This window comes from Streptomyces sp. NPDC047117, assembly GCF_040643545.1.
GTDB lineage: Bacteria > Actinomycetota > Actinomycetes > Streptomycetales > Streptomycetaceae > Streptomyces.
In genome coordinates, this window is sequence record NZ_JBEYUN010000012.1 from 115,343 (window position 1) to 173,013 (window position 57,671).

42 protein-coding genes (2 of these 42 running past the window's edge) are annotated in these 57,671 nt (G+C 71.2%); 28 read left to right on the forward strand and 14 right to left on the reverse strand.

Going from position 1 to position 57,671, the window contains the following annotated elements; translation table 11 throughout:
* Both ABZ840_RS23435 and ABZ840_RS23440 read left to right on the forward strand, forming a co-directional pair.
* A protein-coding gene (locus ABZ840_RS23435; protein WP_361562052.1) for an amino acid adenylation domain-containing protein crosses the window boundary here: on the forward strand, positions 1 to 4,305 show its 3' portion. 2,358 nt of this gene lie to the left of the window's left edge; the window shows 4,305 of its 6,663 coding nt (coding positions 2,359–6,663); the start codon falls outside the window, past its left edge; the stop codon is at positions 4,303 to 4,305.
* Between the two features lie 58 nt (positions 4,306 to 4,363).
* Entirely contained in the window at positions 4,364 to 4,795 is a 432-nt protein-coding gene (locus tag ABZ840_RS23440) for an ester cyclase (protein ID WP_361562053.1), read from the forward strand.
* A 71-nt stretch (positions 4,796 to 4,866) separates the two neighbouring features.
* Here ABZ840_RS23440 and ABZ840_RS23445 read toward each other — a convergent pair whose 3' ends face one another.
* A complete protein-coding gene (locus tag ABZ840_RS23445) occupies positions 4,867 to 6,429 on the reverse strand; it encodes an MFS transporter (RefSeq protein WP_361562054.1) in 1,563 nt (520 codons plus the stop codon).
* A gap of 257 nt (positions 6,430 to 6,686) precedes the next feature.
* On the opposite strand from ABZ840_RS23445, the gene ABZ840_RS23450 reads away from it, so the two are divergent.
* The 6 genes from ABZ840_RS23450 to pabB are packed head-to-tail and all read left to right on the forward strand — an operon-like array spanning position 6,687 to position 18,637.
* Positions 6,687 to 12,188, forward strand: coding sequence for an amino acid adenylation domain-containing protein (locus tag ABZ840_RS23450; RefSeq protein WP_361562055.1), 5,502 nt, complete (start codon positions 6,687 to 6,689; stop codon positions 12,186 to 12,188).
* A 52-nt stretch (positions 12,189 to 12,240) separates the two neighbouring features.
* On the forward strand, positions 12,241 to 13,395 hold the full coding sequence (locus ABZ840_RS23455) for a Gfo/Idh/MocA family oxidoreductase (RefSeq protein WP_361562056.1): 1,155 nt from the start codon (positions 12,241 to 12,243) through the stop codon (positions 13,393 to 13,395).
* Entirely contained in the window at positions 13,388 to 14,197 is an 810-nt protein-coding gene (locus ABZ840_RS23460; protein ID WP_361562057.1) for an alpha/beta fold hydrolase, read from the forward strand. Before ABZ840_RS23455 ends, ABZ840_RS23460 begins: the two co-directional genes overlap by 8 nt.
* Positions 14,194 to 15,282: a methyltransferase domain-containing protein gene (locus tag ABZ840_RS23465; protein ID WP_361562058.1), complete on the forward strand. Its 1,089-nt coding sequence runs from the start codon at positions 14,194 to 14,196 to the stop codon at positions 15,280 to 15,282. The genes ABZ840_RS23460 and ABZ840_RS23465 overlap by 4 nt, the downstream gene beginning before the upstream one ends.
* A gap of 6 nt (positions 15,283 to 15,288) precedes the next feature.
* The gene (locus ABZ840_RS23470) at positions 15,289 to 16,467 is read left to right on the forward strand and encodes a 3-deoxy-7-phosphoheptulonate synthase (protein ID WP_361562059.1); all 1,179 of its coding nucleotides are present in this window, start codon (positions 15,289 to 15,291) and stop codon (positions 16,465 to 16,467) included.
* Positions 16,468 to 16,507: 40 nt separating this feature from the next.
* Positions 16,508 to 18,637: an aminodeoxychorismate synthase component I gene (pabB, locus tag ABZ840_RS23475; RefSeq protein ID WP_361562060.1), complete on the forward strand. Its 2,130-nt coding sequence runs from the start codon at positions 16,508 to 16,510 to the stop codon at positions 18,635 to 18,637.
* A 56-nt stretch (positions 18,638 to 18,693) separates the two neighbouring features.
* Here the strand turns inward: pabB and ABZ840_RS23480 are convergent, their stop codons facing one another.
* From ABZ840_RS23480 to ABZ840_RS23490, 3 genes are all read right to left on the reverse strand, one after another.
* Positions 18,694 to 19,308: a TetR/AcrR family transcriptional regulator C-terminal domain-containing protein gene (locus tag ABZ840_RS23480; RefSeq protein WP_361562061.1), complete on the reverse strand. Its 615-nt coding sequence runs from the start codon at positions 19,306 to 19,308 to the stop codon at positions 18,694 to 18,696.
* A 99-nt stretch (positions 19,309 to 19,407) separates the two neighbouring features.
* Positions 19,408 to 20,880 carry an AMP-binding protein gene (locus tag ABZ840_RS23485; protein ID WP_361562062.1) on the reverse strand — a complete coding sequence of 491 codons (1,473 nt, stop codon included), beginning with the start codon at positions 20,878 to 20,880 and terminating at the stop codon, positions 19,408 to 19,410.
* A 36-nt stretch (positions 20,881 to 20,916) separates the two neighbouring features.
* On the reverse strand, positions 20,917 to 21,621 hold the full coding sequence (locus ABZ840_RS23490) for a methyltransferase domain-containing protein (RefSeq protein WP_361562063.1): 705 nt from the start codon (positions 21,619 to 21,621) through the stop codon (positions 20,917 to 20,919).
* A 171-nt stretch (positions 21,622 to 21,792) separates the two neighbouring features.
* Between ABZ840_RS23490 and ABZ840_RS23495 the strand changes: the two genes are divergently transcribed.
* Genes ABZ840_RS23495 through ABZ840_RS23505 form a run of 3 tightly spaced genes read left to right on the forward strand, consistent with a single transcriptional unit; the run spans position 21,793 to position 25,404 of the window.
* Positions 21,793 to 22,437 carry a hypothetical protein gene (locus ABZ840_RS23495; protein ID WP_361562064.1) on the forward strand — a complete coding sequence of 215 codons (645 nt, stop codon included), beginning with the start codon at positions 21,793 to 21,795 and terminating at the stop codon, positions 22,435 to 22,437.
* Positions 22,438 to 22,483: 46 nt separating this feature from the next.
* Positions 22,484 to 24,163: an AMP-binding protein gene (locus tag ABZ840_RS23500; RefSeq protein ID WP_361562065.1), complete on the forward strand. Its 1,680-nt coding sequence runs from the start codon at positions 22,484 to 22,486 to the stop codon at positions 24,161 to 24,163.
* On the forward strand, positions 24,160 to 25,404 hold the full coding sequence (locus tag ABZ840_RS23505) for an FAD-dependent monooxygenase (protein WP_361562066.1): 1,245 nt from the start codon (positions 24,160 to 24,162) through the stop codon (positions 25,402 to 25,404). Before ABZ840_RS23500 ends, ABZ840_RS23505 begins: the two co-directional genes overlap by 4 nt.
* 34 nt (positions 25,405 to 25,438) lie before the next feature.
* On the opposite strand, the gene ABZ840_RS23510 is transcribed toward ABZ840_RS23505, so the two are convergent.
* The 4 genes from ABZ840_RS23510 to ABZ840_RS23525 all read right to left on the reverse strand — a co-directional run bounded on the left by ABZ840_RS23510 (position 25,439) and on the right by ABZ840_RS23525 (position 32,291).
* Positions 25,439 to 26,218: an aminotransferase class IV gene (locus ABZ840_RS23510; RefSeq protein ID WP_361562067.1), complete on the reverse strand. Its 780-nt coding sequence runs from the start codon at positions 26,216 to 26,218 to the stop codon at positions 25,439 to 25,441.
* A gap of 199 nt (positions 26,219 to 26,417) precedes the next feature.
* Complete coding sequence (locus ABZ840_RS23515) at positions 26,418 to 27,800, reverse strand: L-serine ammonia-lyase (RefSeq protein ID WP_361562068.1); 1,383 nt, start codon at positions 27,798 to 27,800, stop codon at positions 26,418 to 26,420.
* A gap of 165 nt (positions 27,801 to 27,965) precedes the next feature.
* Entirely contained in the window at positions 27,966 to 30,653 is a 2,688-nt protein-coding gene (locus ABZ840_RS23520) for a SpoIIE family protein phosphatase (RefSeq protein WP_361562069.1), read from the reverse strand.
* 231 nt (positions 30,654 to 30,884) lie between these two features.
* Positions 30,885 to 32,291, reverse strand: a complete 1,407-nt coding sequence (locus tag ABZ840_RS23525) for an MFS transporter (protein ID WP_361562070.1) — start codon at positions 32,289 to 32,291, stop codon at positions 30,885 to 30,887.
* 433 nt (positions 32,292 to 32,724) lie between these two features.
* Between ABZ840_RS23525 and ABZ840_RS23530 the strand changes: the two genes are divergently transcribed.
* The 7 genes from ABZ840_RS23530 to ABZ840_RS23560 all read left to right on the forward strand — a co-directional run bounded on the left by ABZ840_RS23530 (position 32,725) and on the right by ABZ840_RS23560 (position 42,049).
* Complete coding sequence (locus tag ABZ840_RS23530) at positions 32,725 to 33,087, forward strand: bifunctional 3-phenylpropionate/cinnamic acid dioxygenase ferredoxin subunit (RefSeq protein WP_361562071.1); 363 nt, start codon at positions 32,725 to 32,727, stop codon at positions 33,085 to 33,087.
* Positions 33,088 to 33,376: 289 nt separating this feature from the next.
* Positions 33,377 to 36,274: an asparagine synthase (glutamine-hydrolyzing) gene (gene asnB / locus ABZ840_RS23535; protein WP_361562072.1), complete on the forward strand. Its 2,898-nt coding sequence runs from the start codon at positions 33,377 to 33,379 to the stop codon at positions 36,272 to 36,274.
* Positions 36,253 to 37,716 carry a dihydroorotase family protein gene (locus ABZ840_RS23540; protein WP_361562073.1) on the forward strand — a complete coding sequence of 488 codons (1,464 nt, stop codon included), beginning with the start codon at positions 36,253 to 36,255 and terminating at the stop codon, positions 37,714 to 37,716. The genes asnB and ABZ840_RS23540 overlap by 22 nt, the downstream gene beginning before the upstream one ends.
* Before the next feature lie 152 nt (positions 37,717 to 37,868).
* Entirely contained in the window at positions 37,869 to 37,997 is a 129-nt protein-coding gene (locus ABZ840_RS23545; protein ID WP_361562074.1) for a hypothetical protein, read from the forward strand.
* Positions 37,998 to 38,153: 156 nt separating this feature from the next.
* Positions 38,154 to 39,080, forward strand: a complete 927-nt coding sequence (locus ABZ840_RS23550; RefSeq protein WP_361562075.1) for a LysR family transcriptional regulator — start codon at positions 38,154 to 38,156, stop codon at positions 39,078 to 39,080.
* Positions 39,081 to 39,163: 83 nt separating this feature from the next.
* On the forward strand, positions 39,164 to 40,525 hold the full coding sequence (hisD, locus tag ABZ840_RS23555) for a histidinol dehydrogenase (protein WP_361562076.1): 1,362 nt from the start codon (positions 39,164 to 39,166) through the stop codon (positions 40,523 to 40,525).
* A gap of 66 nt (positions 40,526 to 40,591) precedes the next feature.
* Entirely contained in the window at positions 40,592 to 42,049 is a 1,458-nt protein-coding gene (locus ABZ840_RS23560; RefSeq protein ID WP_361562077.1) for an amino acid permease, read from the forward strand.
* A gap of 20 nt (positions 42,050 to 42,069) precedes the next feature.
* Here ABZ840_RS23560 and ABZ840_RS23565 read toward each other — a convergent pair whose 3' ends face one another.
* On the reverse strand, positions 42,070 to 43,068 hold the full coding sequence (locus ABZ840_RS23565) for a LacI family DNA-binding transcriptional regulator (RefSeq protein ID WP_361562078.1): 999 nt from the start codon (positions 43,066 to 43,068) through the stop codon (positions 42,070 to 42,072).
* A 226-nt stretch (positions 43,069 to 43,294) separates the two neighbouring features.
* Between ABZ840_RS23565 and ABZ840_RS23570 the strand changes: the two genes are divergently transcribed.
* The 6 genes from ABZ840_RS23570 (at position 43,295) to ABZ840_RS23595 (ending at position 49,616) form a co-directional block, all read left to right on the forward strand.
* Positions 43,295 to 44,431: a cupin domain-containing protein gene (locus ABZ840_RS23570; protein ID WP_361562079.1), complete on the forward strand. Its 1,137-nt coding sequence runs from the start codon at positions 43,295 to 43,297 to the stop codon at positions 44,429 to 44,431.
* Complete coding sequence (locus tag ABZ840_RS23575) at positions 44,431 to 45,204, forward strand: alpha/beta hydrolase (RefSeq protein ID WP_361562080.1); 774 nt, start codon at positions 44,431 to 44,433, stop codon at positions 45,202 to 45,204. Before ABZ840_RS23570 ends, ABZ840_RS23575 begins: the two co-directional genes overlap by 1 nt.
* Positions 45,205 to 45,436: 232 nt before the next feature.
* Positions 45,437 to 46,210: an SDR family oxidoreductase gene (locus ABZ840_RS23580; RefSeq protein WP_361562081.1), complete on the forward strand. Its 774-nt coding sequence runs from the start codon at positions 45,437 to 45,439 to the stop codon at positions 46,208 to 46,210.
* The gene (locus ABZ840_RS23585) at positions 46,207 to 47,010 is read left to right on the forward strand and encodes an aldolase/citrate lyase family protein (RefSeq protein WP_361562082.1); all 804 of its coding nucleotides are present in this window, start codon (positions 46,207 to 46,209) and stop codon (positions 47,008 to 47,010) included. The genes ABZ840_RS23580 and ABZ840_RS23585 overlap by 4 nt, the downstream gene beginning before the upstream one ends.
* A 144-nt stretch (positions 47,011 to 47,154) precedes the next feature.
* The gene (locus ABZ840_RS23590; RefSeq protein ID WP_361562083.1) at positions 47,155 to 48,501 is read left to right on the forward strand and encodes an MFS transporter; all 1,347 of its coding nucleotides are present in this window, start codon (positions 47,155 to 47,157) and stop codon (positions 48,499 to 48,501) included.
* A gap of 116 nt (positions 48,502 to 48,617) precedes the next feature.
* A complete protein-coding gene (locus ABZ840_RS23595; protein ID WP_361562084.1) occupies positions 48,618 to 49,616 on the forward strand; it encodes an ester cyclase in 999 nt (332 codons plus the stop codon).
* Positions 49,617 to 49,724: 108 nt separating this feature from the next.
* Here the strand turns inward: ABZ840_RS23595 and ABZ840_RS23600 are convergent, their stop codons facing one another.
* On the reverse strand, positions 49,725 to 50,432 hold the full coding sequence (locus ABZ840_RS23600) for a response regulator transcription factor (protein ID WP_361562085.1): 708 nt from the start codon (positions 50,430 to 50,432) through the stop codon (positions 49,725 to 49,727).
* A gap of 83 nt (positions 50,433 to 50,515) precedes the next feature.
* Between ABZ840_RS23600 and ABZ840_RS23605 the strand changes: the two genes are divergently transcribed.
* Together ABZ840_RS23605 and ABZ840_RS23610 are read left to right on the forward strand one after the other, a co-directional pair.
* Positions 50,516 to 51,052, forward strand: coding sequence for a VOC family protein (locus ABZ840_RS23605; protein WP_361562086.1), 537 nt, complete (start codon positions 50,516 to 50,518; stop codon positions 51,050 to 51,052).
* The gene (locus ABZ840_RS23610) at positions 51,045 to 51,848 is read left to right on the forward strand and encodes a MerR family transcriptional regulator (RefSeq protein WP_361562087.1); all 804 of its coding nucleotides are present in this window, start codon (positions 51,045 to 51,047) and stop codon (positions 51,846 to 51,848) included. The genes ABZ840_RS23605 and ABZ840_RS23610 overlap by 8 nt, the downstream gene beginning before the upstream one ends.
* A gap of 15 nt (positions 51,849 to 51,863) precedes the next feature.
* Here ABZ840_RS23610 and ABZ840_RS23615 read toward each other — a convergent pair whose 3' ends face one another.
* Positions 51,864 to 53,054, reverse strand: a complete 1,191-nt coding sequence (locus ABZ840_RS23615; protein WP_361562088.1) for a histidine kinase — start codon at positions 53,052 to 53,054, stop codon at positions 51,864 to 51,866.
* Positions 53,055 to 53,274: 220 nt separating this feature from the next.
* Between ABZ840_RS23615 and ABZ840_RS23620 the strand changes: the two genes are divergently transcribed.
* Positions 53,275 to 54,024 carry an ABC transporter ATP-binding protein gene (locus ABZ840_RS23620; protein WP_361562089.1) on the forward strand — a complete coding sequence of 250 codons (750 nt, stop codon included), beginning with the start codon at positions 53,275 to 53,277 and terminating at the stop codon, positions 54,022 to 54,024.
* A gap of 66 nt (positions 54,025 to 54,090) precedes the next feature.
* Entirely contained in the window at positions 54,091 to 56,622 is a 2,532-nt protein-coding gene (locus ABZ840_RS23625; protein ID WP_361562090.1) for an FtsX-like permease family protein, read from the forward strand.
* 32 nt (positions 56,623 to 56,654) lie between these two features.
* Here the strand turns inward: ABZ840_RS23625 and ABZ840_RS23630 are convergent, their stop codons facing one another.
* From ABZ840_RS23630 to ABZ840_RS23640, 3 genes are all read right to left on the reverse strand, one after another.
* A complete protein-coding gene (locus ABZ840_RS23630; RefSeq protein ID WP_361562091.1) occupies positions 56,655 to 57,026 on the reverse strand; it encodes a hypothetical protein in 372 nt (123 codons plus the stop codon).
* A 69-nt stretch (positions 57,027 to 57,095) separates the two neighbouring features.
* Positions 57,096 to 57,659 carry a CGNR zinc finger domain-containing protein gene (locus ABZ840_RS23635; RefSeq protein WP_361562092.1) on the reverse strand — a complete coding sequence of 188 codons (564 nt, stop codon included), beginning with the start codon at positions 57,657 to 57,659 and terminating at the stop codon, positions 57,096 to 57,098.
* Positions 57,656 to 57,671, reverse strand: partial view of a hypothetical protein gene (locus ABZ840_RS23640; RefSeq protein ID WP_361562093.1) — the end only. The gene runs 197 nt beyond the window's last position; only the last 16 of its 213 coding nucleotides appear in the window; the start codon falls outside the window, past its right edge — the gene reads right to left on this strand; it ends in the stop codon at positions 57,656 to 57,658. The genes ABZ840_RS23635 and ABZ840_RS23640 overlap by 4 nt, the downstream gene beginning before the upstream one ends.

Genomic DNA, 57,671 nt, shown 5'->3' on the forward strand with positions numbered 1-57,671 from the left:
CTGGACTTCGACCTGTCGGTGTACGACATCTTCGGGTTGCTGTCGGCCGGCGGTTCCCTCGTCCTCGTCTCGGAGGACGAGCGACGCGATGCCCTGAGCTGGGCCGGTCTCGTGCGGCACAAGGGGGTGACGGTGTGGCAGTCCGTACCGGCGCTGCTGGACATGCTCCTCATCGCGGCGGAGGAGAGCGGACAGCGCTTGCCGCTACGTGTCGCCCTGCTCGGCGGCGACTGGGTCACGGTGGACCTCTGGGACCGCTTGCGCACGTGGGCGCCCGACAGTCGGCTCGCCGGCCTCGGAGGCACAACCGAGGCCGCCATCCACTCCACGGTGTGCGAGGTGACCGGCATCCCCGAGCACTGGCGCTCCGTGCCGTACGGGGCGCCGCTCGCCAATGTCACCTGCCGTGTGGTGGATGAGCTGGGGCGGGATTGTCCCGACTGGGTGCCGGGTGAGTTGTGGATCGGTGGTGCGGGGGTCGCGCTGGGGTATTGCGGGGATGCGGAGCGGACGGCGCGGCAGTTCGTGGAGTTCGAGGGGGTGCGGTGGTATCGGACCGGGGATCTGGGTCGGTACTGGCCGGACGGCACGTTGGAGTTTCTGGGGCGGGCGGATCATCAGGTGAAGGTGCGCGGGCACCGGATCGAGCTGGGCGAGGTGGAGACCGCATTCGACCAGCAGCCCGATGTCGCCCGGGCGGTGGTCCTGGTGACCGGCGGCACCTCGCCGCAGCTGGCCGCGGCCGTGCAGCCCGCACGGCGCGCACCGGACCCGGACGAGCTGCGCGACCGGCTCGTCGGGAGCCTCCCCTCGTACATGATCCCGGAGCGGATCCTGATACTCGAACAGCTGCCGCTGAACGCCAACGGGAAGATCGACCGCAGGCGGATATCGGCCCTGCTGGACGCCTCGCGCACCGGCGGCACGCCGGGTGAACCGCCGCGGGCCGGAGCCGAGCAGCAGGTGGCCGAGGTCTGGAAGGAGCTCCTGGGCGTCGACCGGGTCACGCGTGACGACGGCTTCTTTGCCCTGGGCGGTGACAGCCTGCTCGCCACCAGGGCGGCGGGGCGGCTGCGCGCCGCGGGCCTGTCCGGGGTGGAGCTCCGGACGCTGCTCTCCCGTCCGGTGCTCAAGGACTTCGCAGCCTCCCTGAGCACGAACACGGCAGCGGAAGCCCCGGCCGCCACGATCGTCGAGGACCTTGAGGGCCGTTACGAGCCGTTCCCGCTGACCGACGTGCAGCGGGCGTACTGGTTCGGCAGGACGGAGGACTTCGCCCTCGGCGGAGTGGCGTCCCACTGGTACTGGGAGTTCGAGGACGACGACCTCGACGTGCGCCGGCTGGAGAATGCCTGGAACCGTGTGGTGGCACGACACGAGATGCTGCGGGCGGTGTTCGGTGAGGACGGAACACAACGCATCCTGCCCGCCGTCCCCGAGTACCGCATCGACGTCACCGACGTGTCCGCGGGGGAGCGGGAGGCAGCCCTCACGAGGATGCGCGACAGCCTCTCCCACCAAGTGCTCGACTCGACGCGCTGGCCGCTCTTCGACATCCGGGCGGTCCGGGTGGCAGGCGGGCCGACCCGCATCGCGTTCAGCCTCGACCTGCTCGTGCTGGACGCGCTGAGCATCATGATCGTCTTCTCTGAGCTGGGGACCCTCTACCGGGACCCCGGCGCCGAGCCGGCGCCGCTGACCCTGTCGTTCCGGGACTACCTGCTGAACGTCCGGCCGGATGCGGAGCGCCGCGAGGCCGACCGGCTCTACTGGCGTGAGCGCGCCGCCCAGCTGCCGCCCGCGCCCGAGCTTCCGCTGCGCACCGACCCCGAGCAGGTCAAAGCGCCGCGCTTCACACGGCGCGAGGCCGTCGTCCCCGCGGAGCAGTGGGAGAAGATCCGAGGCAAGGCGCGCGCCCACGGCCTGACGCCGGCGGCCCTGTTGGCCACCTGCTACGCCGAGGTGCTGGGCCGGTGGTCCAGCCGGGCGGACGTGACCTTGAACCTCACCCTCTTCGACCGGCAGGAGGCACACCCGGAGATCCGGTCCGTCGTCGGTGACTTCACCTCATTGCTGTTGGCCGGGTACCGGCCGCGACGCGGTGAGTCGCTGCTGGAACGCGCTCGCAGGTTCCAGGACGGCCTGTGGCAGGACCTCGACCACGGTACGGTCTCGGCGATCGAGGTGCTGCGGGACATGGCACGGTCGGACGACCGGGCCACGGGGACGATGCCGGTGGTGTTCACCAGCGCGCTCGGCGTGGGCGCGGAGCTGGCGGCGCCGCCGTTCGCGGAGCAGGTCTGGGGCCTCTCCCAGACGCCGCAGGTGTGGTTGGACTACCAGGTCATGGACTTCGCGGGCGGCATCCGGTTCAACTGGGACGCCGTGGAGGAACTGTTCGCGGAGGGCATGCTGGATGCGATGTTCGACGCCCACCGTGAGCTGGTGCTCTCCCTCGCCGACGCGGACTGGGCCCGGCCGCTGCCGGACGCGCTGCCCGCTGCCCAGCACAGCGTCCGGACGGAGGCCAACGCGACCACGGGCGAGGTGCGGCGGGCGACGCTGCACCAGGCGTTCTTCGCACGCGCCGAGTCCGCTCCCGAGGCACCCGCACTGATCTGCGGTGACGGCACGACCTGGTCCTACGGCCGGCTCGCGGATCGGGCGCTGCGGGTGGCAGGCCACCTGACCGCGTCCGGTGTCCGGCCGGGTGACGCGGTGGCGATCCGCCTGCCGAAGGGCCCCGGCCAGATCGCGGCTGTCCTAGGGGTTCTCGCGGCCGGTGGCGTGTACGTCCCGATCGGAGTCGACCAGCCGGAGCGCCGCGCGGAGCGCATCCTCGCCCGGGCGGACGTCTCCGTCGTGCTCACCGAGGCGTTGCTGGACGAGGCGTTGGGTGCGGAGCCGCTGGCGGAGCCGGTGGGGGTGGACGCGGACGGGTTGGCGTACATCATCTTCACGTCCGGTTCGACCGGGGAGCCGAAGGGGGTGATGGTAAGTCACGCGGCGGCGGTGAACACGCTGGAGGATGTGAACGCGCGGTTCGAGGTGGGTCCGGAGGACCGGGTGCTGGCGGTGTCGGCGCTGGACTTCGACCTGTCGGTGTACGACGTCTTCGGGCTGCTGTCGGCAGGCGGTTCCCTCGTCCTCATCGAGGAGGGCGAACGCAGGGAGGCCCGGCGCTGGGCGGAACTGGTACGACGCCGGGACGTCACGGTCTGGAACACCGTGCCCGCGCTGCTGGACATGCTGCTCGTCGCGGCGGCCGACGGCCCGCCGCTGACCTCCCTGGACGTGGCGCTGGTCTCCGGTGACTGGGTCGGCCTCGACCTGCGCGGCCGGCTCGCGCGGGAGGCTCCCGGCTGCCGCCTCGTTGCGCTGGGTGGGGCCACGGAAGCCGCGGTGTGGTCGAACTTCTTCGTGGTCGGCCAGGTCGACCCCGGCTGGTCCGCCATTCCGTACGGCAGGCCCCTCACCAACCAGCGCTTCCGTGTGGTGGATGAGCTGGGGCGGGATTGTCCTGACTGGGTGCCGGGTGAGTTGTGGATCGGTGGTGCGGGGGTCGCGCTGGGGTATTGCGGTGATGCGGAGCGGACGGCGCGGCAGTTCGTGGAGTTCGAGGGGGTGCGGTGGTATCGGACCGGGGATCTGGGTCGGTACTGGCCGGACGGCACGTTGGAGTTTCTGGGGCGGGCGGATCATCAGGTGAAGGTGCGCGGGCACCGGATCGAGCTGGGCGAGGTGGAGACCGCACTCACCGCTCACCCGGACATCGCCCAGTGCGTGGTCTCGACCGTCGGGGAACCGGCGGTCGGACTCGCCGCGATCGTGGTGCCCGAGCCGGGCCGGCCGGCACCTGCCGGCGGGCCGGCCCCGGACGGATGGCGTGCCTGGCTCGCGGACCGGCTGCCGGGCTACATGGTCCCCGAGCTGCTGGTCGAGGCGGCCGCGCTTCCCCTGACCGCGAACGGCAAGGTCGACCGTGCCGAGGTCGTCCGGCAGCTGCGCGGTGCGCGCCCGCAGGAGCGGACCCTCGAAGCCCCGCGGGGGGAGACGGAGCTGACCCTCGCGGCGGAGTGGCGGGAGCTGCTGGGCGTCGACCGGCTGGGCCGGGACCAGAGCTTCTTCGTCCTCGGCGGGGACAGCCTGCTCGCGACCCGGCTCGTCGAGTCTGTCCGTAAGTCCTTTGGCGTGGTGGTGACGCTGCGCGAGTTCCTCGCGGCACCGACCGTGCGGCAGCTCGCCGAGCTGATCGTGTCCCGACGTCCGTCGGCATCGGAGCCGATGGACGAAGGCAGCATCTGACGGGGCGGGGTAAGGTATGTGTACGCGTACACGAACGTCAGGCTGTGAGGAGACGCGCATGAGTGCGGAGCAGAACAGGTCGCTCTACAAGAAATGGATCGACGAGCTCTGGCACGCCGATCCGGAGAAGATGGACGATCTTGCGGAGCAGCTCGCGGCCCCGGATTTCGTTGCCCACTGGCCGGGCGAGGACGTGTCCGGTCCCGTTCAGCTGGCAGAAATGGTCCGCCGTGGAGTCTCGCTCTTTTCCGAGGTCCGCGTCGACGTCGTCGTCGGTCCGCTCGCGGAAAACGACCTGGTGTCCGGCAGGTGGATTTTCCGGGGAAAGTACAACGGTGAACTTCCTGGCTCGCCGGCCGCCGTGGGAACCGAGGTCTCCTTCGCGGGTATGGATATCTTCCGCTGTCGTGACGGAAAGTTCACCGAGTATTGGGTGAGTTCCGACGGGCTCCAGTTCATGGAGCAGCTGGGATTTACGCCGAAACCCTGACGGTTCGGCGGCACGCAGGAAAGGGGCCCCGGGTTCGCGAACCCGGGGCCCCTCTCGTCATGGCGGGCGAGTCAGTCCTCCTGGGGTGCCGGGGCACCCGCGGAGAGGGTGGCGGGCCCGGTGCGGAGGGTGCCCGCGGCGATCACGGCCGAGCACACCGCGAGTACCACGCTTCCCCAGGCCACTGCGGTCAGCCCATGGGTGAAGGCGTCCTGCAGGGCGCGGAACGGGACGCCGGGCACGGTCTCCAGGCGACCCGCCGAGACGGCGTGAATGATTCCTTCGGCGCGCTCGGTACCGACGTGTGCCGCCGACAGCGGCCCCTCCAGGGCGCTACGGACCTGCGTGGCCAGCACGGTTCCGAGCGCCGCGACGCCCACCACGATGCCCAGCGGACGCACGCTGTTGGCGAGGCCGCTGGCCAGCCCGGCACGCTCGACGGGGACCGCGCCGAGGGCCGCCGCCATGACGGGGGCCTGGACGACCCCGCCCCCCGCGCCCAGGACCACCAGGGCAGGTGCGAGGAGCAGCCAGCTGCTGTCCGTTTCCAGCATGGTCAGGGGGAGCAGGCCGACGGCCGTGACCGCGCTGCCGATCGCCGTCACGGTCGCCGTACCGAACTTCTTCAGCAGCTTGGCCCCCATGGGGGCCGTCACCATGAACGGCAGGATGATGGGCAGTAGGGCGGACCCCGCCTGCAATGCGGAGTAGCCGCGCACCTGCTGGAACCAGATGGCCAGGAACATCATGAGACCGAAGAACGACGCCACGATGGTGAAGAGCGTGAGCAGCGCGCCGCTGTAGGCGGGGGCGCGCAGGAGGCTCAGGTCGAGCAGGGGATGGCGACCGCGCCGCTCGGCCACGACGAACAGTACGAGCAGAAGGATGCCGGCGACGAGGCAGCCGAGGGTCGTCGTGCCGGCCCAGCCGTGGTCCGGTGCCGCGATCACCGCGTACGTCACCGCGATCAGACCGGCGGCGGAAAGGAGCAGGCCCGCGGGGTCCAGCGGCCGGTCGGCGGACCGGTGGCCGTCGGGCAGGCCGCGGGAGCCGGCCACGACCGCCAGGCACAGCGGCAGGTTGATCAGGAAGGCCCAGCGCCAGCCGGCCGAGTCGACGAGCACTCCGCCCAGGAGCGGGCCGACGACGAACGACAAGGACGCCACGGTGGTGTAGAGGCCCAGCGCGCGGGCCCGGGCCTGGCCGGGAAAGCCGGCCGTCAGCTGGGCCAGCCCCGCGGAGGTCAGGACGGCCGCGGAGATTCCCTGCGCGGCACGCGCAACGATCAGCACCTCCGGCCCCTGCGAAACGGCGATCACGGTGGAGGTCAGGGCGAAGGCGAGTACGCCGAGGACGAACATCCTGCGGTGCCCCCAGCGGTCGGCCAGCACGCCGGCGGTCAGCAGGAAGGCCCCGTACAGCAGGCTGTAGGCATCCACGACCCACTGGAGTCCGGCCAGGGAGATCGTCAGGTCGGTCCCGATGTGCGGCAGCGCCACATTGACGATGGTGGTGTCGATTCCGGAGATTCCCGCTGCGGCCGCGACGACGATCAGCAGCCGTTTTTGAGCCTGTGTCCAGCGTTCTGGTTGCGCTGCCGCCTCGCGATGGTCAGTCGTCGGGCTTTCCGTCATCAGCGCGTTCCTCGTCTCCTCGAAGCGGATCATGTATACGCGTAATCAAACCAGGTGCCGCTCTACCACGGAAGAGGGTTGTGGCTGAAGTTGACCGGGTGTTAGCTTCTAGCCCGTCCGGATTGATCAGTAGGTGGCGTACGACGTTTCTGCTGCGCGCCGCGCCTTTGACCAGGCGCATGACCGGTGTCCGCAGTTGGTTGTCGACGGGGGAGCGCGTTCTTTGCGTGCCGGCCCCTCTTTCAGGAGGACTTCGGATGAATGCTGCTGAACTGCTCATCGCTGAACTCGAACGACGGGGCATTCAGCTTTGGGAAGAGGACGGCGGACTGCATTACCGGTCGCCGGCCGGAGCCCTGACCCAAGAGCTGCGCAAGGAGCTCCGGCGTCGCAAACCCGAGGTCCTGGAACGGCTGCGCCGGGCCGCCGACGGGTGGACGGCCGAGCCGGATCCGGAGAGCCGTCACGATCCCTTCCCCCTCACGGACATGCAGTCCGCGTACCTGCTCGGCCGCCGGGACGTCTTCGCCTACGGCGGCGTTTCCTGCCACGGCTACGGCGAGCTGGAGTTCGACGTGCTCGACCCGGCACGTCTGGAAGCCGCCTGGCAGAAGATGATCGAACGGCACGACATGCTGCGTGCCACGGTCGCCGACGACGGCACCCAGCAGGTGGCGCCGAGCCGGCCCGCCTATCGCGTCGCCGTCGAGGACCTGGCCTCGGACAGCCCGGAAGAACGCGCTGCCCGGACGGAGGAGATACGGGAGGAAATGGGCCACCGGGTCTACGACAGCACGGTGTGGCCCCTCTTCGACCTCCGTGTGACCCGCGGCCCCGGCAAGGACGTCCTGCACTTCTCCGTCGACTTCCTCATCGCCGACTTCCTCAGCATCCAGCTCCTGCTGGACGAACTCCGTCAGCTGTACGAGTGTCCCGACGCCGAACTGCCGGCTCCGACCATCCAGTTCCGCGACTACCTCCGCGCCGAGCGCGAACTGCGGACAGGTCCTCGCTACGAGGAGGACCGGGCCTACTGGTGGCAGCGGATCGACGAATTGCCGCCCGCCCCCGAGCTCCCGATGGAGCGGGACGCCGGGGCCGAGGGGCGGCCCCACTTCCGCCGGTACGCGTTCGGCCTCACCCCGCCGCAATGGTCCGCACTGCGGGAACGTGCGGGTCGGCACGGCGTCACCGCGTCGACCGCCGTACTCGCCGCGTACACCGAGGTGATCGGCGCGTGGAGCAGACACCCGCGGTTCACCGTGAACCTCACCCTGCTGAACCGCCTGCCCCTGCACCCCGATGTTCCCCGCCTCATCGGCGACTTCACCTCCGTCGACCTCCTTGAGGTCAGCCAGGACCACGGGGTCCCGCTCGCCGAGCGGGCGAGCGCTCTCCAGGGACGGCTCTGGGAGGACCTGGACCACCGACTGTGCTCAGGTGTCGAGGTCATGCGTGAGCTGTCCCGGCGGCGTGGTCAGGAAGCTGCCCTGATGCCCGTCGTCTTCACCAGCGCCATCGGCGTCGGCGGCACCGACGACGGCCTTGGCGAGGAGGCCTGGGGGCAGCTCGGCCACGGCATCAGCCAGACACCGCAAGTGTGGATCGACTGCCAGAACATCGAGCGGCGCGGTGGCCTCGCCACGAACTGGGACGTACGAGAAGGCGTGGTACCGGAGCGCGTCCTGGACGCCATGTTCGACGCCTACCGCACCCTGCTGCTGCGCCTCGCCGAAGGCGACGAAGCGTGGCGCGAACTGGCCCCCGTACCGCTGCCGGCCGACCAGCGTGACCGCCGCCGCGCGGTGAACGACACGGCCGCCCCGCTTCCCGAGGGGCTGCTGCACGAGGAGTTCGTCCGCCAGGCCGGCCTCACCCCCGAACGGCCCGCCGTCATCAGCGCCCGTCGCACCCTGACCTACCGGGAACTGCTGGACCACGCCCGGGCCGTGGCCGAGGAGGTGCGGGACCGCACCGACCCCGGCGAACTCGTCGCCGTGGTGATGGACAAGGGCTGGGAGCAGCCCGCGGCCGTGCTCGGCACCCTCCTCGCCGGTCGCGCGTACCTGCCGGTCGACTCCCTCCAGCCGGAGCTGCGGCGCGACCGGATACTCCAGGACGCGGCCGTCCGCTGCGTCCTCACCCAGTCCTGGCTGGCCGATGCCGCACACGCCACCGGCATCCCCCACATCCCCGTCGACACCCTGGCCCCCGTCACCACGGCCCGCATCCTCGACGAACCGCCGACTGCCCCCGACGACCTCGCATACGTCATTTACACCTCGGGTTCCACAGGGCGGCCCAAGGGGGTGATGATCAGCCACCGCAGTGCCCTCAACACCATCGAGGACATCAACCGGCGGTTCGCCGTCAGCGCCGACGACCGCGTCCTGGGACTCGCCAACCTCGGGTTCGACCTGTCCGTCTACGACCTCTTCGGACCGCTGTCCGTCGGCGGCGCCCTTGTGCTGCCCGGACACGAAGGCCGGTCCGACCCCTCCCACTGGGCTCGCACCGCCGCCGACCACGGCGTGACCCTCTGGAACTCCGTACCGGCCCAGATGCAGATGCTCGCCCACTACCTCAACGCGGAACGCGACCGCATACCCGCCGGGGCGCTCTCTGGACTGAGGCTGGCGCTGCTGTCCGGAGACTGGATACCCGTGACGCTCCCGGGAGAGCTGGCCCGACTGCTCCCCCAGCTGAGGGCCGTGAGCCTCGGCGGAGCGACCGAAGCAGCGATCTGGTCGATCCACCACCCCTTGGACGACATGACGGAGGACCTGCGCAGCATTCCGTACGGTACGCCGCTGGCCAACCAGACGTTCGCAGTCCTCGACCAGGACCTGGGCGACCGCCCCGAACTGGTCGCGGGCGAGCTGTACATCGGCGGCGCGGGCGTGGCCCAGGGGTATCTCGGCGACGACGCGCTCACCGCCGCCAAGTTCATCCGGCACCCCGCCACCGGTGAGCGGCTGTACCGCACCGGTGACCTCGGGCGCTATCTGCCCGACGGCACGATCGAATTCCTCGGCCGCGAGGACGCCCAGGTCAAGATCAGAGGGCACCGGATCGAGCTGGCCGAGGTCGAGGAAGGACTGAGCTCCGCCCCGTCCGTCGGAGCGGCCGCCGCCGTCGTCACCGGAGAGAGCGCTGCCGACCGCAAGCTGTGCGCGTTCGTCACGGGCAAGACACTCGACACAGCCCCCGAGCCCGCCGACGATGTGGTGAGCGACCTGATCGCCGCCGCGGCAGCGGTCCGCGCCGACCTCGAGGGCGACGTCGACGGCGAGGCCATCGGCCGCTTCGTCCGTGAGCTGGAAGCTGCCCTGCTGACCTCCATGGCCCAGACGCTCGGCGAGACCGGGCTGTTCGCGGACGGCGGTGCGGTGACGGCGGCGGACCTCGCCACCGCGCTCGGCGCGCTGCCTGAACACCACTCCCTCGTACGGCGATGGCTCCGCGAACTGGCGGCCGCCGGTATGGTGCGCCGCGACGACGACGGACGCCACTACGGCCTGCAGCCGGCCGACGTCGCGGACCGCACCCGGGCCTGGGAACGCGCCGAGGCGGCTCGAACCGAACGGCTGTGCCCCGCGCCCCTCATGGCGTACTTCCGGGGCAGCGCGGAGAGCCTCCGGGCGCTGCTGCGCGGCGAGGCCAACCCCTCCCGGATGTTCTTCCCCGAAGGGCGCCAGGACGTCGCCGAGGCGACCTACAGCCACAACGTGGCGGCCGAACACAACAACCGTGTCGCGGCACAGGCCCTGCGCTGCATCGCCGAGGCCCGTACGGCCGCCGACGGACCGCTGCGCGTGCTGGAGGTCGGCGGCGGCATCGCCAGCACCACCCGGCATGCCGTGGAGGCCCTGGCCCCCTACGACTTCCACTACACCTTCACCGACGTCTCGCAGTACTTCCTGCAGGGAGCGCGTGCCCGCTTCGCCGACCGCACGGACATGGAGTACCAGCTCTACGACCTCAACGCGGACTACCGGCCCCAGGGCCTCGCCGCGAACTCCTACGACGTGGTGCTGTGCGGCGGCGTGCTGAACAACGCCCGGCACACCGAACGCACGCTGCGCCAACTCAAGGAACTCCTCGTACCGGGCGGCTGGCTGGTTCTCATCGAGGCGACCCGCGAGCACCTGGAGATCAGCGTTTCGCAGGCGTTCATGATGGAGGAGTTCGAGGACTTCCGTGCGGAGCATGACACCACGTTCGTCACCCGGCGGCAGTGGCTGGACCTGACAGCCGCACTGGGCGCCGACTCGGTCGTCTGCCTGCCGGAGGAGGACGACGCGCTCTCCGGGATGGGACAGCACGTCTTCGCGGTACGGCTGCGTCCCGAGCAGGCTCGCGTCCACGGCCCGGCGCTGACCGAGCACCTCCGGCGACGCCTGCCCGAGCACATGATCCCCGCGGAGATCGAGGTCCTCGACGCGCTGCCGCTCACCGACAACGGAAAGGTCGACCGCAAGGCGCTCCGGGAGCGGCTGCGGAGCACCACACGGCCCGAGGACACCGTCGTGCAGGAGGAAGTCACCGACGCCCTCGAAGAGACACTGGCGGCCCTCGCCGCCGACGTCCTCGGTGTCCCGTCCGTGGGCCGGCGGCAAAACTTCTTCGACCTCGGCGGTGACTCGCTGCTGGTCGCCCAGTTCGTCGGCCGCATCCGGGAACAGGTTCACGAATGCGCCGAGCTCTACTTCGACGGCCTGCTGCGGCGGCTGCTCAACCAGCCCACCGTCGCCGAACTCGCCGACTACATCCGTCAGTACCGGCCCGCCGAACAGGCCGCCGGCAGCGCTCCCGCGCTCTCTCCCGTCGTCCCGCTCAACGACGCGTCCGAGGGAGCCTTGCGGGTGCTGGTGCACGAAGGCATTGGGACGATGGCGCCGTACCGGAAGCTGGCCAGGGAACTGGCCGAGCACGGCCCGCTCGCCGGTCTCGCCGTCAACGACATGCGCGGCTACCTTGCTCTGGACGCCGAGCAGCTCATCTCACGGCTCGCCGGTGACTATGCCGAAGAGCTGCTCGCCCAAGGCCACCGGCGGTTCCACGTCGTCGGATACTGCCTCGGCGGCCTGCTGGCCACCGAGATGGCCGGCCGGCTCACCGAAGCGGGCGCGGACGTCGCCTCCCTCACTGTGGTGAGCAGCTACCGCGTCCCGTACCGGATAGAGGACGAGCTGCTCTACGAGTACGCCTTCGGCCGCGTTCTCTCGGCCGACCTGGGAGCGATGGGCTACCACAAGGACGAGGAGCTGATGGGCCGGGCACTGCGCACCGTGCTCGCCGCGACGCCCGGCACGGTCGGCGAAGGGGCCTTCGACGCCCTCGACGGTGATCCGGGTCTGGCCGAGGTCGCAGAGTGCTTCAAGGCGTTGCGCGCACGCGACCCCCAGGAACGGCTGGACACCCTGAGCGCACACCTCCTCGACCAGGGCTCTCCCGTCGGTTCGGCCCAGCAGGTGACTGAGCTCTACGGCGTTTTCCGGCAGAGCTTCGCGGCCGCGACCTCGCACCGGCCCGACCTGTACGCCGGCGACATGACGTTCCTGAACCCGCGGGGCACGCTCCAGTTCCTGCCCGGGCTGCAGTCGGACATGACCGCCTACTGGCGCGACACGTGCCTCGGCGACCTGACGGTGACGGAGGTGCCCGGCGACCACTTCAGCTGCCTGGAAGCCCCGCACGTCGGAACCACGGCGAAGGAGATCCTCGCCGCCGCACAGCGCGGCGGAGCGGCCGGGTGACCGCGTACGTACCGCTGACAGCTGTGGACAGAGAACGGGGAAGGGATTTTTCATGGTGAGGCCGTTGGACACCGGACGCCGGCCGAAGGTCGTGGTGTGCGGTACACGGTGGGGACGGGTCTACCTCCAGGCTTTCCTGGAGCCGGACTTCCCCTTCGAGCTCGTCGGCATCGTGGGACAGGGCAGCGACCGCAGCAAGGCATGCGCGCAGTACTACGACGTACCGCTGTACACCGATGTGCAGCAGGTCCCCGACGACGTGGACATCGCCTGCGTGGTCATCAGCGCGGGAGTGCAGGGGGGCAGGGGAGCCGAGATCGCCCAGGCGTTCATGGACCGTGGCATGCACGTGCTCCAGGAACACGCGCTCCACCACGACGAGCTCGCCGCCTGCCTGCGGGCCGCCCGCAGGAACGGCGTGCAGTACCGGCTGAACACGCATTACCCGCACATCGAGCCGGTGCGCAGGTTCATCGCAGCGGCCCGTGAGCTGTTCTCCCAACAGCGCCCCCAGTTCATCGATGCCACCTGCGCCATTCAGGTCGCCTACACCCTCTTCGACGTCCTCGGCCGAGCCCTGGGTGCGGCACGCCCGTGGGGATTCGCCGACATCCCGGCGATCCCGGACGAGCTGCGCTCGCTCACGGAGCTGGAATTCCCCTACCGCTCCGCGAACGGCGTCTTCGCCGGTGTGCCGATGACACTGCGCATGCAGAACCAGATGAAGTCGAGCGATCCGGACAACTACACCCACCTTTTCCACCGCATCACGGTGGGTACCGACGGGGGCCACCTCACACTCGTCAACACCCAGGGCCCCGTGCTCTGGAGCCCCCGGCCGCACGGGCCGGAAGAGGCCTGGCACACCGTCCGCCTCTTCGACACGGACGCCGTGCACCTCACCTACCCCAGTGCTTCGGTGCTCGGCCCGGTCACCGGCCCCGACTACCGGGAGATCGTCGGCTCGGTCTGGCCAGGGGGCGTACGCACCGCCCTGGGGGCCCTGCGCCGGGCGGCGGTGGCCGGGGACGACCCGCTCAAGGAAGGGCAGTACTACCTCACGCTCTGTCGGCTGTGGCAGGACCTCACGACCCGGCTCGGGTACCCGACGCAGCTCACGCGGTCGGACGCCCCCGACGTACTCCCGGCGGACGACCTGGAGAAGGCCGCTCTCGCCGTGGGGCCGAAGGACGGTTGGCGTGACTGACACGGTGAACCGCACCCCCGGTGCCGACTGGCTCCGGTGTTTCCGGCCCGCTCCGGGCAGCAAGGCCAGACTCGTGTGTTTCCCCCATGCGGGCGGCGCGGCCAGCGCATTCCGCACCTGGCCCCGCCGGCTGGGCGACGGCATCGAGCTGTATGCGGTCCAGTACCCGGGGCGGCAGGACCGCTCGGGAGAACCGCACATCGACGACATGGAGGTCATGGCGGATGCCGTGGCGGCTGCGCTGCGTCCCCTTCTGGACCGGCCGCTGGCCCTGCTCGGGCACAGCATGGGTGCGGCCATCGCGTACGAGGTGGCACAGCGGCTGGCCGGCGAGCCGTTCGCCACGTGCGCCCACCTGTTCGTCTCCGGCCATCCCGCACCGGACATGCAGCGTCCCGGCACTCTGCACGAGAGCAGCGACACCGGCCTCATCGAGGACGTACGCCGCCTCGGCGGCATTGCACCCGAGGCCCTGGACAACCCCACACTGCGCGAACTGTTCCTGCCCACACTGCGCGCCGACTACCGCCTGATCGAACGGTACGCACCGACACTTGGTACGCCGCTGCGTATCCCGGTCACCGCCCTGTGCGGTGCGGACGACCCGGAGATGACCCACGCCGAAGCGCTCGCCTGGTCCAGTACCACCACGGGCGCATTCGCCGTACGGACCTTTCCCGGCGGTCATTTCTACCTCGCCGACCAAGAGGCGCGGGTGGTGGACGCGGTGACCGGGGGGCTCGACGACGTGACCGGCCGGGGCCCTGCTCCACTGCACGGGGGAAGGGGGCTCGCACGATGAACCCGGAACAGGAACGGGAGAACGCGGCACGGGGGTTCGCCATCCGCCTCTTCACCTCGGCGGTCGCCGCCCAGGAGCTGTTCACCTGCTACCTCGGCCTGAAGCTCGGTCTGTACGACGCCCTGACGGACGCGCCCGCGACCTCGGCGGATCTCGCCGAACGCGCCGACACCGACGAGCGTTACACCCGTGAGTGGCTGGAGCAGCAGACGGCCGCCGGAATCCTCACCGTCGACGACGCCGGCCGCCCCGCGGCGGAGCGCCTCTACTCCCTCCCGCCCGGCCACGCCGAGGTGCTGCTCGCGCCGGACAGCCCCTACATGGTGGCGCCCATCGCGGTCCTCCCGATGGGGGCCACCGGCCCGGTCCTGCCCGACCTGCTCACCGCCTTCCGTACCGGAGCCGGCATCCCCTACACCACGTACGGCGAGGATTCCCGGGACGGGCACGCGGGCTCCAACCGCGCGCTGTTCACCCGAAACCTGGCCGACTGGGTCCGCACCGCGCTGCCGGACGTGCACAACCGCCTGCTGGTCGGCGGCCGGGTGGCGGACGTCGGCTGCGGTGCGGGCTGGTCGAGCATCGCTCTGGCCACCGCATACCCCGACATCCAGGTCGACGGTTACGACCTGGACGAGCAGTCGGTGGCCGACGCCCGTCGCCATGCCAAGGAACACGGTGTGGCGGACCGGGTGGACTTCCAGGTACGCGATTGCGCGGACTCCCCGCGGCCCGGCCGTTACCAACTGGTCTGCATCTTCGACGCACTGCACGACATGGCCCGGCCGGTCGACGTCCTGCGTTCCTGCCGTTCCCTGCTCGCTCCGGGCGCGCCACTGCTCGTCATGGACGCGAAGGTCGCCGAGCACTTCACCGCTCCTGCCGGTGAGGTGGAACGCTTCCTGTACGCCGCCAGTGTGCTGCACTGTCTGCCGGTGGGCCGGTCCCAAGAGCCGTCGGCAGCCACCGGAACGGCCATGCGCCCCGCGACGGTGACCGCCTATGCGAGGGAAGCAGGCTTCTCCGGCACTCAGGTGCTGCCCGTGGAGGACATGTACCACCGCTTCTACCGACTGGCCGGTTGAGCAGCCATGCCGACGATTCCGACAGCGTCCGGGGTGCGGCGCGCACCGCAGCAGCCCAATTGGCCGTTGCCCGAGGCGGTGGCCGTCATCCGGAGTGTTCTCGCCACCAGAGCCGGGCTGGTCACTGAGGAGGAATGCCAGGACCTGGCGGCCTCGCTCGGACAGGCCGGCAGGGGAGAGGCGGTGATCCTCCAGGGAGGCGACTGCGCGGAACGGTTCGCCGACGCCGCTCCGTCCGTCGTATCCGCCAAGACGGACCAACTGCTGGATCTGGCGGCAACCATCCGGGACACCAGCGGCCTGCCCACCCACCCCGTCGGGCGCCTGGCGGGCCAGTACGCCAAACCGCGCTCCAGCGAACGGGAGCGTCTCGCCGACGGCCGCAGCATTCCCGTCTACCGGGGCGACGCGGTCAACTCCGCGGCGTACCGCGAAGCCGCCCGCACGGCAGATCCGGCACGACTGCTGCTGGCTCATGACGCCGCCGCAGCGGTGCTCGAAACCGTCAGGCGCTCCTGGACCGACGACCCGTCACAGCCTCGTGTGCGGTGCTCGCACGAGGCCCTGCTGCTCGATTACGAGGAACCGCTGATCAGGGCGGGGCGACGAGGACTGTACGGGGCGAGCGGCCACTTCCTGTGGATCGGGGACCGTACCCGCTCGCCGTACGGTGCTCACGTCCGCCTCGCCGCCACTCTGACGAACCCCATCGGCGTGAAGCTCGGTCCGGGCGTTGCGCCGTCGGAGGCTGCGGACCTGTCCCGGCGCTTGAACCCTCATGGGGTGGCGGGCCGGCTGACGTTCATTGTGCGGCTCGGTGCAGCCTACGTGGATGACCTGCTTCCGGGGCTGATCGCCGAGGTCACCCGCCGGGGCGCCCCCGTGCTGTGGCTGTGCGACCCCATGCACGGTAATACCGTGCCCGGACCCGGTGGCCGCAAGACGCGGCTCATCCGCGACGTCGCTCACGAGGTCATTGCATTCGTCCGCATCCTGCGGCAATCGGGGCAGCTCCCCGGAGGCCTGCATCTGGAAATGACGCCCGAAGACGTCGACGAATGCGTTGACGACGAGCGAGAGCCGGCCAGTGGCCGGTGGCCTCGCAGCTACCGGTCGGCATGCGATCCGCGACTCAACCCCGAGCAGGCCCGGCATATCGTCCACACCTTCAGCAAGCACCTGTGACGGGTCGTCTCCCGGCACCAGGATCGGTGAAAGGCTCGGCATGCGTACGTTGATCATCGACAACTACGACTCCTTCACTCACAACCTCGCGCAGTACATCGGCGAGGTGAACGGCGAACCGTGTGAGGTCGTACGCAACGACGACTCCGGCTTCCGCACGGCGGACCTGTCAGACTTTGACAACGTGGTCATCTCCCCGGGCCCGGGAAGCCCGGAGCGGTCGACGGATTTCGGTGTCTGCGCCGAGGTGATCAGGGACAGCGACCTCCCCCTCTTGGGGGTGTGCCTGGGCCACCAGGGGCTGTGCCAGGCGTACGGCGGAACGGTCGGCCCGGCTTCCGAAGTGCGGCACGGCCGACTGTCGGCCATCACGCACGACGGCCGGGATCTGTTCGCCGGGATTCCCACGCCGTTCGACGTGGTGCGTTACCACTCCCTTGCCGTGACGTCCCTGCCCGACATGCTCGAAGCGACGGCGTGGGCCGGCGACGGCACCCTGATGGGCGTCCGCCACCGCCACCGGCCACAGTGGGGTGTGCAGTTCCACCCGGAGTCGATATGCACCGAGTACGGACGCCGACTGCTGGGGAACTTCGCCTCACTCACACAGCAGGGACAGTGGCGCAGCAGCCGCTCCCCCCGAAACGCATCTCGCGGGACCGGCGCGCCCCTGCTCTCGCGCGCGGAGACCCCTGACGCTGACGGCACCGGACACCGGGTACTGGTACGCCGGATCCGTACCGCGGCGACGGCGGAACAGGCGTTCGCGCACCTCTATGGCGCGAGCCGGACCGCCTTCTGGCTGGACAGCAGCCGCGCCGACTCCTCACTCGGACGCTTCTCCTTCATGGGTGACGCCTCCGGACCGCTCGCGCGCGTGGTCGAACATGATGTGTGGCGGGGCGTCACCACGATACAAAACGGCCCGTCCATCTCAACGGCCTCAGGGCCCTTCCTCCAGTGGCTGGACACGGACCTGCGAGGGATGCCCGTCGAGACACCGGAACTGCCCTTCGACTTCGCTCTGGGCTGGGTGGGATACCTCGGCTACGAGCTCAAAGCCGAGTGCGGAGGTGCGCGCAGCCACCGTTCGGAACAGCCCGATGCCGCCATGCTCTTCGCCGACCGGGCCCTGGCTTTCGATCACCATTCCGGTGAGGTGCATCTGCTCGCACTGGCGGAAGTCGGCGCGGCGGCCGGTGCCGCGGCCGGTACCGAAGCCGCTCGGAGCTGGATGAACGAGACGGAGCAGCGGTTGAGTACGCTGCCGCCCACTCCGCTCCGGCCCGTCGGGAATCCGCACGGCGCCAGTGTTGAGAACGGCCTGACGCTACGTCACCACCCCAAGCGTTACCTCGACCTCATCGACGCCGCGCAGCGTCAGATAAGGGCGGGGGAGACCTATGAGGTCTGCCTGACCAACATGCTCACCGGTACCGCGGACCTCGATCCGTGGGAGAGCTATCGCTTCCTGAGGGAGACCAGCCCCGCCCCGTTCTCCGCGCTTCTGCGCTTCGGGGATCTGTCGGTGCTCAGCACCTCGCCCGAGCGCTTCCTGAAAGTGGGTGCCGACGGTGTGGCGGAGTCCAAGCCGATCAAGGGAACGCGGCCGAGATCTGCCGATCCCCGCGAGGACCAGGAGCTCCACGATGAGCTGTTGACCAGCGAGAAGGAGCGCGCCGAGAACCTGATGATCGTGGACCTGGTACGCAACGACCTCGGGTCGTGCGCGGCCCCCGGGGCGGTCTGGGTGCACAAGCTGTTCGACGTGGAAAGCTTCGCCACCGTCCATCAGCTGGTCAGCACCGTCCGGGCGGGATTGGACGAAGGGGTGACGGCCATCTCCTGCTTCCGCGCGGCGTTCCCCGGCGGCTCCATGACCGGCGCCCCCAAGATCCGGACGATGGACATCATCGACGAGCTGGAGAGCGGGCCGCGCGGTATCTACTCCGGTGCGATCGGCTACTTCTCGCTCAACGGCGCTGCCGACCACAGCATCGTGATCCGCACGCTGGTCGCACAGCACGGAAAGGTGCAGATCGGAGTGGGCGGAGCCATCACCTCGCTCTCCGACGCCCAGGAGGAGCTGACGGAGACGGAGGTCAAGGCGGCCGCGTTCCTGCGGCTGTTCCGTCAACCGTTCCCCGGCAGCGAAGTCGTGAGCCGATGAACGCCTACCCGCGCCGGCAGCCCGCACAGGACCGGCAGCGGTGCTACCGCGTGGGCTCAGTCGGAGCTGCCGATGAAACCATCGACCAGCGCGCCCAGGCCGACCGCGTAGGCGTCGGTCTTGCGGGCGGCCGTCCACTCGTTCGCCAGTCGGGCGAGGTGCGGCATGGCCTCCTGCTCCACCTCGGACACCATGACGATGGAGAGCGGCGAACGGTCGAGCTCCGCCGTACGACGGTCCGTCGAGGTCTGCACGACGATCTCACCGACGGTGTAGTGCCAGATGGCGCGGTAGGCGGTGGCGGCCTCGTGGTGGTCGAGCCCCGCGTCGACGAACGCTCCGAGGATGCTCTCGACCAGCCACAGGACCGAGGGCGCCATCAGGTCACCGGCGGCCAGGACGTCCACGGCCCAGGGGTGGCGGCTGAGCTCGCCGTGCAGCAGGCACCACAGCACGGTGAGCCGCTGCCGGGGGTCCTCGGGCAGCTCCGGCCGTTCGATCCGGGCCACGATCCGGTCGAGGACGAACACCAGCAGCTGGTCCTTGTCGGCCACATGCCGGTACATGGCCATCGGAGAGGTGTCGAGCTCTTTGGCCAGGCGCCGCATGGTCAGTGCCTGGACACCTTCGTGCGTCACGATGTTCTCGCTGACAGTGACGATGTCGTTCAAGGCCAGACGCGGTGGCCGGCCCCCGCGATTGCGTTGCACATCCTGCGGGCTCATTGCAGAAGTTTCGCATCCCTCGACTGGTGTGTGACCACGGTGGTCCTACGGTCGGCCGGTGCGCAGCACGAACCGCTGCAGCTTGCCGGTGGCGGTACGGGGCAGGGCCGGAACGAACTCCACGGACCGAGGTACTTTGAAGGGCGCCAGCCGCTGCCGTGCCTCTGCGAGCAGCTCCCGGGCGACCACGTCGTGGTCACTCCGGTCCAGTGCGACGACGAACGCCCGCAGCTTGGTCGCACCGCGTTCGTCCGGTACTGCGGCCACGGCGGACTCGCGTACGGCAGCGTGGTCGTCCAGCACTCGCTCGATCTCCAGCGGGGACACGGTGATGCCGCCGACCATCTCCAGGTCGTCGGCTCGGCCGACGTGCATGACGTTCCCGTGCTCGTCCAGCGCTGCCCGGTCCCCTGTACGCAGCCAGCCGTCCCGCAGCACCTCGGCCGTGCGTGCGGGCTGCTGGAGATAGCCCGCCATGAGAGTCGGTCCGGATGTCCACAGGTCACCCTCGACGCCGGGGGTGGTGACTTGCCGGTTCTGGGCGTCCCTTACCTCCACCCGGAAGCCGGGGAGCGCCTTTCCGACGGTGCCGGGCACGGCGTCCGCGAGCGTCTGGGCGCAGAACGCGCCGCCGACCTCCGTGGACCCCAGCTCGTCCAGTACGGGCGCGCCGAGCAGCCGACAGGCCTTGTCGGCCAGAGAGGGGCGCAGCGGCTCCCCGGCCGAGACAGCGACTCGGACCCGGTCGAACGCCTCGGGGGAAGCCTCGGCCGTCAGATGCGCCAGCGCGGAGGGCACGGCATGCAGCACGGTGATCGCGAACCGGTCGGCCAGGTCCTCGATGCGGGCGGGCGAGGGACGATCCGCGAGCAGCACCGCCGCCGAACCGGTGTACAGCGGGTACACGAGGGAGTTGCCCAAGCCGTAGGCGAAGAAGAGTTTCGAGACGGACAGGCTGACGTCGGTCGCACCGATGCGAAGCATGTGCGCGGCCACCGCCCGGTGGTGGTGTGTGAAGTCACCATGGCGGTGCACCACGCCGGCGGGCCTGCCGGTCGTGCCGGAGGTGTACTGGATGTACAACGGTGCGTCCGGGGGGACGGGGTGCGCGCGTGCCACGGAGGCCGTCGCCGCCCGCGCCATGAGGTGTCCGACCTCGATCGTCGCCCGGTCGGCAAAACGCGACAGCACGGGTTCCTCCGCCACGATCAGCGCCACCTCGCACTCCTGGACCAGGTGGGCGTGGTCCTCGGCGGGCAGAGCGGGGTTGGTGAGCACCGGAACCGCCCCCAGGCGGGCGGCCGCGAGGAAGGTGATGATCCAGTCGGGCCCGTCGGGCAGGGCCAGCAGCACGCGTCGGCCGGGTTCCAGACCGAGCCCGGCGAGGACCTGGGCGGCACGGGCGGCGAGGTCGTGCACCTGGCCGTGGCTGACGCGGGCGGATTCGGTGAGGTACGCCGTCCTGTCACGCCAGCCATGATGTGCGGCGCGGGCTGCGAGATCGGTGGCGAGGTTCATGGCGGTTCCTTCCTGCGCGTGGGGGAGCGGAGCGGATCAGCGGCCCTGGGCCGGAAGGAACTCGATGAGCTGGTAATGGATCCGTTCGCCGAACGGCGAATCGTAACCAACGGCACGCAGCAGTCGCGGGCGCCGGCCGTACCGCTGGGCCAACTCCGTCAGCTTGGCCGTGTTGCCGAGACTGGTGAACCCCAACAGCAGCCGGCCACCGGGCGCGAGCCTGCTGGGGGCGTCGCGCAGATAGGCGTCGTGTGCTCGGTAGTCGGGGTCGTAGAAGGCGAGTCGCAGATCGCCGCCGGTGGAGGTGCCCGGCCCCTCGCCCGGTTCCTCCACGAAGTTGGAGTTCCAGAAGACGATGTCGTAGCGCTCGCCCGCCGGCAGAGGTGCGAACATGTCGCCCTGGTGGACCGAGAGCCGGTCGGCAACACCGTGGCGCCGCGCGTTGAGGGTGATGTTCTCGGCCGCGGCAGAGGTGATGTCGGTGGCGTGCACCAAGCGGCAGCCACGCAGTGCCGCGGTCACCGCCAGGTAGCCGGTGCCGGACCCGATCTCGCAGAAGGAGCCTCCGACGGGATAGGGGATCCACTCGGCGTACAGCGCGGCGGAGCGGGTCAGATGGGGTGCGTAAACACCGGGCAGCAGGTCCCAGTCCCGGCCGAGCAGCCGGAACGTGGTTCTACCGGATATCCCTTCGTGCTGGTTCAGCAATTGCAGGGCCACCTGGGACGCTGTCGAATCCATGGACAAGAATTCCCTTCCCCGTGCCGGAAGTTCTGGAGAACTGCTGGGGCGCTGGCCAGAGAATGTACCGTATGGTCGCCGTAGAGCAACACCCCGAACCGCAGAGATTTCAGGAGCCGCCGTGTGTGTCATACCGCTTTTCGCTGTTTCACGGGTTGACGAGGTGATGTGATGAGCGCGCTGAGTGGTCTTGCGGGAAACCGGTCCAGAGGTGTGCCGATAATCGATGAAGAGCTGCCCGGGGACCCCTTCGAGCTCTATTCTTCCTGGTGCGCGGAAATTCGTCGTGACCGGGGAGCGCAGGGCGTGCGTGCGGTGTTGGCCACTTCGGGAGGCGGTGTCCGTCCTTCGATGTGGTGCACCCGAGTGGTACGGCTGCCCGGCGGGTTCGCCTGCTTCCTGCACCACCGTGGCAGGATCGGAGCCGCGCTCGCCTCCCATCCCGAGGTGTCTTTGGCCTTCGACTGGTCGGAGCGCGGACGCAGCGTGCTGGCCACCGGCCGCTGTGCTCGCCTGCCCGCCGTCGACTCGGACGCGTTCTTCGGGCGGCTCACGGAGCGGGAGCAACTGGCCGTTTGGACGGGGGGAATGCAGGAGGAAGGGCATTCTCGGGCCGCGGTCGCCGCGGCCGCAGCAGATTTCGCCGATCGGTTCAGCGGCCAGTTGATACCCCGCCCGGGTTGCTGGGGAGGGTATCGGATCACGGTCGATGAAATGCTGTTTCAGCAGGGCAGTGACGACGGAGTGACAGATTGCTTTCGATACGGAAAGCCCCCCGGAGAGGAGGAGTGGAACGTCGTGCGCAGCACGCCATGACGGCACCGGATAGGGTCCTTTCCGGTGTCGGTGAAAGTGCATCTGAATGTCCCTGAGAGTAGGAGAGTCAGTGCTTGCGGGTTGTGTGGAATGGCCGGATGAATTCGTCTCTCGATACATTGCCGAGGGGCATTGGGAAGCCCGGAGTCTGGGCGGTCTGCTGCGCGACTGGGCGCGGGAGCACGACGGGCGGACCGCCCTGGTGGACGGGAAGCAGCGCTGGACGTACCGGGAGTTGGACGAGCGGGCCGACCGCTTGGCCGCAGGCTTCCGTAACCTTGGTCTGGGGCCGGGCGACCGCGTCGTCGTCCACCTTCCCAACACGGCTGAGTTCGTCGCGGTGGTCTTCGCGCTCTTCCGGCTCGGCGCCCTGCCGGTCTTCGCGCTCCCCGCACACCGCCACTCCGAGATCAGTTATCTGTGCGCATACGCCCAGGCCACTGCCTACATCATCCCCGACGAGCACCAGGGGACGGATTTCCGGAAGATCGCCGAGCGGGTTCTGGCCGAAGTGCCTTCCCTGCGTGAGGTGGTGGTGGCAGGAGCGCCCGGCCGCTTCACGGGGCTCGACGAGCTGTACATCGAACCGTGCCGACTGCCCGAACCGGACCCCTGCGACGTCGCTTTCTTCCTCCTCTCCGGTGGCACCACTGGCCTGCCGAAGCTGATCCCGCGCACCCACCGCGACTACGCTTACAACGTCCGGCTGAGCGCCGACAACGCCCGCTTCACCCAGGACACGACGTACCTGACCGTGCTGCCGGCGGCACACAACTACGCCTTTGGCTGCCCCGGCGTCCTTGGAGTACTGCGCGCCGGCGGCAAGGTGGTCCTCGCCGACAGCGGCAATCCCGACCTCGCCTTCCCTCTCATCGAGCGGGAGCAGGTCACCGTGTCCGCTCTGGTGCCGCCACTGGCACTGGTGTGGACGGATGCCGCGGCGACCACCCGGTACGACCTGTCCAGCCTGGAACTGCTTCAGGTCGGCGGCGCGCGCTTCGAAGCGGTCGCGGCACGCCGCATGCTGAACCGGTTCGGCTGTGTTCTGCAGCAGTCCTTCGGCATGGCGGAGGGGCTCCTCGCCCAGACAGCTCCCAGCGACTCCGAAGACATCGTCACCGGTACCCAGGGCCGTCCGCTGTCCCCCGATGACGAGGTGCGGCTGGTCGACAGCGCGGGCCGAGACGTAGCGGAGGGCGAGACCGGGCTGCTCCTGGTGCGCGGCCCTTACACCCTCAGGGGGTACTACCGTGCCGACGAACACAACGCACGCGACTTCACCGAGGACGGCTTCTTCATCACCGGAGACCTCGCCGGCCGCACGCCGTCCGGTCACCTCATCATCCGGGGCAGGGTGAAGGACGTCATCAACCGCGGTGGCGAGAAGGTGTCGGCGGATGAGGTGGAGGGCCATCTGCTGGCGCATCCCGACGTGCGAGATGTCGGCGTGGTCGCCGCCCCGGATGCGCTGCTCGGCGAACGCACCTGCGCTTTCGTGGTGTTCCGCGGGCGACAACGAGAGGGCGCCTTCGGAGAACTGGCCGGCTTCATGCACGGGCGCGGCGTCGCCGACTACAAGATTCCCGACCGCTGGGAAGCGCTGGAAGAACTGCCGAGGACCGGCGTGGGCAAGGCCGACAAGGTACAACTGCGCGCTCGCGCCGCGCGTGGAGCGGCCCGTCGGCCCACCCGGCTTTCCCGCGGCGGCCGAGGAGGCACCCGATGAGCCCGGACGCACAGTCGTCCCCTGCCACCCATGACACCCCCGTCCTCGTGGTCGGGGCCGGCCCGGTCGGCCTAGCCGCGGCACTGGCACTCCGAGCGCTGGACATTCCGGTGACGGTGCTGGAGGCACGGCCTCGCGACGCCCGGCGCCCGGGCAGCCGTGCCCTGTACGTGCACCGCACGTCACTACGGTTGCTGGAGCAGGCCCACCCCGGCCTCGGGCGTGAAATGGCAGATTTCGGAACGGTCTGGCACGCCCGCCGTACCCTCTACCGGGGGCGTGAGGTCTACGCACGCACCTACCCACCGGCTTCGGGGACCGGCCTGCCGCCGTTCACCAGCCTGCGGCAGATCGACACCGAGCGCTTCCTCCGCGATGCCGCGGAATCTGCGGGCGCCCGCATCGAGTGGGACGCTGAAGTCCGCGCTGTCACTGCCTCCTCGAAGGCCGTTCAGGTCACTGTCGCCGACGGACGACAGTGGACCGCACAGTACGTCGTCGCCGCCGACGGTGCGCGGTCCGCGGTCCGGCGTTGTGCGGGCATCGAGCTCGGTGGCAGCCGGGCCGAAGGTTTCCACGTCGTCATCGACGTGGCCGACGGCTCACAAAAGCGGCCGGCGGCCCGCGAGTTGCACTACGCACACCCGCGAGCGGGCGGTCGCCATGTGCTGACGGTGCCTTTCACGGGCGGATTCCAGATCGATCTGCAATGCAAGGAGGACGACCCGGTCGAGAAGTTCACCGACCGGGATGTGCTCCAGCGGTGGCTGCCCAGGATGATCGGCTGCCCGGAGGTGATCGGCGACCTGATGTGGGTCTCCCAGTACCGCTTCCTGCAGGTAATGGCGGACCGGTTCACCGATGGTGCCGGCCGTGTCCTGCTGGCCGGCGAAGCGGCGCACCTCTTCCCTCCGTTCGGAGCGCGGGGGATGAACAGCGGCATCGCCGACGCCGACGCTGCGGCCACGACGATCGCGCTCGCTCTGTCGGCGGTTTCCGCGGAACGGGCGCGAGCCGCTGTGAATGCGTACGCGCGTGACCGCCGAGCTGCCGCTGTCGACAACAGCGCGGCGGTCGGTGCGGCCCTCTCGCACCTGCGGCCTGCCGGGAAACTCGCCCAGGCGAAGATCGAAACCGCCGGACGCCTGGCGCCCTGGGTCCCGCGCCTGGGTGAGTGGCTGGAGCGCGCCCCGTACGGGCCGCGCACGACCCACCGGAGACGCCCCGGCCCTGGCTACTGAGCATCGGGTTCGCGTCCGGCCTGGCCCTCCGGTGTCAGACGCGGTCTCCCGGGATCTTCTCGTACCGCTGCCTCAGGTCGGCGAGTACGGGATGCTCCGCGTCCAGCTGAACGTCACCGATGGCGGAGAGGGGGCGGACGGCGACCGACGTGTTGGTGGCGAACGCTGCGCGCATCCGCGGCACGTCGTCGGGGGTGACAGGACGCCTCACCGACGTATGCACCTCCTGCAGCAGGCGCATGGTCACTCCCGACAGCACGCGGGCTTCGGGCCACACCACACGTTCCTGGTCGTCGACGAAGCCGACGTTCCACGTCCCGCCCTCGGAGACGACCCCGGTCTCCGGATCGGTGAACAGTACGTCGTCGAAGCCCGCCCGCTGCACCGCCCGCCGGAGGGCCAGCTGGCCGAAGAGACCGGTGTGTTTCACCTCCGGCATGTCCCGCTGGTACGCCCTCGTCGTGACGCGCAACGGAGGCAGGTCGTGCGCTGCCGGCCGGCAGGTGACCAGGACCCGTGGCCGAGCCTCGGCACCGGGGTGCGCCGTTCCCAACGCCGGGTCGAAGACCGTTACGCGGACGATGAACGTCCCCTCCCGCTGCGCCGCGGCGTGTCTCACGAACGAAAGGACACGGGCACGGTCCAGCTCCACGTCGAACACCGTCCGGCAGTCACGGACGAGGCGGTCGAGATGGCGAGACAGGCCTTTGGCCATCCCGTCGTCGACGCGCAGAGAGGTGAAGTGGCCGAGGTTGGTGAGTGCGAGCGCCTTCAGACTATCGGCGTCGACCGGGTTGCCATCGAGGAAGTCCATCACGGCAGTCTGACATCGACCGCGCCCTCTACCGACCGGTTCGCGCTCGCTCCGTACATGGGCTCAGCGCCCCGGGAAACGCTGCAACAACTGGCCCGCCATATTGCCGGGACGAGGCGGCGACCGCTCTTGTGGAGGCCGGGTACCGGGGGCGGGGGCGTCGATGCCCCGTTCGCCGGACAGTTCGGAGACGCTGCCCTCAGCACTCGATGACGTTCACCGCGAGGCCGCCCCGTGCCGTCTCCTTGTACTTGACCTTCATGTCGGCGCCGGTGTCCTTCATGGTCTTGATGACCTTGTCGAGGGAGACGTGGTGGCGGCCGTCGCCGCGGCGGGCCATGCGGGCGGCGGTGACGGCCTTGACCGCTGCCATGCCGTTGCGTTCGATGCATGGGATCTGGACGAGGCCGCCGACCGGGTCGCAGGTGAGGCCGAGGTTGTGTTCCATGCCGATCTCCGCGGCGTTCTCCACCTGCTCCGGGGAGCCGCCCAGGACCTCGGCGAGGCCGCCGGAGGCCATGGAGCAGGCCGAGCCGACCTCGCCCTGGCAGCCGACCTCGGCGCCGGAGATCGAGGCGTTCTCCTTGAAGAGAAGTCCGATGGCGCCGGCCGCCAGCAGGAACCGCACGATGCCGTCGTCGTTCGCGCCGGGGACGAAGTCGAGGTAGTAGCGCAGGACGGCGGGGATGATGCCGGCCGCGCCGTTGGTCGGGGCGGTGACCACCCGGCCGCCCGCCGCGTTCTCCTCGTTGACCGCCATCGCGTAGAGGGTGACCCACTCCATCGCGCGGCCCGCCGGATCGCCCTCCGCCCGCAGCGCCTTGGCCGCGGCGGCGGCCCGGCGGCGCACGCGGAGCCCGCCCGGCAGGATGCCCTCGCCGGCCAGGCCGCGCGTCACGCACGCCGCCATCACGTGCCAGATCTCCAGCAGACCGGCCCGGATCTCGCTCTCGGTGCGCCAGGCCCGCTCGTTCTCCAGCATCAGGGCCGAGATCGACAGGCCCGTCTCCCGGGTCAGGCGCAGCAGTTCGTCGCCGCTGCTGAAGGGGTACTTCAGCACCGTGTCGTCCGGCTTGATGCGGTCCTCGCCGATCGCGTCCTCGTTGACGACGAAGCCGCCGCCGACGGAGTAGTACGTCTTCTCCAGCAGCGGTTCGCCGTCCGGGCCGTACGCGAAGAGGGTCATGCCGTTCGCGTGGTACGGCAGGGAGCGGCGGCGGTGCAGCACCAACTGGCGGTCCGCGTCGAAGCCGATCTCGTGGGCATCGCCGACGTCGCGGCCCAGCAGCCGCAGCCTTCCGGTCGACATGATGCGCTCGACGTCCGGCTCCGCCCGCGCCACGTCGACCGTGTGCGGCTCGTTGCCCTCCAGGCCGAGCAGGACGGCCTTGGGCGTCCCGTGGCCGTGCCCGGTGGCGCCGAGCGAGCCGAACAGCTCGGCGCGTACCGATGCCGTCCGGGCCAGCAGCCCCTCCTCTTTGAGCCGGCCGACGAACATGTGGGCGGCCCGCATCGGGCCGACGGTGTGCGAACTGGAGGGACCGATGCCGATGGAGAAGAGATCGAACACGGAGATGGCCACGGGTGGGCTCCCTTGTCTGCGCCTCGGTGCGGTGGACGGAGCCGACGAGGTTCGTCTGTGATGTCTCTGATGACGCAACCACCATCGCTATACGCAACAGCCTTTCGCGTGAGTTCAGGCGCTGTCAAGGGGAGGAGACGTACCGCGGCCGGACGTGCGGCGCCGTTAGAACGCGGTGTCGTCCCACTGGTCCAGCAGTGCGTCCCCCAGGTCCTCGCCGGCGTCGGACGCCGGGCCGCGCAGGGACTGTTCGGTCCAGATGACCTTGCCGCGGGCCGTGTACCGCGTGCCCCAGCGCTGCGCGAACCGGGCGACCAGGAACAGGCCGCGCCCGCCCTCGTCGCCCGTCTTCGCGCGGCGCAGATGGGGCGAGGTGCTGCTGCCGTCCGCGACCTCGCAGATCAGGGTGGCGTCGTCGTACAGCAGCCGGAGCCGGATGGGTTCGGCGCCGTAGCGGACGGCGTTGGTGACCAGCTCACTGACCAACAGCTCGGTGGTGAAGGCGAGCTCCTCCAGTCCCCAGGCCACCAGCCGGCGGGCGGCCTCGGCGCGCACCCCGGAGACGGCGGCGGGATCGCGCGGCACGTCCCAGGCGGCGACGCGGTCCGGATCCAGCAGCCGGGTGCGGGCGACGAGCAGCGCGACGTCGTCCGCCGGCCGCGCGGGCAGCACCCCGTCGATGACGGCCCGGCAGGTCTCCTCCGGGGTGCGGCCGGGGTGGGCCAGGGCGGTGCGCAGCAGGTCCAGGCCGGTGTCGATGTCGCGGGTGCCGTCCGTGAGGAGCCCGTCGGTGTACAGGACCAGCTGCGCCCCCTCGGGCACCGCGAACTCGGCCGTCTCGTACGGCAGGCCGTCGCCCAGGCCCAGCGGCGGGGAGACCGGCACGGCCGGGTACTCCACGGCACCGTCCGGGTGCACCACGGCCGGTCCCGGATGGCCGGCCCGGGCGAGCGTGCACGTCCCCGGGACCGGGTCGTAGATGGCGTACAGACAGGTGGCTCCTGACACCTCCGTGGTGTCGCCCTCGGGGGCCTCGTCCGCGTCGAGGCGGGTCACCAGCTCGTCCAGGCGGCCGAGCAGTTCGTCGGGCGGCAGGTCCAGGGAGGAGAAGTTGTGCACGGCGGTGCGCAGCCGGCCCATCGTCGCCGCTGCGTGCAGCCCGTGCCCGACCACGTCGCCCACCACCAGCGCCACCCGGGCTCCGGGCAGCGGAATCACGTCGAACCAGTCGCCGCCCACCCCGGCCCGCGCCGGCAGATAGCGGTGGGCCACCTCGACGCCGGAGTGCGCGGGCAGGGCGTGGGGCAGCAGGCTGCGTTGCAGGGTGACCGCCATGGTGTGCTCGCGGGCGAAGCGGCGGGCGTTGTCGAGGGACACCGCGGCGCGGGCTGCCAGCTCCTCGGCGCCCGCCAGGTCCTCCGGTGTGAACGGCGCCTTCTCCGAACGCCAGAAGTTGACCGCGCCCAGCACGGTCCCGCGCGCCCGCAGCGGCACCGAGATCAGCGAATGGATGCCGTACTCCAGGACCCGCCGGGCGCGGTCCGGCTGCTGTGCGCGCCAGCCCTTGGAGGCGGCCAGGTCCGGTTCGAGTACCGCGTGCCCGCTCGCCACGGCGACGGCCATGGGTCCGGCGGGCGCCGACCTGACCACCTCGCCGACGGGGAGGAGGGGCTGGTCGGCACGGATGCCGTGGAGCGCGGTGCGGCGCATCTCACCGCTCGCGACGTCGGGCTCCTCCCCGCGCGCGACGGCCGCCAGCAGTTCGACGCTGGCGAAGTCGGCGAACCGGGGGACCGCCACCTCGGCCAGCTCCTCGGCGGTGCGCTCCGCGTCGAGCGTGGTGCCGATGCGCGCCCCGGCGTCGTAGAGCAACTCCAGGCGCTGCCGGGCCACCTCGGCGCGGCCCGCCAGCGCCCGCAGATCGGTGGTGTCGCGGAGGGTGACCACGCTGCCCGCGCGGTCGCCGCGGTCGTCGACCGGCCGCACATTGATCGCCAGGAGCCGGTCGCCGGCCGGATGTACCTCGTCGGTGGCCGTCCGGCCCGACGCCAGGAGTTCGGCGGTACCCGTAGCCAGTCCCAGGTCGGTGACATGCCGCCGCTCCGCGTCCGGCGGCAGGCCCAGCAGGCGCTGCGCCTCGTCGTTGGCCAGCAGCAGCCGGCCCTCACCGTCGAGGACGAGTACGCCTTCCCGGACCGAGTGGAGCACCGCGTCGTGGTGCTCGTACATCCGCGTCATCTCGGCCGGCCCCAGGCCGTGGGTCTGCCGCAGCAGCCGCCGGCTCACCCAGGCCGACCCGGCCGTGGCCAGGACCAGTGCGCCCGCGGCGGAACCGAGCAGCAGCGGCAGCTGGTCCGACACCCGCGCGTTCACGCTCTCGACCGTGATGCCGACGGACACCAGCCCGGCGACCTTCCCCTTGCCGTCGACGACGGGAACCATCGTGTCCACCGCGCGGCCCACGCCCGGCGTCCGGTACGTGGTCTGGTAGACCTTGCCCGCGAGCGCTTCGGAGTAGGGGCCGACGACGTGCTTGCCGATCAGCTCGGGGTCGGGGTGCGTCCAGCGGATGCCGTCGGGGCTGAACGCGATGATGTAGGTGACCCCGGACCGCTTCCGCGCCTCCTCGGCGCGCGGCTGCAGCAGTGCGCTGGGGTCGGCGGAGCGCATGGCGCCGAGCGTCCCCGGGGCGTGCGCGAACGCCTCGGCCCCGGCGAGCGACCGGCTCCGGGCCTCCTGCAGACTCGACGCCCTGGCCTGGAGGAAGAGGGCCACCACGGCGGCGATGACGAGCAGCAGCACCACCCCCAGATGCAGCAGGAACCCCTGTCCGGCGACGCTCCGCGCGCTCATCAGCGAACGCGGGCGACCACCCGGCGACGGACGCCGGTTCGATGAGCGCCGGCCGGCGAAGCGGCGGGAGGACGACAGGGAGGACAGCCGGAAGGGGGACATATCCATACATCCAGTATGCTCGGCGATCGTTGGGCGGCCGCGGTGCCGGGCCGGTCCTCGGCAGACAGCCGGCCGGCCTCGTCGGAGGCCGGCCGGCTGTCTGCCGCGCGGGACGATGCCCTTACGGCGTCAGGAATTGTCGAATTCGTCTTCCCGGAGGCGCACGGGGCGCTCCTCACCGGCCGTGGCGGGATGCGTCGCGGGGAGGGCGCTGGTCTCCGCCAGCGTGCGGCCGCGGGTCTCCTCGGCCCACAGCACGGACACCAGCCAGCCCACCAGGGTGATGCCGGCGCCGATCAGCATGGTCACGCCGATGCCGAGCCTGCTGAGTGAGATGGGCAGCAAGTAGGTGCCCGCCGCGGCCCCGACGCGGCTGATGGAGGTGGCCACGCCGCCCGCCGTCGCCCGGATGCTGGTGGGGAACAGCTCGTTGGGGTACGTCCACTCCAGGACGGTGGGCCCGCCGGAGAAGAGGGCGTAGGCGCAGAAGCACAGCACGACCACCGCGAGGGGCAGTGAGGAGCCGCCGCCGAGCACCACGAGCGGCACTGCCATGAGCGCGAACGACCAGATGATGACGGGCCGGCGGCCGACCCGGTCCACCAGCCGCAGCGCCGGCAGGCAGCCGAGCACGAACACGACGCTGATCAGTGCCGAGCCGAGGTTGTTGTCGTTGCCCTCTCCCAGGCCGAAGGAGCCCAGGATGGTGGGGCCGAAGGTGTACAGCGCGAACATCGGCGTGATCTGACACATGTAGAACAGGCCGCAGAACAGTGTGCGTCGCAGGTACCGGCCGTGGAAGAGGTCGCGGAAACTGTGCTGTTGCAGCGACTGCTCGGTGGCCGCGGCGGCGAGCAGCTCATTGGTCGGGACGATGCGGCCGAGGGCACGCTTGATCGCCTTCTGGGCGTCTTCCGTACGGCCCTTGTTGACCAGCCACAACGGTGATTCGGGTGTCCCGATGCGCATGAGGAGGATCAGTGCGCTCAGTACGGCGGAGGAGGCGATCATCCAGCGCCAGGTGCCGGACCCGCCGATCTCGGCCATCACGTAACCGACGACGTACGCGGCGGCCGCGCCGATGTACCAGGCGAGGATGAGGACGCCGAGCAGCCGGCCGCGGTGCTTGTTCGGCACCCACTCGGCCAGCAGCGAGGTCGCGATCGGGTAGTCGGCTCCGATGGCCACGCCGAGGATGAAACGCAGGATGACGAACTGCCAGGTTTCGGTGGCGAAGACCGACAGGACGGATCCGCCGACCAGCACCGCCAGGTCGATGGTGTACATCGCCTCCCGGCCGAGCCGGTCGGTGACGGCTCCGAAGAAGAGGCCGCCGATGAAGATGCCGACCAGGGCGGCGGCGCCGATGAGGCTCTCGTCCGCCGTGGTCAGGTGCAGTTCGTTGCTCATGCCGATCAGCGAGACGCCGATGATGCTGAGCAGGTAACCGTCGAGGAACGGGCCGCCCGCGCAGGCCCAGGTGAGTTTTCGATGGAACGCGTTCAGAGGTGCCTCGTCGATGGCACGGATGGACATGGAGAACTCCCGGGGCAGGGGGCGGTGGACGGCGCGGGCCGCACAGCGCGACGCCCGTCCCGCCGCGCCCGGCCGTGCGCCGGGGGATCGCCCCGACGGCGTGGCAAAGCGGGTCGTGCGGCGGTACAGGGGACCAGAACGCGTGGTCGTCGGCTGTCCTGAACGGCGCCGTCGCGCCGGCGGCTCACACGGTGAATATGTTTCTCATGGAGCGACGTGTTTCTGCATACGCAACGGAACATCGAGAGCTCGTTCGCGTCAAGACCGTCAACGGAAGATCTCTCGGACCGTCGAACGCCCCCGTGCGGCACGGCACAACAGCCCCCGCCGGCGGGGGATCCGAACGCCTTGACACGGGTTCGGAGCCGCCCGCACACTGGCATCGCGCTGTTGCGCTGACCGCAATCCGTTTCGCTATACGCACCGAGGTGTCATGATGATTCCCGCGTGCCGTCTCGTGGACCTGCCCCGAGGCGAGGCCCTCCGGCTCGACATCGATCCGCCCATCTCGGTATTCCATACCGACGACGGCGAGATCTTCGCCATCGACGACACCTGCACGCACCAGGATGCCTCGCTCGCCGACGGCTGGCTGGAGGGCTGCGAGGTGGAATGCCCCCTGCATTCCTCGAAGTTCGACCTCCGGACCGGAAGCGTCGACGCGCCGCCGGCCCGGCGTCCGGTCCGTACGCACGAGGTCCTCGTCGCGGACGGCATGGTCTACATCGAGCCGTCCACGGCAGCCCCCAATCTGCCGCCCTGCGTCGCGGCCCGCCTCACCGCGGGAAGCGTCTGAGGGGCAACGGCGCCGCACAGCGCCGAACCGCGGCCGGCCTCACCTGGATGGGCTAATCGGGGTGAGGCCGGCCGGGCGCCGCATCTGTTGGGGGAGCGAGGATCCGCCGGTCGCCGGGGCGCAATGCGCCCGGTGACGAATTGCGGGCACCCGGCCGCCTGCCCAGCCTGAAAGCCGGAGACGCAGCCAACGCCACCGCGGTGTGCGCTCTCCGGCGAGGAGAGTGGGCGGCCGCCGGTTGTCGCGTCGTCCCGCGGGGCACCCGACCGAGGTTCGGTGATCCACGCGCATGTGCAGAATCTACGGACACTTCGACGCCCGGACCACACCGCACGAGCTCCGGTCGGTGGCCGCGCTCCAGCGGCACGGCGGCCCCGACGCGCAGACCCGTACGACCGGCGCCGGATGGGCCCTGGGCGTCGACCGGCTGGCCATTGTGGACCTCGACGGAGGGGAGCAGCCCTACACCCTCGGCGAGGGCATCGTGGCCGTCTTCAACGGCGAGATCTACAACCACGACGAGCTGCGCGACCTCCTCACCGCCCGCGGCCACACCTTCGCCGACCGCTGCGACGGTTCGGTGATCCCGGCGCTGTACCAGGAGTTCGGCCCCGCCTTCGCCGAACACCTCGACGGCATGTTCTCCGTGGCGGTCGTCGACCTGCGTACGGAACCCACCCTCTGGCTCGTCACCGACGACGTCGGCATGAAGCCGCTCTACTACCACTGGGACCAGGCGCGCGGACACCTGCACTTCTCCTCCGAACTGCCCGCCCTGCTCGCCTTCCGTGCTGTCGCCGCGCGCCCCTGGGAACCGGGGCTGGACGCCTACCTCGCCACCAAGACCCCCTTCGGCGAACAGACCATGTTCGAGGGGGTCAAGGTGCTGCCGCCCGCCACCACCGCCCGCTTCACCCGCTCCGGCGGACTCCGCCTCGTCCGGCGCTCGGCCGCCGCGCCGGAGGGCGACGCCGACGCGCAGTCGAGCCCGGAGGAGGCCGCCGAACGGACGCTGGCCCTGCTGCGCCGTGAAGTCCACCGGCTCACCCGCGCCGACGTCCCGGTCTCCGCCGTCACCAGCGGCGGACTCGACTCCGGCCTCGTCACTGCCCTGGCCGCGGAGAAGGTCGCCGACCTGCACACCTTCAACATCGCCTACCGCGGCACCTGGCCGTATGACGAACGGGGCTTCGCCCGCGAGGTCGCCGAACGCTGCGGCACCCGGCACCACCAGGTGGAGGTCGACCCGGCGGACTTCCCCGGCCTGCTCCCGGACGTCATCTGGCACCTGGGCCAGCCCAACGCCGACCCCATCGCGCTCAGTACCTACGCGTTGTTCCGTGCCGTGCGCGACGCCGGCTTCAAGGTGGCCCTCACCGGTGACGCGGCGGACGAACTCTTCGGCGGCTACGGCCGGATGAGGACCGCGGTCGACGCACCGTCAGGTACCGACTGGGTGGGCCCGTACGTCGAGGCGCTGGCCGCCGTGCCCCGCGCGCTGCGCGAATCGCTCTACACCGAGGACTACCGCGCGTTCGTGCGGCAGGAGGGCTCCGTGGCCGACGGCATCGCCGAGCGGCTGCGCTCCGCCGGCACCGGCCGGCTGCGGACCCTCACGGACTTCGAGATCGCCTCCCGGATGCCGGCCTACCACCTGCGCCGCGTGGACCACCTGTCGATGTCGGCCTCGGTCGAGGTGCGGCTGCCGTTCTGCCAGCCGTCCGTCCTCCGGTACGCGCGCACCCTGCCGCAGGCGCTGAAGGTGGCGGGGGAGCAGGGCAAGAAGGTGCTCTACGGGGCGGCCGCCGGCCGGCTGCCCGACTCGGTGCTCCGCCGGCCCAAGCAGCCCTTCACCCTTCCGGTCACCGCCATGCTGCGGCCCGGCGAGGTGCTGATGGAGTACGCACGGGAGCTCCTCACCGGTGAACGGCTGCGCAGACGCGGCCAGTTGGACCCGCAACGAGTGGCCGGGCTGTTCAAGCAGCAGGCCGAGACGCCCAACGACACCGCCGCACTGGCCATCTGGTCGTTGCTGGTGCACGAGCTGTGGCTGGAGCAGTTCTGCCCCGCCACCGGCCTGCCGGACAGTGGCGGCGGTGGTCCGGTGGAAAGTCCGATGACCGCGCACATCGCACAGGCGGAGGGCGCACCGTGCCCGACCGTGGTGCTGGACGCCGCCCGGCTGCCGCGGAACGAGGACGTGCTGCGGCCGGCGCTGACCACCGTACGGGAGTGGCTGACCGACACCGGCCGGGGACATGTACTCAAGATCGCGCTGGTGAACCCCTCCGAGCACCCGCTCTTCGACCTGGACTACCGCTTCGTCCAGGCGCTCCCCGGCGGACTGGACCGATTCGACTTCCGGGGCAACTGCGGCCACTCCATCCTCGCGTCCATCGTCGCCGCGGAGGAACGCGGCTGGCTGCCGCGGCTGGCACCCGGCGGCCGCGTACGCGTCCGCGTACTCAACAACGGTGACCACGTGGTGTGCGAGGTGGACGAGGTACGCCGCCACAGCGGCAGTTTTACCGTGCACTTCGTCCAGGACACCGCGCTGCCGCTCGCCCGGCTCCTCCTCACGGGCCGCACCATCGACCAGCTGCTGACCCGGGCCGGCGCGCACGATGCCTCGCTCGTCGCGGTGGGCAATCCGTACGTCTTCGTCGATGCCCGCTCGCTCGGCCTGACCAGCAAGGACGCGCTGTTCGCCGCGGGCGAGCAGGTCTTCGGCCGGCTGCAGGACATCCGCACCGCCGCCACCGAACTGCTCGGCCTGCCCGGCGGCGGGGCCTTCCCCAAGATCGCGGCGGTGGGGGGTTACGAGTCGGGCCGGCTGGCCGTCCGCGCCGTCTCCGTACCCGGCTGGCACCCCAGCGTCGCGCTGACCGGGGCCACCTGTCTGGCCGCCGCGACCACCATCGCCGGCACCGTCCCGCACCGGCTGGCCACCGAAGCGGGCTGTGCCCGCGGCGCGATCGAGATCGACACCCCGAGTGGATCCACCGCCGCCACCGCGGCCGTCGTTCCCGCCGCCGATCCGGCACCCGGCGAGGACAACGAGTCCCTCGCGCTCCAGTGGGTCAGCGTCAGCCGGAAGCTCGCCCACCTGACCGGCAGCGCCCGCATCACCTCGCTGTGCGACTTCGACCCCGAGGAGGACCCGGTATGCCGGCCGCTGACCGCCTGACCAGGGGCGGCGACGGCGCCGCGAACGGGGGCCACGACCTCCTGGTGCGCAACGCGCGGGTGGTCACCCCGGACGGTGTGCTCCGCGCCGGCGTGGCGGTCGACGGCGGCCGCATCACCGCGCTGACCGCACCGGACGCCCGGCCCGCCGCGCGGTCCGTACTGGACGCCGCGGGCCGCCATCTGCTGCCCGGTGTGATCGACTCGCATGTGCACTTCCGCACCCCCGGCCTGACCCACAAGGAGGACTGGGAGCACGGCAGCCGGGCGGCGGCGGCAGGGGGCGTGACCACCGTCATCGACATGCCCAACACCGAACCCCCGCTGACCGATCCGGAGCAGGCCGCCGGGAAGGCCGCGCTCATCGGCGGCACCTCCCTGGTGGACTACCGCTTCCACTTCGGGGTGACCGAGGCGACCGTCGACCACCTCCGCCACCTCACCCCGCGGCACGCGACCTCGGTGAAGGTGTTCATGACCGGGCACCACACCGCACCGCACGTCATCCGTGACCCGGAGGCCCTGGACCGGATCTTCGCCATCGCCGCCGAGCGGGGCCTCCGCCTGGTCCTGCACGCCGAGGACGACGGGGTGTTCACCCTGCTCGACGCGTTCCTGGCCCCGCCGGACAGCTACGAGTCCTACGAGTCCCGCCGACCGCGCAGCGGCGGAATCGTGGCCGCGGCCCGCGTCATCGAGCTGGTGCGCAGGCACGGCACAGCGGCGCACGTCGTGCACGTCTCCTCCGCCGAGGAGTCCGACCTGCTGCGTGCCGCGGCAGCTGCCGCACTGCCCCTCACCCACGAAGTCACCGCACACCACCTGTCGTTCTCCGCCTCCGACACCCGGCGGCTGGGCGCACGGCTGCGGCTCAGCCCGGCCATCCGCACGTCCCACGACCAGGACCGGCTGTGGGCGGCGCTGATGGCCGGCGGCGTCGCCACGATCGGCAGCGACCACGCGCCCCACACCATCGAGGAGAAGGTCCGGGCAGTGCCGGACGCACCACCCGGACTGCCCGGCACGCAGGAGCTGCTGACCGCCGTCCACACCGGTATGCGGCGCCGCCACCCCGGGCTGACCGCCGACGAAGTACTGCTGCGGGTCGCCCGGCTGGCCTCCGCAACACCGGCCGACCTGTTCGGTCTTGCCGGGCGCAAGGGGCGCATCGTTCCGGGGCTGGACGCCGACTTCGTGCTCTTCGACGCCGAACGCACCTGGTTCCTGTCCGGGGAGCACATCCGGTCCAAGTGCGGCTGGTCGGCCTACGAGGGCTGGACCTTCACCGGCCGCCCGGACGTCACCGTACGCCGCGGCGAGGTGATCTACGACGGACGCGGTGCGCAGCCGTGGTTCGGTTCGCCCGACGGAATCTGGCTGACCGCCGGAGTGACCGGCCCCGGCCGTACCGGCCCCGCCGTCGGTCCGTCCGGCGGCCGGTGAGCCCGGTGGCCCGGAGCGGCGCGCCACCGGGGGCCGTCAGGTGCCCGGTCAGCCGGCGAGCGCCCGCGTCACGTCGTCGAGGACGGTACGCGCGGCGATCGACCCGCCGGAGCTGTTCCACGCCGAAGATCACCGACGCGCAGGGCGGGAAGGTGACGGTGCCGGCCGCCCCCGAGAACGTGGGTGCGGTGGTGGGCGAGCGCGAGCAGGTCTTCTCCTCGGCGGCCTCCGCCTACCTCGGCCGGCTGCTGTGGAACGAGCACAGGTCGGGCCGCCTGTAGGGCGCACCGCCGGGCGCTCGGGGCGGGTGCACAGGGTTGTCCTATAGTGCCGCGCATGCGTACAGAAACACCCTGCGGTGCGGCCGTCGCACCGGACGGCCACCGCCGTCCCCGCACCCCCGCCGGCCTGCACCTTCCGGCCCGGCGGGCGGCGTCATGACGCTGAATCAGCTGCGCGCTTTCGCCGAGGCGGAGCGGCTCGGCTCCTTCACCGCCGCGGCGGGCGCCATGGACATCGCGCAGGCCTCCGTGTCGGAGCTGGTGCGCCGCCTGGAGGAGGAACTCGACGCGGTCCTGTTCGTGCGCGGCAGCCGCCGGCTCGCCCTCACCGCGGCCGGGCGCGAGCTGCTGCCGTACGCGCAGGAGACGCTGCGGGCGGCGGACAGCGGAGTGAAGGCGGTGCGGTCCCTCGGCTCGCTGGGCGGCGGCACCGCCACGTTCGGCGTCCTGCGCAACGCCGACTACTACCTTCTCGCCAATCTCGCGCAGACCTTCCACGCCCGCTACCCCGCCGTCCGTGTACGGCTCGTCGGCCAGAACTCCGCCGAGACCGCCCACGCCGTCGCCGCCGGGAAGATCGAGGCGGGCCTGGTGGTGCTGCCCATCGACGACGAGGGCCTGGTCGTACGGCCGCTCATGCGGGACGAGGTCTTCTACGTCACCGCGGACCCGGAGCGCGCCGCGGCGCCCGTGACCATCGAGGCGTTCGCCGCGGCGCCCCTCGTGCTGTACGACGCCCACTACGGCTGGCAGGACCCGACCCGGCGGCAGATCGCCGAGCGCGCCCAGCTGGCCGGGGTCCGGGTGGAACCGCTGATGGAGCTGGAACGTGTCGAGGCGGCGCTGAACCTCACCGCCGCCGGGGTGGGCGACACCATCACCAGCCGAGCGGTGATCGACAGCCCCGGCTTCCCGGCCGGGCTGCACACCGTGCCCTTCGCCGAGCCGCTGTACGACACCATCGCCCTGGTCAGACGGCGGGGCCACCCGCTGTCCCGGGCGACCCGCGAGCTCGCCCGCCTCGCGGAGGACACCATCCGCGAGCTCCGTGACGAGGCGCAGCGGGTGACGCCGGAACCGTAGAAGGGAGCCATAGGGAAACCCTGTGGGAGGCCCAGGAATCACTCCTCTAGTCCTGTGGCGGGGCCGCGTCTACCGTCCCTGACATGCAGATCACGCACCACGAAGCGCAAGCACTCGCCCCGTTCCAGTGGCTCAAGAAGCCGGCCGTCGACGGCCCTCCCGCGCAGCGCGACCCCAAGGTCGTCGAGCGCGTCTCGGAGATGCTCTCCACCATCGAGCGCAAGGGCCTCGACGCCGTACGCGCCTACGCCGAGGAGCTCGACGGCTGGTCCGGGGAGCTGGAGATCGGTGCCGAGGAGCTGAAGAAGTCCGGCGACGCGCTCCCGCCCGACGTCCGCACCGCGCTCGAAATGGGTTACGAGCGGACGAACCGCTTCGCCACCGCTCAGCGCGAGCACCTGACCGACTTCGAGATCGAGCTCGCCCCCGGAGTGCGGGGCGGCCAGCGCTACGTCCCCGTCACCCGGGTCGGCGCCTACCTCCCGGCCGGCCGCTTCCCCCTGCTGGCCAGCGCCTTCATGACCGTCGGCGTGGCGAAGGCCGCCGGGGTGCCCACCGTCGTGGCGTGCACCCCGCCCTCGGGTGAGCACGGTGCCCACCCCGCCGTGCTGTACGGCGCGTACCTCTCGCAGGCCGACCGGGTCTTCGCGGTCGGCGGCGTGCAGGCCCTGGGCGCGATGGCCTTCGGGCTGCTCGGCGAGGCCCCCGTCGACATGCTCGTCGGCGCCGGCAACGCCTTCGTCACCGAGGCCAAGCGGCAGCTCTTCGGCCAGGTCGGCATCGACCTGCTGGCCGGCCCCTCCGAGGTCGCCGCCATCGCCGACGACACCGCCGACCCGGCCTGGGTCGCCGCCGACCTGCTCGGCCAGGCCGAGCACGGGCCGAACTCGCCGGCCGCGCTGATCACCACCTCCGAGGAGCTGGGCCGCAAGGTCATCGCCGAGATCGACCGGCAGCTCGAAACCCTCACCACCCGGGAGATCGCCGGCGCCGCCTGGCGCGACTACGGCTCCGTCATCGTCGTCCGCAACGCCGAGGAGGCCGTCGCCGTGTCCGACGTCCTCGGCCCCGAGCACCTGGAGATCCAGACCGAGGACGACGACTTCTACCTCCGCAACCTGACCAACTACGGGTCGCTGTTCATCGGTCCCTGGTCCACGGTGGCCTACTCCGACAAGGGCATCGCCGGCACCAACCACGTCCTGCCGACCGGCAAGACGGCCCGCTACAACGCCGGGCTCTCGGTCTCCCGCTTCCTCAAGCCGCTGACCTACCAGCGCGCCGCAAAGGAAGGCACGGCCGCGCTGGCCCCGGCCGTCGAGCGCATCTCCGCCTTCGAGGGGCTGGCAGCCCACGGCGCCACCGCCACCCTGCGCATCGACGAGATCGGCCGGCGTTCGGGCGCCTTCGACTCCGTCCCCGCGGCCCTGCGCGACCAGCTGTAGCCTCGTCCGCCCCGCCTTCGCGGCAACCGGGAGGCGGGGCCCGTCACACGTCCCGAGGACCACCCCATGCCACATGAGTCACCCGTCCCACCGCCATCCGGCGAACCCGGCAGAGCAGAACTCACCCAGGGGCTCAAGGGCCGCCAGATCACCATGATCTCCATCGGCGGAGTGATCGGAGCCGGCCTGTTCGTCGGTTCGTCCACCGCCGTCGCCACCGCCGGTCCCGCCGTCATCCTCGCGTTTCTGGCCGCCGCCGCGCTGGTGGTCCTGGTCATGCAGATGCTCGGCGAGATGGCCGTCGCCAACCCCGACACCGGCTCCTTCTCCACCTACGCCGACCGGGCGCTGGGACGCTGGGCGGGATTCTCCATCGGCTGGCTCTACTGGTGGTTCTACGTCCTCGTCATCCCCATCGAAGCCATCGCAGCGGGCGAGGTCCTCGGTGGCATGGCCGGGGTGCCGACCTGGATCCCCACCTTCGCGGTCATCGCCGTACTGGCGGGCACCAACCTGCTCGCCGTCCGGAACTACGGCGAGTTCGAGTACTGGTTCGCGCTGCTGAAGGTCATCGCGATCGTGGGCTTCCTGGTCCTCGGCCTCCTCGCGGTCTTCGGCGTGCTGCCCGGCTCGGGCACCAGCGGGGTGTCGAACCTCTGGAGCAACGGCGGATTCGCGCCCAAGGGCGGCATCGCCGTCCTCGCCGCCCTGCTCACCGCGATGTTCAGCTTCCAGGGCAGCGAGATCGTCACCATCGCCGCCGCCGAGTCGGAGGACCCGAAGAAGAACATCAAGAAGGCCATCAAGGCCGTCGTCTGGCGGCTCGGCCTCTTCTACATCGGGTCGATCTTCCTCGTGGTCAGCCTGGTGCCCTGGAACGCCGACGGGCTGGCCGCCGGCTCCTACCAGGCAGTCCTGGAGCGCATGAACGTGCCCGGCGCCCGCCAGATCATGGACGTGGTGGTCGTCATCGCGGTGTGCAGCTGCCTGAACTCGGCCATCTACACCGCCTCCCGCATGGCCTTCTCCCTCGCCAAGCGGAAGGACGCCCCGGCGGCCTTCGCGGCCGTCTCGCCCGGCGGCGTACCCCGCAACGCGGTCGCCGCCTCCACCGTCGTCGGCATCGTCGCGGTGACCGCCAACTACCTCGTGCCGCAGGTCTTCACGTATCTGCTGGCGTCCAGCGGTGCGATCGCCCTGATGATGTACCTGGTCATCGCGGTCACCCAGTACGCCACGCGGCGCCGGCAGGAGGAGCCCGCCGAGGTGCGGATGTGGCTCTTCCCGCACCTCACCGTGGCCACGATCGTGTTCATCGCGGGAGTGCTGGTCCTCATGGCGGTCCTGCCCGGGCACCGCCTGGAACTGTGGCTCTCGTTCGGCCTCGCCGCGGTCCTCGTCACCATGGGCATGCGGCTCCAGCGCAAGTACGGCAGCGGCACCGGCCACTCCGACGGCGCGGCATCGCCGGACGACGGTGCCCATGACCCGGCCGCCCGGCACGAGACCGTGCAGCGGCGCTGACCGGCGATCCGGCGAGCGGTTCAGTGCAGGCGCGCGTGGGTCGCCCGGGGGACGAATTCGGTCGGCAGGACGAGGCGTTCACCGGCCGGATCGGCCTCCCCCGTGATCCGGCGCACCAGCAGGCGCGCCGCCTGTCGGGCCAGCTCCCGCAGGTCGTGGCGGACCGTGGTCAGGCGGAACACCTCCCAGTCCGCCATCGGGAGGTCGTCGAAGCCGATCACCGTCAGGTCGTCCGGTACCCGCAGCCCGGCAGCGATGGCCGCGTTCAGCACGCCGATGGCGACCACGTCGTTGCCGCAGAAGACGGCGGTGGGCGGCTCGTCGGTGTCCAGCAGCCGGGGGAGCGCTTCGTACCCCGTCGCGTACTCGAAGGCCCCGCGGACGACCCGGCTGTCCGGCAGGCCGAGGCCCGCTTCGGCCAGCGCCAGGCGGAAGCCGAGCTCGCGGTCCCGGCCGGTGGTCGTGTTGGGCGAGCCGAAGATGCCGGCGATGCGGCGGTGGCCCAGCTCGGTGAGTACGCCGGCCACGAGCCGGCCGCCGCCCTCGTTGTCCACGACGGATGCGTAGCCGCCCGGCCGGCCGGTGTCGCGGTTGAGGAACACATAGGGGATGTCGCGGCGGTCCAGCTGGGCCGGCAGCCGGGACTCGGTGGTCGCGGTCGCCAGGACCACCCCGTCCAGGGACTGGTCCAGGAGCTTCTCGCCCGCCACCGCCTCGTCGGACCGCTCGGTGATCAGCATCATGCGGTAGCCGAGGGCCTGGAGCTCGTCGTGCAGCGGGGCGACGACATGCGGGTAGAACGGGTTCGTCAGATCGGTGACGATCACCCCGATGCGGCGCGTGGCGCGGGTGGACAGGGTGCGTCCCGCCTCGCTGGGGAAGTAGTTCAGCGCCTGCGCGGCCTGCCGGACCTTCTCGCGGGTGGCCGCCGAGACCCGGTGGTCGTCACGGAGCGCACGGGACACCGTGGCCTGCGAGACGCCCGCCAGCCTCGCCACATCGTGACTCGTGATCGCCACCCGTACTCATCCCCTCGCCCTGGTCCGCCGCACTGTCCCGCACGGCCCTGAGTATACGTATGTACCTGTTGGTGCGGGTGGCGGCCCTCGGGTCGGGCCTCGTGGCCCGACCGCATCAAGCATACGTCTGCAATCGATCTTCGCCGACCCCTTGACAGTGCAGGAGGCACGGCTGTCAGATCAATGCATACGTATTCCACGGGGAATTCCGAGAGAAGGAGCGACCGTGACCGACGCCGTCGTGACCACCGAAGAACTGGATCGCCGCACGATCCGCCGCAGCGACTTCGTCTCCTGCAACCAGGCCTTCATCGACTGCCGTACGCCGGGCTCGGACCGGAAGGAGAACTACGCGATGATCGGGCCCGGGGTCTCGCAGTCCTCCGGGCAGCACGTCAACCTCCGCCTGCCGCACGGCTTCCAGATCGGCGCCGCGGCCATGCCGAACGGCATCACCAACAACCTCCACCTGCACTACACCGCCGAGGTGTTCGTCTGCACCGAGGGCGAGTACCTGCTGCGCTGGGGCGCCGACGGCACCGAGGGCGAACTCACCCTCAAGGCCGGCGACGTGGCGTCCGTCCCCACCTGGATCTTCCGCGGCTTCACCAACACCGGACCGGACGACGGCTGGATGTTCACCGTGCTCGGCATGGACAACACCGGCGGCATCATCTGGGGCCCCTCGGTGCTGCGCGAGGCGGAGGGCCACGGCCTGTACCTCACGGCCGACAACAAGCTCATCGACACGGTTGCCGGCGACGAAGTGCCCGCCGACACCGAGCTGACCAAGCCGATGGCGCAGGAGTACATCGACCGGCTGCGCAGCTACAGCCCCGAGCAGATGAAGCGGCGCATCGCGGCCTCCGACGAACTGGTCTGGTCCGACCGTCCCTTCCTCGACAGCACACTGCCCGGCGGCGGAGCGCGGCTGAGCTGCGTCATCGGCTACGGCATGACCGAGGACCTGCACCAGGAGCCCCGGATCCACAACCCGCACGGCCACAACGCCGCCTGGCTGCGCGCCGAGCCCGGCCAGGGCGTCTCGATCCACCGCCAGCAGGAGACCCAGACGCTGATCGTCAAGGACGGGCTCTGGGAGGTCACACTGAACCGCACCGACCCCGTCTCCGTACGCCTGGGGCCGCGCGACATCCTCTCCGTCCCCGAGGGCGCCTGGCGCACCTTCCGGAACGTGGGGGAGACGGAGGGCGACGTCCTGATCGTCAACGGCGGTGACGCCCGGGTGCGCCTGGAGTGGGACGAGGAGGTCGTCAAGGCCGCGGCCGACGCCGGTCTCGGCGTCGACCACAACGGCTACGTCGCCCCGTACGCCCTGCTGCCCCGCTCCGCGCGCCGCTGATGTCCACCGCACTCCCGGACGGGGCGACCGGCCCGCTGCCGCTCGTGGTGGTGCCCGGCATGCTGTGCGACCACGGCCTCTGGTCCGGCGTCGCGTTCCCCGAGCACCACCAGGTCCGGCATGTCGCACTGACCCGGCCGGACATCGGCCGGCAGGCGGAGGAGGTGCTGTCGGCGGTACCCGGCCCCTTCGTCCTCGTGGGGCTCAGCCTCGGGGCGATCGTCGGCTTCGAGGTGCTGCGCCGGGCGCCCGAGCGCGTCGCGGGCTTCTGCGCGATGTCGACGAACGCGGGGGCGCCGCGCCCCGAGCAGTACGCCGCCTGGCGCGCCATGGACGGGCTGATCGCCGAGGGCCGCTTCGAGGAGGCCGTGGCCCGGACCCTGCCCGGCATGTTCGATGCGCCCGCCCCGCCACCCGAACTGGCCGCCCGCTACCGGGACATGGCGTACCGGGTCGGCCCGGACGCCGCACGCGCCCAGCTCGCCGCCCAGGCCACCCGCTCGGACGCGCACGGCACACTGCGCACCGCCCGCTGTCCCGTGACCGTCCTGTACGGCACGCGGGACGCGCTGTGCCCGCCGGACTTCCACCGTGCGATCGCCGACGCCGTACCGGATGCCCGGCTCACCGCGGTCCCCGGCGCCGGCCACCTGCTGCCGGTCCAGCAGCCGGGGCCCGTCACCACCGCGCTGCGTGCCCTGGTCGCGGCGGCGGAAGGGGCCCGCCCGGCGCTCCGTACGCCCGGCGGGGCCGCGCCTTCCCGGCCCGCGTGACCTGCGGGTTCACCGCCCGATCGCCCTGCTGGTTCGCCGCCCACCGTCCAAACACCGACTGTCCGCACACCCACTGCCCACCGCCCGCACAACGCCACCGTTTTTCGCACCCCCGCTTTCCGCACCCCTCCCGAGGAGAGTCCGTCATGCTCCGATGTCCACCACCCACCGAACCCACCGGAGAGGCGTGCGTCCGCAACGGCACACTGCCGCGTCACACTGGAGGTGCCGCATGACGGCCGGGGCGGGGCCGCTGGCCGGGCGTACCGCACTCGTCAGCGGCGGTGGCAGCGGGCTGGGAGCCGCCATCACCCAGGCCCTGCTGTCGGACGGCGCGCGGGTGGTGATCACCGGCCGCAACGAGCGCGCCCTGAAAGAGACCGCCGCGCGGCTCGGCCCCGGTGTCTTCCCGCGCGTCTGCGACGTGTCCGACCCGTCCGAGGTGGCCGCGCTCGCCGACAGCCTCGCCGGTGAGGAGATCTCGGTCCTCGTCAACAACGCCGGCATCGCGGGACCGGTGGCCCCGCTGACCGAGATCCGGGCGGACGACTGGGACGAGGTCTTCGCGGTCAACGTCCGCGGTGTGTTCCTGATGTGCCGCGCCTTCCTGCCCGCCATGACGGCGCGCGGCGCGGGCGACGTCATCAACATCGCCTCGGTGTCGGGGAAGCGGCCACTGTTGCGCCGTACTCCCTACTGCGCGTCGAAGATGGCGGTCATCGGCCTCACCGCGACGCTGGCGGGCGAGGTGGGCCCGCAGGGCGTCACGGTGAACTCGCTCTCGCCCGGCCCCGTCTCCAGCCCCCGGATGGCACGCAACTTCCGGCTGGAGGCGGAACGGACCGGCAGCAGCTACGAGGAGGCCGAAGCGGCGTTCGTGTCCCGGTCGGCGCTCGGCCGGATGGTCACCGAGGAAGAGGTGGGCGCTGCCGTGACGGCGATGCTGCGGATGCCGGGGCTGTGCGGTGCCGACATCGACCTGTCCGCGGGGATGGTGGCGCGATGACGGACGTGACGGAGGGGCGCCCGGCACCGCGGCCGCGTCCCTCGCTGAAACAGCGGCTGGCCGCGGGGGAGCGGCTGTACGGCGCGCTGTTCCGGCTGCCGTCGGAGACGCTGGTGGAGATGGCGGGGGTGGCCGGCCTCGACTACGTGGTCATCGACTGCGAGCACGGCCCGGCCGACATGACGGCGCTCCAGCACCATCTGACCGCGGCCGCCGCGCAGGGCATCGACGTACTCGTCCGGGTCGGTTCCGCCGAGCCCGCGCTCGCCCTGCGCTGCCTTGACCTGGGGGCGGCCGGGATCATCCATCCGCACATCGACAGCGCGGCGGATGCCCGGCGGGCGGTGGCCGGGGACCGCTACCCACCGCTGGGGGAGCGGGGGTTCGCCACGTACAGCAGGGCGGGCCGTTTTGGCACGGTCACCGCGGCCGAGCATCTGACGGCCGCGGAGGAGACCCTGGTCGTGGCGATGATCGAGACGGCGCGTGCCTGTGCGGCGGCCCCGGAGATCGTCGCGACGGAAGGCGTCGACGCGGTCCTGGTCGGCCCGGCCGACCTGGCCGTGGACTGCGGCTTCCCGCCGAAGGAGACCCTCGACGGGCTCATCGCCGATACGTACCGGGCGGCGCACGACGCCGGCCGCGCGGTGATGTCCATCGTGCCCGGCACCGCCGCCGCCAGGGCCGCCGAACGGGCCGGAGCGCAGTTGGTGCTCTACAACGCGGCGCAGGTCCTGATGGACACCTTCCGGACCCTCACCGCGCCCGCTGTCGAAGCAGCCGGAGAAGACGGCCGCTGACCGCGTCACACCCCTTGACGCTCCCCACTGCCCTCTCTAGTGTCGGCGCATCGCATTTCATACGTATGCACACCGCGTACGCGCACCCCCCTCACCCCCCCTGTGAACCCCCTCTGACTCCCCCATCGCGCGAACGGAGAAGCCATGTCCGCTGTAGCGCCACCCACAGCTGTCGACGGCACGCAGACCGCCGGCCCCGAGAACCGGAAGGCGATACGCCGGGCCATCGGCGCGGGCAGTATCGGCAATTTCGTGGAACAGTTCGACTACGGGCTCTACGGCTACCTGGCCCCGATCCTCGCCCCCTCCTTCTTCCCCGCGAGCAACCCCACCGTCGCGGTGCTCAGCACCTACGCGGTCATCGCGATCGCCTGCCTGTTCCGCCCCCTCGGCGGCAGCCTGGTCGGCCGCTGGGGCGACCGGGTGGGCCGCAAGAAGACACTGCTGTGGACCATCGTGGTCATGGGCGTGTCCACCGCCATGATCGGTGCGCTGCCGACGTACCACCAGATCGGGCTCGTCGCGCCGCTGCTCCTCCTGGTGATCCGCATCGTCCAGGGCATGGTCTCCGGCGGGGAGTACGTCGGCGCGGTGGCCTTCGTCGTGGAGTGGGCCGAGCCCAACCGGCGCGCCTACTACGCGTCGTACGCCTCGAACAGCTGCTTCTTCGGCATCCTCGCGGGGGCCGGCACCGCGGCGCTGACCAGTGCGGTGTTCCAGGGGGACGCGCTCGACTCCTACGGCTGGCGCATCCCGTTCCTGATCGCCCTGCCGCTCAGCGCCGTCGGCGTGTGGCTGCGGAAGCGCATCGAGGAGACCCCCGAGTTCGTCCGCGCCACCGCGGACGGTGCCCAGGTCGTCAAGGCGCCGATCCGCGAGGCGCTCCGGTCCCAGCTGCGGCCGATCCTCGTCTACTGCGGCGTCTCGATCATGCTGGCGATCCTGTCGTACAGCTGGGTCACCTTCTACCCCGAGTACCTGACCGGGACGCTGGGGCTGCCCCGCTGGATGGCGCTGGCGTCCAACGCGATCTCGGTCGCGGTCCTCATTCCGCTGCTGCCGCTCGCCGGCATCCTCTCGGACCGGATCGGCCGCAAACCGATGCTGGTCATGGGTGCCGTCGCCTGTATCGTGCTGGTGCCGCTCGCCTTCTACGTGGGCGAGCAGGCCACCTTCGGTGCCGCGATCGCGAGCCAACTCATCTACATCATCCCGGAGTTCTTCCTGACCGGCATTGTGACGGTCTGCCTCGCGGAACTCTTCGCGACCCGTACCAGGTTCAGTGCCGGCGCGATGGCGTACAACGCCTCGTTCTCCATCTTCATGGGCATCACGCCCTTCGTGGCGACGCTCCTGGTCTCCTCCTTCGGCACGATCTACGCCGTGTGGGTCTACCTCGCGGCGGCCGCGGTACTGGCCCTCGTCGTGGTGACCTCCTTCATGACGGAGACGTACCGGAGCCACCTGGGCGAGGACAAGTTCGCGCGCTGAGCGCCATCGCCCATGCGGTCCGACGCACCGTCAGGAACCGCGTCGAGCACCCCGATCCGAAGCCCTCAAACGACCCCCTCATGCATACGCATTCATCTCTGGAAAGGAACAGCACCATGGCACTGGATCCCGTCGCCTACCGCCCCTACGAGGACCCCGACGATTTCATCCGCGAGGTCACCGACCGCATCTGGGTCGGCCGCGACATCTCCTACATCGTGGACAACTACGAGCCGGACTCGATCGTCCACACGAGCCTCGGCACCGTCGTCGGCCGCGACGGGGTGATCGAGGGCAGCACGATGCGGATGGGCAGCACGCCGCAGCACATCGGTCAGGCCGAGGACGTGGTGTGGGAGGCCCGCGGGGACGACGCCTTCCTCAGCTCGCACCTGGTCTTCTCCGCCGATGAGCACCTCGTGGACGGCAAGAACGTCCGGATCCGCAAGCGCACCATCCCCAACTGCCTCTACCGCAGGGGCCGGATGGTCGAGGAGTGGGTCGTCCGCGACGAGCTCGCCGAGTGCCTCCAGCGCGGCCAGGACCCGGACGAGGCGGCCCGCGCCCTGCGCTTCCAGGGCTGGACCGGGTCGATGCTCGACGCGCCGCCGAAGGACGTCCTCGCCGAGGGCGTCAGCGGGCCGCGCCCGGACGACTACCGGCCCGAGTGCGAGATGGTCCTCGAATTCATCGACGAGGTGTGGACCCGGCGCCGGCTGCAGAAGGTCAACGACTTCATGGCGCGGGACCTCTTCCTGCACACGATCGGCGACCGGACCGTCATCCGTCCCGAGCGCTACCAGCGTGACCTGCTGGCCATGGTCGGCCCGTTCCCCGACGCGCGCTTCGAGGTGCGGGACGTGCAGACCAACTACGCCGAGCGGTACGCGGGGCTGCGGGTGGCCGTCATGTGGACGATGCAGGGGACCTACCGCGGCAACCCCGACTTCGGCCCGCTGACGGGCAAGCCGGTCACCGTACTGGGCATGTCCCAGTTCCTGATCCAGGGCGGCCGGATCGTGAAGGAGGTCCGGGTCTACGACGAGATCGCGCTCCGGGCGCAGATCAACAGCACCCGCGGCGAAGGCGCGGGCGTCGCCGCCAACATCTACTGATCCCTCGGCAGACTGACCCCGCAACGGACTGATTCCTCTCCGGCAGGATGCGAAAGGGCCCGGGCTCCCAGGAGTCCGGGCCCTTCCTGTCGGTGGTTCCCCGCGGCGTCACGGTACGTCCGCACCCCGGTCGTCGCAGAGGCCGTTCTCCCAGCTCCAGGCGGCGATCTCGACGCGGTTGCGGGCGGCGAGCTTGCGCTGGACGTTGCCGAGGTGCGTCTTGACGGTGGAAAGGGTCACATACAGCTCGGCGGCGATCTCGTCGTTGGTGCGGCCGCGCGCGACGAGGCGTACGACGTCCCGCTCCCGCTCCGTCAGCGGTTCGGACGGTGTGGTGGTCCGGGGCGCTGCCTCCGCACGGGAACGGGCCGTGGCGCGGGACGGCTCCGGCGGCGCCATGTGCCGGAGCAGCCGGACGGTGATGGCGGGGGAGATCAGGGAATTGCCCTTGGCCGCCGCCCGGACGGCCTCGGTGAGCAGGGCGGGGGAGCCGTCCTTGAGGAGGAAGCCGCAGGCGCCGTTGCGCAGCGCCCGGTACACGTACTCGTCGAGGTCGAAGGTGGTGGCGATGAGGACGTGCAGGGGATCGGGGACGTCGGGCCCCGCCAGCAGTCGGGTGGCCTCCAGGCCGTCGAGCTCCGGCATGCGGATGTCGAGGAGGCAGACATCCGGGCGGAGCGAGCGGGCCAGCTCCACCGCGGCGGCGCCGTCCGCCGCCTCCGCCACGACCTGCATGTCCGGCTGGGAGTCGAGGATCATGCGGTAGGCGGACCGGATCATCTCCTGGTCGTCGGCAATGAGCACCCGGATCGTCATGCCGACCATGATGACAGCCCTCGGCAGCGGGATTCGCGGACCGGCTTGACCCTCACGTCGCGTGAGGCCGGAGAGTCGGGTGCATGAGCGACTACTACAACGCGTTCGAGATGAGCCCCGTGCCCGCTCCCGGCCCGGACGCCGTTCCGCCGGAGCCGTTCCACGGCATCTACGGCATGCCCGCATTCCCGACGATCCCCACGAGCGACCTGGCGGCGTCGGTGGACTTCTGGACCCGGGGGCTGGGGTTCTTCGAGCTGTTCAGCATCCCCGGCCAGGTGGTGCATCTGCGCCGGTGGGCGTTCCAGGACGTACTCCTCGTCCCGGCGGCGAGCGTGCCGGAGCGGGCACCGGCGGTGAGCATCAGTTTCGCGTGCGTGCTCGGCCAGGTCGATTCCCTCGTCGAGGCCTGTCGCGCGCTGCGGCCGAACTCGGTCGACGGCCCCCGGGACACCCCCTGGAACACCCGCGATGTGGCGGTGACCACCCCCGAGAACGTAAGGATCGTGTTCACCGCGGCGAAGCCCTTCGATCCGGACAGTCAGGAGGCGCGCAACCTCGCGGCCGTCGGGATCACCGCACCGGGCGCCGGCCACGGCGACAATGAGCAGCATGCATGATGCCACAGAGGCCGATGGCCTGACCGTCGGTCAGGTCTCGGCGCGGCTGGGCGTGACGGTCCGCGCACTGCACCACTGGGACGAGATCGGCCTGGCGCGGCCGTCACAGCGCACGGCTGCCGGATACCGGCTCTACACCGCCGGCGACCTGGAACGCCTGCACCGCATCGTCGTCTATCGCGAGCTCGGTCTCGGCCTTGACCGGATTCGGACCGTCCTGGACGACTCGGCAGCAGACGTGTCCGGCGCACTGCGCGCGCAGCGCACCCAGGTCGCGGAACGCATCGACCGCCTCCAGCAGCTCGGCGCCGGACTGGACCGGATGATCGACGCCCACGAACGCGGCCTGCTGCTCACCGCCGAGCAGCAGGCCGCGATCTTCGGCCCCCGGTGGAACCCGGACTGGCCTGCCCAGGCCCGTCAGCGCTACGGCGACACACCGCAGTGGCGGCAGTACGCCGAACGCTCGGCCGCGCGCGGCCCGGAGGAATGGCAGACCGTCGCCGACACCGTTGCCGACTTCGAACGCGCCCTCGGGGAGGCGATGGACGCCGGCGTGGCACCCGGCAGCCCGGAGGCGAATCGACTCGTCGAGCGGCACCGCGAGGTCTTTGCCTCGTACTTTCCCCTCAGCAGGCAGATGCAGGTGTGCCTCGGCCGCATGTATGAAGCCGACCCGGGATTCGCCGCCCACTACGACGGCATCCGCGCCGGCCTTGCCACGTGGTTCCGGCACCTCGTCGACGCCAGTGCGCGCGCCCACGGCATCGACCCCGACACCGCGACCTGGGAGTAGCGCGACCGGGCACACCTAGCGGCGTTCGGCACCCAGCGGCAGGTCCGCGTCGACCCGCCAGCCGCCGCCCGCCCCCGGCCCGGCGGTGACGTGCCCGCCGGCTCCTTCGATCCGTTCGGCCAGGCCGAGCAGGCCGTAGCCGCCGTCGCCCCGCGTGCGGTGACCCGGCCGGGCCGCCCGTCCGTCGTCGGCCACGGTGACCTCCAGGCGGCCCGCGTCATCGGGACTCAGCCGTACGTCGACGGTGACGCGGCCGACGTCGACGCCGTGCTTGCGGATGTTGGTCAGGCTCTCCCGGACCAGCCGGTGCACCGCCGTGGTGACCGCGGGCGGCAGCGTACGGTCCGCCAGCCGCGGGTCGAGGGTCAGCTCCGCCGGCGGGCCGGTCCGGGCGAAGTCCGCGACCAACGGGCGGATCCGGTCCAGGGTGCCGCCGGGCCGGGTGTCGGCCGGCTCCGCCGAGGTGCGCAGGACGGAGACGATGCCCCGCATCGACTCCATCGCCTCGGAGCCCGCCTCCTCGATCCGGCCGAGCATGGTGTCCAGCTCGGCGGGGGCCGGGGCGTGCCCGGAGGCGGTGGCGAACCGTACGGCCTTGGTCTGCGCCACGATCGCGGTGATGTGGTGGGCCACGAAGTCGTGCAGCTCGCGGGCGTACTCCAGCCGCTGGTCCTGCCGGTCGGCGAGGAGCTCGCGCTCCCGCAGGGTGTCGAGCACGCGCAGGTACAGGCCCAGGACGACCGCCAGCGCCGCGCCGAGGAGGACGACCGGCGCGAGGACGGTGCCTGCCGTGGGCCACTCGGCCCCCGGCAGCCGCAGCAGCAGGAGACCGGCGGCACACGCCGCGGCGAGGACGAGCACGACGGCGCGCAGCAGGGGCATCAGCCGGACGGCACGGGCGGTGAGCAGCAGCAGCGCGCACAGCTCGACCATGCCCGGCGTGTTCTCCGGACGGTGCGTCAGTTGCGTGGTGACCACGGTGAGGACGACCGAAGCGGTCACCGCGACGGCCGCCGCGAGCGGAAAGCGGACCGGCCGTACGACGAGGGCCGCCACGCACAGCGTGCCGGTCAGCACGGTGGCCACCGCGGTGGGCACGAAGCCGGTGTTCGCCCCTTCGGCGACGAGCAGGGCGAGCACGGCGGCAGCGGCCAGGGAGAGCAGGGCCTGCTGGAGTACGGAGCGGTTCCGGAACGTGCGGATCATGCCCTCGACGGTACGGCGCCAGGGCGCCGCCGGCCTCGGCCTTTCGGCCGACCCGGACGGCCCGCCCGCTCCGCCGGCTCGGCAATACGGCTGATCCGCCGGGTGCGGGCGGCGCCGGATGATCGGATCGCGGGCCGATTCCGGTCCGCGCATCCCTGCCGCGGCGCGCCTCCCGGTCCCGTGACGCCGCGTCCCGACCGACCCACTGGAGCGTTCTCCCATGCAGCTGAGCCCTGCCACGGCCGCCGTGGCCACCGCGGCCGGCCTGACCAAGATCTACGGAAGCGATGACACCCGCGTCGTGGCGCTGGACGCCGTCTCGGTGGAGTTCCGGCGCGAGCAGTTCACCGCGATCATGGGACCGTCCGGCTCCGGCAAGTCCACGCTCATGCACTGCATGGCCGGGCTGGACACGATCTCGCACGGCTCGGCGCGGATCGGCAGCACCGAACTGGGCACGCTGAAGGACAGGGAGCTCACCCGGCTGCGCCGCGAGCGGATCGGCTTCGTCTTCCAGGCGTTCAACCTGCTGCCGACGCTCACCGCGCTGGAGAACATCACACTGCCCCTCAGCATCGCCGGCCGCAGCCCCGACCGGTCGTGGCTGGAGCACATCATCGCCACGGTCGGGCTCGGTGCCCGGCTGGACCACCGGCCGAACCAGCTCTCCGGCGGCCAGCAGCAGCGCGTCGCGGTGGCCCGCGCCCTGGCAGCGCGGCCCGAGATCGTCTTCGCCGACGAGCCGACCGGCAACCTCGACTCGCGGGCCGGCGCGGAGGTGCTCGGCCTGCTGCGCGGCTCCGTACGGGAGCTGGGCCAGAGCGTCGTGATGGTCACCCACGACCCGATCGCCGCCTCGTACGCGGACCGGGTCGTCTTCCTCGCCGACGGTCGCATCGTCGACGAACTGGCGCGCCCGGACGCCGACTCGGTGCTGGAGCGCATGAAGGCGCTCGACCACGCCGGCTGACCGCCCGCCCGGCCACAGCCCAGCCGTACCGACCCGCCCGTCCGCACTCGTCCGAAGGCCCTCCTCATGCTCCGCACCGCACTGCGCTCCTTGCGCGCCCACCGGCGCCGCTTCCTGCTGCCCGCCCTGGCTGTCCTGCTGGGGGTGGCGTTCACCTCCGGCGCCCTCCTCTACACCCAGTCCGTGCGTACGGCGCTGACGCAGGCGCAGACCGCTGCCCAGCCCGACGCGTCCGTGACCGTCCGGCCGGACCCCTCCGCCGAGGACACCGGCAAGGCCACGGCACCGGCGCTCGACGAGCGGCTGCTGAAGCGGCTGCGCACACTCCCGGACGCGGCGGCCGCCCGGGGGACGGCGGAGGGCACCGCCTTCGTCGTCGGCCCCGACGGTGAACTGGTCGGCCCCCGGCAGGCGGCGGGCGGTACCAACTTCGTTGCCGTACGCGGCGGCAGCGATCCGCGCTATCCGCTCACCGCCGGCCGCGGCCCCCGCACCGCGGGCGAGATCGCCCTGGACGAGTCCACAGCGCGCCGGGCCGGTCACCACGTCGGCGACGACGTACGCATCGTCGTACGCGGCCGTGCTCGCACCGAACGGCTGGTCGGCATCGTCACCGCCCACGACCCGCGGCTGATTTCCGGCGGGACCCTCACCCTCTTCGACACCGGCACCGCACAACGGTGGTTCGCCCCCGCGCCGGACGCCTACACCGCACTCACCCTCACCGCACGCGACGGCGCCTCCGAGCAGCGGCTCGCCCGCGAGGCCGCGGCGGTGCTGCCGGACGGGCTGCGAGCCGTCACCCGGCAGGACCTGAAAGCCGAGCAGGAGGCGGCATCGGGTGGCGACGAGGACAAGCTGACCGGCATCCTGCTGAGCTTCGGCGCCATCGCGCTGCTGGTCGCCACCTTCCTCGTCGCCAACACCTTCACGATGCTCAGCGCGGCCCGCGCCCGCGAACACGCACTGCTGCGCGCGGTCGGCGCGTCCCGCCGTTACGTGCTCCGCCTGGTCCTCACCGAGGCGCTGCTGATCGGCACCCTCGCCGCGGTCCTCGGCCACCTCCTCGGCATCGGCGTCGCGACCGCACTGGGCCGTCTGTTCGGCGCCACCGACGGGCCCGGCGCCCCGCTCCAGGTCCTCGCGCCGCTGCCGCTGGCCGCCGCCTTCGGGGTCGGCATCGTGGTCACCCTGCTCGCCGCGTACGTACCGGCCCGTCGCGCCGCCGCCGTACCGCCCGTCGCGGCCCTGCGCAGCGGCGAGCCGCCCACCCCGGCCTCGCTCCGCCGCCGCCACCTGGCCGGCGCGGCCGTCACCGTACTGGGAGTGCTGCTGGTCGTCGCGGCATCCGGCACCGACGACCTGAGCTTCGTCACGGCCGCCGGCGCGGTCCTGCTGCTCGGCCTGATCATCCTCACGCCCGCTGTCGCGCTCGGTGCGACCGGTCTGATCCGCCGCCCCCTGACCCGGCTCACCGGCATCCACGGCACGCTCGCCGTCGAGAACGCCCGCCGCAACCCGCGCCGCACGGCCGCCACCGCGACGATGCTGATGATCAGCCTCGCGCTGATGAGCGCCGTCACCGTCGCGGCCGCCTCGCTCAGCAAGGCCTCCGCCGTGGAGGCCGAGCACGCCATGGTCGCCGACCTGCGGGTGACGCCCGTCGACTACGCCGAGCTCGACACCGGCGCCGCGGCCCGCATCGCCCGGCTGAAGGACGCCGTCGCGGTCACCCCCACCGTCTCCGCATACCTGGAACTGCCCGGCGGGGACTACCTGGACGCGACCGCGGTCGGCCCCCGCACGGTCGGGCGGGTCGCACAACTCTTCGTCTACGAGGGCTCGTTGGACCGGCTCGGCAGCGGTATCGCCATCACGCGGGCGGAGGCGCGGGCACACGGCTGGCACCTGGGCTCCCGGATCACCGGCACCGTCGAAGGCACCGGCGAGAAGATCGTGCTGCCGGTCGTCGCGCTCTACGACGGCCCCGAAGCCCTCGCCCCCGCCCTCCTGCCCCTCGGCGCTCTGCACGTCCCCACCGACCCCGCCGTACAGGGCCCGCGTACCGAATCCGTACTCGTCAAGGCGGCACCCGGACGCACCGCCGCCCTCCGCGAGGACATCCGCGCGACCCTGGACAACCCGGCCCTGCTCGTCCAGGACCGTGCCGAGGCCGGACGCGAGGCGGTACGCCCGTTCACCCCGCTCCTCAACATCGTGTACGCACTGATGAGCCTGGCCGTGCTGATCGGCTCCCTCGGCGTGGTCAACACCATGGCCATGGCCGTCTTCGAACGCGTCCGGGAGATCGGCACCCTGCGCGCCATCGGTCTCGAACGCGGCCGGGTCGCCGCCGTCCTGCGCCTCGAATCGCTCCTGATCTCCCTCCTCGGCGCCGCGCTCGGCGTGCTGTCGGGCACCGCGATCGGTCTCGCCGCCGTGGCCGGGCAGGAAGGCGCTCCGTTCGTCCTGCCCTGGGGCCGGCTCGCGCTCTTCTTCGCGCTGGCCGCCGCCGTCGGTGTCCTGGCCGCCACCTGGCCCGCCCGGCAGGCCGCCCGTGTGCCCGTACTGCGTGCCGTCCAGACGGACACCGAATGAGCCGGACGTGGCGGAGGAAGTGCCGCTGACGCTCAGACCCCGGGCCCGTCACCAGGGCTCGGGGGCCTTCGGGGGGTCCACCACTCGACGAGCGCCCACTCCCCGAGCCCGAGTACGGCCACGGCCGCGAACGCCGCGATCCAGGGCCGCCCCAGCCAACGGTGGGTCAGCGCCCAGACAAGAAGCGGCAGCAGGGCGCCGCCGAGCAGAACGAGCGGCAGGTCGATGAAGAGCACGGCCGGGTCATGGGATTCGCCCTCGAATCCGCCGTGCACACTGACCGCGGCGTGCGGCGCCCACACCAGCGCCGCCGTCGCCGCACCGAGGGCGGCGAGGGAGCATCCGGCGCAGCCGGCGGCGTCCGAGGGGTGGCCCGTGGTCCGTATCCGTGATTTCCCGCTCATGCCGGCCACAGACGCGGGGGACGGGGTGCGCGGTTCCCACCCGGTTCCGTGCCGACCCCCGAGGCCCCGTCAGCCGGACGCTGTGGCCGGGGGGCTCTTCTTGCGGGCCCGGTAGGCGGCGGCCTTGATCTTGTTGCCGCAGGACTCCATGCCGCACCACTGCCGGCGCATGCCGCGCGAGCGGTCGATGTAGGTACGGGTGCACTCCGGATTGCCGCACTCCTTCAGCAGGGGGACATCCGGGCCGCTGAGCAGCTCCACCCCGTACCGGGCCACCGTGGACAGTGCCTCCCGCGGCGTCGCCGCCGTCCACCGTCCGGAGCGGGTGAGCCGGGGCGCCGCCGGAGCCACGCGGGCCGCCTCGTTCACCACCGCCAGCGCCCCGTCGTCGTAGTCCTCTTCGAGGCGCCGGGCCGTGACCAGCCGGTAGAGGGCCTCCCGCACGGTTTGCGCCGCCACCACGTCGGCCTCTTGGCAGGGGGAGACGGCATCGACGATGCCGGACTCCACGTACCAGGCGGCCAGCCGGTCCGGTGCCGCGAACATCTCGAACCGCGCGGTACGTCTGGCCCGAAGGGTGGCGGCGAAGTCGAGGGCGGGATTGCCGCAGACGAAGACGTGTTGCAGGTTCACGGTGCCAGATCC

Coding starts and splice junctions, on each gene's coding strand:
- asnB (WP_361562072.1), top strand. CDS start 33,377: ATGTGCAGAATCTACGGACACTTCGACGCCCGGACCACACCGCACGAG.
- ABZ840_RS23510 (WP_361562067.1), bottom strand. CDS start 26,218: ATGGACTTCCTCGATGGCAACCCGGTCGACGCCGATAGTCTGAAGGCG.
- ABZ840_RS23500 (WP_361562065.1), top strand. CDS start 22,484: ATGTCCCTGAGAGTAGGAGAGTCAGTGCTTGCGGGTTGTGTGGAATGG.
- ABZ840_RS23550 (WP_361562075.1), top strand. CDS start 38,154: ATGACGCTGAATCAGCTGCGCGCTTTCGCCGAGGCGGAGCGGCTCGGC.
- ABZ840_RS23630 (WP_361562091.1), bottom strand. CDS start 57,026: ATGAGCGGGAAATCACGGATACGGACCACGGGCCACCCCTCGGACGCC.
- ABZ840_RS23575 (WP_361562080.1), top strand. CDS start 44,431: ATGTCCACCGCACTCCCGGACGGGGCGACCGGCCCGCTGCCGCTCGTG.
- ABZ840_RS23580 (WP_361562081.1), top strand. CDS start 45,437: ATGACGGCCGGGGCGGGGCCGCTGGCCGGGCGTACCGCACTCGTCAGC.
- ABZ840_RS23440 (WP_361562053.1), top strand. CDS start 4,364: ATGAGTGCGGAGCAGAACAGGTCGCTCTACAAGAAATGGATCGACGAG.
- ABZ840_RS23445 (WP_361562054.1), bottom strand. CDS start 6,429: ATGACGGAAAGCCCGACGACTGACCATCGCGAGGCGGCAGCGCAACCA.
- ABZ840_RS23625 (WP_361562090.1), top strand. CDS start 54,091: ATGCTCCGCACCGCACTGCGCTCCTTGCGCGCCCACCGGCGCCGCTTC.
- ABZ840_RS23595 (WP_361562084.1), top strand. CDS start 48,618: ATGGCACTGGATCCCGTCGCCTACCGCCCCTACGAGGACCCCGACGAT.
- ABZ840_RS23605 (WP_361562086.1), top strand. CDS start 50,516: ATGAGCGACTACTACAACGCGTTCGAGATGAGCCCCGTGCCCGCTCCC.
- hisD (WP_361562076.1), top strand. CDS start 39,164: ATGCAGATCACGCACCACGAAGCGCAAGCACTCGCCCCGTTCCAGTGG.
- ABZ840_RS23530 (WP_361562071.1), top strand. CDS start 32,725: ATGATGATTCCCGCGTGCCGTCTCGTGGACCTGCCCCGAGGCGAGGCC.
- ABZ840_RS23590 (WP_361562083.1), top strand. CDS start 47,155: ATGTCCGCTGTAGCGCCACCCACAGCTGTCGACGGCACGCAGACCGCC.
- ABZ840_RS23525 (WP_361562070.1), bottom strand. CDS start 32,291: ATGTCCATCCGTGCCATCGACGAGGCACCTCTGAACGCGTTCCATCGA.
- ABZ840_RS23560 (WP_361562077.1), top strand. CDS start 40,592: ATGCCACATGAGTCACCCGTCCCACCGCCATCCGGCGAACCCGGCAGA.
- ABZ840_RS23615 (WP_361562088.1), bottom strand. CDS start 53,054: ATGATCCGCACGTTCCGGAACCGCTCCGTACTCCAGCAGGCCCTGCTC.
- ABZ840_RS23455 (WP_361562056.1), top strand. CDS start 12,241: ATGGTGAGGCCGTTGGACACCGGACGCCGGCCGAAGGTCGTGGTGTGC.
- ABZ840_RS23470 (WP_361562059.1), top strand. CDS start 15,289: ATGCCGACGATTCCGACAGCGTCCGGGGTGCGGCGCGCACCGCAGCAG.
- ABZ840_RS23600 (WP_361562085.1), bottom strand. CDS start 50,432: ATGACGATCCGGGTGCTCATTGCCGACGACCAGGAGATGATCCGGTCC.
- ABZ840_RS23490 (WP_361562063.1), bottom strand. CDS start 21,621: ATGGATTCGACAGCGTCCCAGGTGGCCCTGCAATTGCTGAACCAGCAC.
- ABZ840_RS23505 (WP_361562066.1), top strand. CDS start 24,160: ATGAGCCCGGACGCACAGTCGTCCCCTGCCACCCATGACACCCCCGTC.
- ABZ840_RS23540 (WP_361562073.1), top strand. CDS start 36,253: ATGCCGGCCGCTGACCGCCTGACCAGGGGCGGCGACGGCGCCGCGAAC.
- ABZ840_RS23585 (WP_361562082.1), top strand. CDS start 46,207: ATGACGGACGTGACGGAGGGGCGCCCGGCACCGCGGCCGCGTCCCTCG.
- ABZ840_RS23620 (WP_361562089.1), top strand. CDS start 53,275: ATGCAGCTGAGCCCTGCCACGGCCGCCGTGGCCACCGCGGCCGGCCTG.
- ABZ840_RS23610 (WP_361562087.1), top strand. CDS start 51,045: ATGCATGATGCCACAGAGGCCGATGGCCTGACCGTCGGTCAGGTCTCG.
- ABZ840_RS23485 (WP_361562062.1), bottom strand. CDS start 20,880: ATGAACCTCGCCACCGATCTCGCAGCCCGCGCCGCACATCATGGCTGG.
- ABZ840_RS23450 (WP_361562055.1), top strand. CDS start 6,687: ATGAATGCTGCTGAACTGCTCATCGCTGAACTCGAACGACGGGGCATT.
- pabB (WP_361562060.1), top strand. CDS start 16,508: ATGCGTACGTTGATCATCGACAACTACGACTCCTTCACTCACAACCTC.
- ABZ840_RS23495 (WP_361562064.1), top strand. CDS start 21,793: ATGAGCGCGCTGAGTGGTCTTGCGGGAAACCGGTCCAGAGGTGTGCCG.
- ABZ840_RS23465 (WP_361562058.1), top strand. CDS start 14,194: ATGAACCCGGAACAGGAACGGGAGAACGCGGCACGGGGGTTCGCCATC.
- ABZ840_RS23520 (WP_361562069.1), bottom strand. CDS start 30,653: ATGAGCGCGCGGAGCGTCGCCGGACAGGGGTTCCTGCTGCATCTGGGG.